This window comes from Shinella sp. 1A1 (assembly GCF_055379515.1).
The window spans coordinates 1,686,740-1,742,200 of record NZ_AP039672.1 but is presented as its reverse complement, the minus strand read 5'-3'; the positions used below and the strand labels follow the sequence as shown (position 1 = coordinate 1,742,200).

Annotated in this window: 54 protein-coding genes and 1 tRNA gene (2 of these 55 only partly in view); 22 read left to right on the top strand and 33 right to left on the bottom strand. The window is 64.7% G+C overall.

All coding sequences use genetic code 11. The features are described from left to right. The 4 genes from ACZ48C_RS24885 to ACZ48C_RS24870 form a co-directional block, all read right to left on the bottom strand. Positions 1-686: the 5' portion of an ATP-dependent metallopeptidase FtsH/Yme1/Tma family protein gene (locus ACZ48C_RS24885; RefSeq protein ID WP_464783322.1), read on the bottom strand. 58 nt of this gene lie to the left of the window's left edge; the window shows 686 of its 744 coding nt (coding positions 1-686); it begins with the start codon at positions 684-686; the stop codon falls past the left edge of the window. Continuing rightward, a complete protein-coding gene (locus ACZ48C_RS24880) occupies positions 679-2,709 on the bottom strand; it encodes an ATP-binding protein (protein WP_464783321.1) in 2,031 nt (676 codons plus the stop codon). The genes ACZ48C_RS24885 and ACZ48C_RS24880 overlap by 8 nt, the downstream gene beginning before the upstream one ends. Further along, positions 2,706-3,053, bottom strand: coding sequence for a hypothetical protein (locus ACZ48C_RS24875; protein ID WP_119254555.1), 348 nt, complete (start codon positions 3,051-3,053; stop codon positions 2,706-2,708). Before ACZ48C_RS24875 ends, ACZ48C_RS24880 begins: the two co-directional genes overlap by 4 nt. A gap of 81 nt (positions 3,054-3,134) precedes the next feature. Further along, a complete protein-coding gene (locus ACZ48C_RS24870; RefSeq protein ID WP_464783320.1) occupies positions 3,135-4,022 on the bottom strand; it encodes a hypothetical protein in 888 nt (295 codons plus the stop codon). A 965-nt stretch (positions 4,023-4,987) separates the two neighbouring features. On the opposite strand from ACZ48C_RS24870, the gene ACZ48C_RS24865 reads away from it, so the two are divergent. The 3 genes from ACZ48C_RS24865 to ACZ48C_RS24855 are packed head-to-tail and all read left to right on the top strand — an operon-like array spanning position 4,988 to position 7,281. Further along, on the top strand, positions 4,988-5,638 hold the full coding sequence (locus ACZ48C_RS24865) for a hypothetical protein (RefSeq protein WP_464783319.1): 651 nt from the start codon (positions 4,988-4,990) through the stop codon (positions 5,636-5,638). Beyond that, entirely contained in the window at positions 5,635-6,621 is a 987-nt protein-coding gene (locus tag ACZ48C_RS24860) for a DNA cytosine methyltransferase (RefSeq protein WP_464783318.1), read from the top strand. The genes ACZ48C_RS24865 and ACZ48C_RS24860 overlap by 4 nt, the downstream gene beginning before the upstream one ends. Next, on the top strand, positions 6,622-7,281 hold the full coding sequence (locus tag ACZ48C_RS24855) for a hypothetical protein (RefSeq protein WP_464783317.1): 660 nt from the start codon (positions 6,622-6,624) through the stop codon (positions 7,279-7,281). A 69-nt stretch (positions 7,282-7,350) separates the two neighbouring features. Here the strand turns inward: ACZ48C_RS24855 and ACZ48C_RS24850 are convergent, their stop codons facing one another. From ACZ48C_RS24850 to ACZ48C_RS24840, 3 genes are all read right to left on the bottom strand, one after another. Next, the gene (locus tag ACZ48C_RS24850) at positions 7,351-8,307 is read right to left on the bottom strand and encodes a hypothetical protein (protein WP_464783316.1); all 957 of its coding nucleotides are present in this window, start codon (positions 8,305-8,307) and stop codon (positions 7,351-7,353) included. A gap of 346 nt (positions 8,308-8,653) precedes the next feature. Continuing rightward, complete coding sequence (locus tag ACZ48C_RS24845) at positions 8,654-10,675, bottom strand: hypothetical protein (protein WP_464783315.1); 2,022 nt, start codon at positions 10,673-10,675, stop codon at positions 8,654-8,656. Positions 10,676-10,841: 166 nt separating this feature from the next. Then, positions 10,842-10,916, bottom strand: a tRNA-Gln gene (locus tag ACZ48C_RS24840). Between the two features lie 204 nt (positions 10,917-11,120). Here ACZ48C_RS24840 and ACZ48C_RS24835 point away from each other — a divergent pair. Both ACZ48C_RS24835 and ACZ48C_RS24830 read left to right on the top strand, forming a co-directional pair. Continuing rightward, a complete protein-coding gene (locus tag ACZ48C_RS24835; protein WP_318913663.1) occupies positions 11,121-11,417 on the top strand; it encodes a cupin domain-containing protein in 297 nt (98 codons plus the stop codon). Beyond that, the gene (locus tag ACZ48C_RS24830) at positions 11,414-12,361 is read left to right on the top strand and encodes an MBL fold metallo-hydrolase (protein WP_464783314.1); all 948 of its coding nucleotides are present in this window, start codon (positions 11,414-11,416) and stop codon (positions 12,359-12,361) included. Before ACZ48C_RS24835 ends, ACZ48C_RS24830 begins: the two co-directional genes overlap by 4 nt. A gap of 21 nt (positions 12,362-12,382) precedes the next feature. Here the strand turns inward: ACZ48C_RS24830 and ACZ48C_RS24825 are convergent, their stop codons facing one another. After that, on the bottom strand, positions 12,383-13,288 hold the full coding sequence (locus ACZ48C_RS24825; protein WP_464783945.1) for a DUF1499 domain-containing protein: 906 nt from the start codon (positions 13,286-13,288) through the stop codon (positions 12,383-12,385). A gap of 244 nt (positions 13,289-13,532) precedes the next feature. On the opposite strand from ACZ48C_RS24825, the gene ACZ48C_RS24820 reads away from it, so the two are divergent. Together ACZ48C_RS24820 and ACZ48C_RS24815 are read left to right on the top strand one after the other, a co-directional pair. Beyond that, positions 13,533-13,913: a hypothetical protein gene (locus tag ACZ48C_RS24820; RefSeq protein WP_313192290.1), complete on the top strand. Its 381-nt coding sequence runs from the start codon at positions 13,533-13,535 to the stop codon at positions 13,911-13,913. 62 nt (positions 13,914-13,975) lie between these two features. Beyond that, positions 13,976-14,233 (top strand): hypothetical protein, encoded by a 258-nt coding sequence (locus tag ACZ48C_RS24815; RefSeq protein ID WP_245424701.1) that lies wholly within the window; start codon positions 13,976-13,978, stop codon positions 14,231-14,233. A gap of 24 nt (positions 14,234-14,257) precedes the next feature. On the opposite strand, the gene ppdK is transcribed toward ACZ48C_RS24815, so the two are convergent. From ppdK to ACZ48C_RS24790, 5 genes are all read right to left on the bottom strand, one after another. Continuing rightward, positions 14,258-16,927: a pyruvate, phosphate dikinase gene (gene ppdK, locus ACZ48C_RS24810; protein ID WP_464783313.1), complete on the bottom strand. Its 2,670-nt coding sequence runs from the start codon at positions 16,925-16,927 to the stop codon at positions 14,258-14,260. Positions 16,928-17,089: 162 nt separating this feature from the next. After that, positions 17,090-17,236 (bottom strand): hypothetical protein, encoded by a 147-nt coding sequence (locus ACZ48C_RS24805; RefSeq protein WP_318913655.1) that lies wholly within the window; start codon positions 17,234-17,236, stop codon positions 17,090-17,092. Positions 17,237-17,315: 79 nt separating this feature from the next. Then, positions 17,316-20,780: an AAA family ATPase gene (locus tag ACZ48C_RS24800; RefSeq protein ID WP_464783312.1), complete on the bottom strand. Its 3,465-nt coding sequence runs from the start codon at positions 20,778-20,780 to the stop codon at positions 17,316-17,318. A 234-nt stretch (positions 20,781-21,014) separates the two neighbouring features. Next, positions 21,015-21,839, bottom strand: a complete 825-nt coding sequence (locus tag ACZ48C_RS24795) for a DsbA family protein (RefSeq protein WP_119254543.1) — start codon at positions 21,837-21,839, stop codon at positions 21,015-21,017. A gap of 116 nt (positions 21,840-21,955) precedes the next feature. Beyond that, positions 21,956-22,462: a DUF721 domain-containing protein gene (locus ACZ48C_RS24790; protein WP_464783944.1), complete on the bottom strand. Its 507-nt coding sequence runs from the start codon at positions 22,460-22,462 to the stop codon at positions 21,956-21,958. A 178-nt stretch (positions 22,463-22,640) separates the two neighbouring features. Between ACZ48C_RS24790 and mutY the strand changes: the two genes are divergently transcribed. Together mutY and ACZ48C_RS24780 are read left to right on the top strand one after the other, a co-directional pair. Next, positions 22,641-23,735 carry an A/G-specific adenine glycosylase gene (mutY, locus tag ACZ48C_RS24785; RefSeq protein WP_464783311.1) on the top strand — a complete coding sequence of 365 codons (1,095 nt, stop codon included), beginning with the start codon at positions 22,641-22,643 and terminating at the stop codon, positions 23,733-23,735. Then, positions 23,732-24,349 (top strand): HAD family hydrolase, encoded by a 618-nt coding sequence (locus ACZ48C_RS24780; protein WP_464783310.1) that lies wholly within the window; start codon positions 23,732-23,734, stop codon positions 24,347-24,349. Before mutY ends, ACZ48C_RS24780 begins: the two co-directional genes overlap by 4 nt. Positions 24,350-24,705: 356 nt before the next feature. Here ACZ48C_RS24780 and ACZ48C_RS24775 read toward each other — a convergent pair whose 3' ends face one another. Then, positions 24,706-25,836, bottom strand: a complete 1,131-nt coding sequence (locus ACZ48C_RS24775; protein WP_464783309.1) for a DNA methyltransferase — start codon at positions 25,834-25,836, stop codon at positions 24,706-24,708. Positions 25,837-26,070: 234 nt separating this feature from the next. On the opposite strand from ACZ48C_RS24775, the gene ACZ48C_RS24770 reads away from it, so the two are divergent. Further along, entirely contained in the window at positions 26,071-27,735 is a 1,665-nt protein-coding gene (locus tag ACZ48C_RS24770; RefSeq protein ID WP_464783308.1) for a vWA domain-containing protein, read from the top strand. Between the two features lie 43 nt (positions 27,736-27,778). Here the strand turns inward: ACZ48C_RS24770 and ACZ48C_RS24765 are convergent, their stop codons facing one another. Together ACZ48C_RS24765 and ACZ48C_RS24760 are read right to left on the bottom strand one after the other, a co-directional pair. After that, entirely contained in the window at positions 27,779-28,126 is a 348-nt protein-coding gene (locus ACZ48C_RS24765) for an antibiotic biosynthesis monooxygenase family protein (protein ID WP_464783307.1), read from the bottom strand. Continuing rightward, the gene (locus ACZ48C_RS24760) at positions 28,123-28,452 is read right to left on the bottom strand and encodes an NIPSNAP family protein (protein ID WP_464783306.1); all 330 of its coding nucleotides are present in this window, start codon (positions 28,450-28,452) and stop codon (positions 28,123-28,125) included. Before ACZ48C_RS24760 ends, ACZ48C_RS24765 begins: the two co-directional genes overlap by 4 nt. Before the next feature lie 72 nt (positions 28,453-28,524). Between ACZ48C_RS24760 and ACZ48C_RS24755 the strand changes: the two genes are divergently transcribed. Together ACZ48C_RS24755 and ACZ48C_RS24750 are read left to right on the top strand one after the other, a co-directional pair. Then, positions 28,525-29,202 (top strand): ArsR/SmtB family transcription factor, encoded by a 678-nt coding sequence (locus ACZ48C_RS24755; protein WP_464783305.1) that lies wholly within the window; start codon positions 28,525-28,527, stop codon positions 29,200-29,202. Positions 29,203-29,526: 324 nt separating this feature from the next. Further along, entirely contained in the window at positions 29,527-30,216 is a 690-nt protein-coding gene (locus ACZ48C_RS24750) for an HAD family hydrolase (protein WP_318913638.1), read from the top strand. A 75-nt stretch (positions 30,217-30,291) separates the two neighbouring features. On the opposite strand, the gene ACZ48C_RS24745 is transcribed toward ACZ48C_RS24750, so the two are convergent. Further along, a complete protein-coding gene (locus ACZ48C_RS24745) occupies positions 30,292-30,858 on the bottom strand; it encodes a hypothetical protein (RefSeq protein ID WP_318913636.1) in 567 nt (188 codons plus the stop codon). Positions 30,859-31,087: 229 nt separating this feature from the next. Here ACZ48C_RS24745 and thrC point away from each other — a divergent pair, with 229 nt between their 5' ends. Together thrC and ACZ48C_RS24735 are read left to right on the top strand one after the other, a co-directional pair. Further along, complete coding sequence (gene thrC, locus ACZ48C_RS24740) at positions 31,088-32,485, top strand: threonine synthase (RefSeq protein ID WP_464783304.1); 1,398 nt, start codon at positions 31,088-31,090, stop codon at positions 32,483-32,485. 17 nt (positions 32,486-32,502) lie between these two features. After that, on the top strand, positions 32,503-33,798 hold the full coding sequence (locus tag ACZ48C_RS24735; RefSeq protein WP_119254532.1) for a M16 family metallopeptidase: 1,296 nt from the start codon (positions 32,503-32,505) through the stop codon (positions 33,796-33,798). Between the two features lie 192 nt (positions 33,799-33,990). On the opposite strand, the gene ACZ48C_RS24730 is transcribed toward ACZ48C_RS24735, so the two are convergent. Then, on the bottom strand, positions 33,991-34,140 hold the full coding sequence (locus tag ACZ48C_RS24730; RefSeq protein ID WP_119254531.1) for a DUF1127 domain-containing protein: 150 nt from the start codon (positions 34,138-34,140) through the stop codon (positions 33,991-33,993). 258 nt (positions 34,141-34,398) lie between these two features. Between ACZ48C_RS24730 and ACZ48C_RS24725 the strand changes: the two genes are divergently transcribed. Together ACZ48C_RS24725 and ACZ48C_RS24720 are read left to right on the top strand one after the other, a co-directional pair. Next, positions 34,399-35,028: a GNAT family N-acetyltransferase gene (locus ACZ48C_RS24725; RefSeq protein WP_119254530.1), complete on the top strand. Its 630-nt coding sequence runs from the start codon at positions 34,399-34,401 to the stop codon at positions 35,026-35,028. A 16-nt stretch (positions 35,029-35,044) separates the two neighbouring features. Further along, a complete protein-coding gene (locus tag ACZ48C_RS24720) occupies positions 35,045-37,957 on the top strand; it encodes an EAL domain-containing protein (RefSeq protein WP_119254529.1) in 2,913 nt (970 codons plus the stop codon). A 59-nt stretch (positions 37,958-38,016) separates the two neighbouring features. Here ACZ48C_RS24720 and ACZ48C_RS24715 read toward each other — a convergent pair whose 3' ends face one another. The 3 genes from ACZ48C_RS24715 to ACZ48C_RS24705 all read right to left on the bottom strand — a co-directional run bounded on the left by ACZ48C_RS24715 (position 38,017) and on the right by ACZ48C_RS24705 (position 40,096). Next, the gene (locus ACZ48C_RS24715; protein WP_464783303.1) at positions 38,017-39,084 is read right to left on the bottom strand and encodes a zinc-binding metallopeptidase family protein; all 1,068 of its coding nucleotides are present in this window, start codon (positions 39,082-39,084) and stop codon (positions 38,017-38,019) included. A 108-nt stretch (positions 39,085-39,192) separates the two neighbouring features. Then, positions 39,193-39,384, bottom strand: a complete 192-nt coding sequence (locus tag ACZ48C_RS24710; protein ID WP_306035209.1) for a CsbD family protein — start codon at positions 39,382-39,384, stop codon at positions 39,193-39,195. Positions 39,385-39,490: 106 nt separating this feature from the next. Continuing rightward, a complete protein-coding gene (locus ACZ48C_RS24705; RefSeq protein ID WP_119254527.1) occupies positions 39,491-40,096 on the bottom strand; it encodes a YqgE/AlgH family protein in 606 nt (201 codons plus the stop codon). A 172-nt stretch (positions 40,097-40,268) separates the two neighbouring features. Here ACZ48C_RS24705 and ACZ48C_RS24700 point away from each other — a divergent pair, with 172 nt between their 5' ends. Then, positions 40,269-41,057, top strand: coding sequence for a protein-disulfide reductase DsbD domain-containing protein (locus ACZ48C_RS24700; RefSeq protein WP_464783302.1), 789 nt, complete (start codon positions 40,269-40,271; stop codon positions 41,055-41,057). Positions 41,058-41,111: 54 nt separating this feature from the next. Further along, positions 41,112-41,597 (top strand): peroxiredoxin, encoded by a 486-nt coding sequence (locus ACZ48C_RS24695; RefSeq protein WP_454634287.1) that lies wholly within the window; start codon positions 41,112-41,114, stop codon positions 41,595-41,597. Positions 41,598-41,661: 64 nt separating this feature from the next. Here the strand turns inward: ACZ48C_RS24695 and rnhA are convergent, their stop codons facing one another. From rnhA to coxB, 11 genes are all read right to left on the bottom strand, one after another. Then, the gene (gene rnhA, locus ACZ48C_RS24690; RefSeq protein ID WP_464783301.1) at positions 41,662-42,108 is read right to left on the bottom strand and encodes a ribonuclease HI; all 447 of its coding nucleotides are present in this window, start codon (positions 42,106-42,108) and stop codon (positions 41,662-41,664) included. Continuing rightward, positions 42,105-43,070: a homoserine kinase gene (locus ACZ48C_RS24685; protein WP_119254523.1), complete on the bottom strand. Its 966-nt coding sequence runs from the start codon at positions 43,068-43,070 to the stop codon at positions 42,105-42,107. Before ACZ48C_RS24685 ends, rnhA begins: the two co-directional genes overlap by 4 nt. Positions 43,071-43,313: 243 nt before the next feature. Further along, positions 43,314-44,321: a 4-hydroxy-3-methylbut-2-enyl diphosphate reductase gene (gene ispH, locus ACZ48C_RS24680; protein ID WP_313192268.1), complete on the bottom strand. Its 1,008-nt coding sequence runs from the start codon at positions 44,319-44,321 to the stop codon at positions 43,314-43,316. A gap of 88 nt (positions 44,322-44,409) precedes the next feature. Beyond that, entirely contained in the window at positions 44,410-45,138 is a 729-nt protein-coding gene (locus ACZ48C_RS24675) for an SURF1 family protein (RefSeq protein WP_464783943.1), read from the bottom strand. A gap of 25 nt (positions 45,139-45,163) precedes the next feature. Continuing rightward, positions 45,164-45,547: a DUF983 domain-containing protein gene (locus ACZ48C_RS24670; protein ID WP_119254520.1), complete on the bottom strand. Its 384-nt coding sequence runs from the start codon at positions 45,545-45,547 to the stop codon at positions 45,164-45,166. 155 nt (positions 45,548-45,702) lie between these two features. After that, positions 45,703-46,581: a cytochrome c oxidase subunit 3 gene (locus tag ACZ48C_RS24665; protein ID WP_119254519.1), complete on the bottom strand. Its 879-nt coding sequence runs from the start codon at positions 46,579-46,581 to the stop codon at positions 45,703-45,705. Between the two features lie 59 nt (positions 46,582-46,640). Beyond that, on the bottom strand, positions 46,641-47,246 hold the full coding sequence (locus ACZ48C_RS24660) for a cytochrome c oxidase assembly protein (protein WP_119254518.1): 606 nt from the start codon (positions 47,244-47,246) through the stop codon (positions 46,641-46,643). Positions 47,247-47,248: 2 nt separating this feature from the next. Further along, positions 47,249-47,389: a hypothetical protein gene (locus ACZ48C_RS24655; protein ID WP_424546560.1), complete on the bottom strand. Its 141-nt coding sequence runs from the start codon at positions 47,387-47,389 to the stop codon at positions 47,249-47,251. Next, entirely contained in the window at positions 47,389-48,333 is a 945-nt protein-coding gene (locus ACZ48C_RS24650) for a heme o synthase (RefSeq protein ID WP_119254516.1), read from the bottom strand. The genes ACZ48C_RS24655 and ACZ48C_RS24650 overlap by 1 nt, the downstream gene beginning before the upstream one ends. A gap of 256 nt (positions 48,334-48,589) precedes the next feature. Continuing rightward, positions 48,590-50,257, bottom strand: coding sequence for a cytochrome c oxidase subunit I (gene ctaD, locus ACZ48C_RS24645; RefSeq protein WP_119254515.1), 1,668 nt, complete (start codon positions 50,255-50,257; stop codon positions 48,590-48,592). A gap of 18 nt (positions 50,258-50,275) precedes the next feature. After that, the gene (coxB, locus tag ACZ48C_RS24640) at positions 50,276-51,160 is read right to left on the bottom strand and encodes a cytochrome c oxidase subunit II (protein ID WP_464783300.1); all 885 of its coding nucleotides are present in this window, start codon (positions 51,158-51,160) and stop codon (positions 50,276-50,278) included. 392 nt (positions 51,161-51,552) lie between these two features. On the opposite strand from coxB, the gene ACZ48C_RS24635 reads away from it, so the two are divergent. Continuing rightward, on the top strand, positions 51,553-52,083 hold the full coding sequence (locus tag ACZ48C_RS24635) for an invasion associated locus B family protein (RefSeq protein WP_119254513.1): 531 nt from the start codon (positions 51,553-51,555) through the stop codon (positions 52,081-52,083). Positions 52,084-52,161: 78 nt separating this feature from the next. Then, entirely contained in the window at positions 52,162-53,577 is a 1,416-nt protein-coding gene (gene tldD, locus ACZ48C_RS24630) for a metalloprotease TldD (RefSeq protein WP_464783299.1), read from the top strand. 3 nt (positions 53,578-53,580) lie between these two features. On the opposite strand, the gene ACZ48C_RS24625 is transcribed toward tldD, so the two are convergent. After that, positions 53,581-54,468: a LysR substrate-binding domain-containing protein gene (locus ACZ48C_RS24625; RefSeq protein WP_464783298.1), complete on the bottom strand. Its 888-nt coding sequence runs from the start codon at positions 54,466-54,468 to the stop codon at positions 53,581-53,583. Positions 54,469-54,570: 102 nt separating this feature from the next. Here ACZ48C_RS24625 and ACZ48C_RS24620 point away from each other — a divergent pair, with 102 nt between their 5' ends. Continuing rightward, positions 54,571-54,699 carry a hypothetical protein gene (locus ACZ48C_RS24620; protein ID WP_464783297.1) on the top strand — a complete coding sequence of 43 codons (129 nt, stop codon included), beginning with the start codon at positions 54,571-54,573 and terminating at the stop codon, positions 54,697-54,699. A 36-nt stretch (positions 54,700-54,735) separates the two neighbouring features. Further along, positions 54,736-55,461 carry the 5' portion of a polysaccharide deacetylase family protein gene (locus tag ACZ48C_RS24615; protein ID WP_464783296.1) on the top strand. The gene runs 330 nt beyond the window's last position, so only the first 726 of its 1,056 coding nucleotides appear in the window; its start codon is at positions 54,736-54,738; its stop codon lies beyond the right edge, outside the window.

Below are 55,461 nucleotides of genomic sequence, written 5' to 3'. Positions count from 1 at the left end.
ATCCCGACTGCACTCAGACGTGTGGCGATCTCGCGGTGCAGGTTCCGATGCTCCTCCAGCAGTTGCCTTGCAATGGCCTCGGCAGCAAGGAGCCGTGCATGAACCCGCTCGGCTAGGTCGCGATCAAGGGCGAGCTCGTTCATCGCCGCGTTGGGCGGGCGGTAGAGCAGCGGTTGATGGCGGGAGAAGCCGAGCCGCGTCTCCGCGGCCAGCGCCATGTCCGTCGCCCGCGCCAGATCGCTCTCATCTGCACCGCCAGCCCCTGCAAGCGTTTCGCCGAACAGCAACAGCTCCGCCGCCCGCCCCGCCAGGATCGCGGCCATCGCGTTCATCAGCCAGGTCTCGTTCTGCGGCAAACGATCGTTCGCGACGGTTGCGACCATACCGAGGCCGTGGAGACCGATGCTCGCGGCCTGCACCTCGGCAATGCCGGTCAACGTGTAGACCAATGCATGTCCCGCCTCATGCACGCTTGCCCGCCGGCGCAGATCGTCGGACATCGCCGCCTGTCCATCGCGCAGGGCCGTTTCGAGATCGTCCCAGACCATCGCTCGTCCTTCACGCCGCAGCTTGCTCCTGACTTCGCGAACGAGACGCTCGATATCGGCGCCCGTCCGGCCAAGCGCCAGCAGTGCGAGCGGACGCAAGCTACCCGGAGACCGGGAATGATCGGCAGCTTCAGTCATGACGGCGTCCTTTCTCTGCTTGCGGCTTGTAATCCGGCTCATGCCGGACTGGCGGCTTACCATTTATGGGCGGCGGCGGGCGCAGACGTCGCGGTGCGTACGCCACAGGCGCGGAAGCGAGCACCGCATGGAGATCGGAGCCGAGGTGATGACCGAGGATGCCCACCAATGCCTCCAGGTTGGGCATTGGAATCTGGACGTGGGTTTCCAGCCGGCCGGAGCGCAACAGCGCCGGATCGATCCTCTCCGGAAGGTTGGTGGCCCCGACGACGATGATGCCTTCCGTCTTCGAAGCCCCGTCCAGCAGTTCGAGCATGCGGTTGATCAGCGACGCCCAGTAGTCGTCGTAGTTTCTGCTGCCCGCGCCCTGCCGCCTGCCAATATTGTCCAACTCGTCGATGAACAGGATTGACGGCGCGCGCTCCGTGGCGACGATGAAGGATGCCGACATGCGTGTCAGCACATCGCCGAGATAGCCGGGCTCGAGCCAGCGGGCGACCGATGTCGCCAGCAAGGGAACCTCGAGCGTGTTGCAGAGCGCCCGGGCAAAGATCGTCTTGCCGGTTCCGGGCGGCCCCGACAACAGAAGCTTCGTCGTCATCTCGTCCCAGCGCAGTTTCCCCTGCTTCCAGAGCAGCAAATCAGCCTTGAGGTTGAGCGCCCAGTCACGCGCCGGGCCGTAACCGGCAAGCGTCTCGACGGACAGCAGACGATCCTGCTGTGACGGTGTTCCCGCCGCATCAGCCGCGGCCGCGTCGCTATCCGGCGGGGTGACCGGCTCGATCACTTCGATACCGACATCCTGCGGCTTCTTCTTTCCGGCATTCCTTTGCGACGTCGTCTCGCTGGCCCGCCCCTTTCCCGACCGCTGTTTCCGGCCTCGCTCATCCTTGCCCTCCCGCTCTTCCTCTTCCTCGGCCGCCGAGCGCTCGGCGAGCATGGCCAGCACCGACAGCGTCTGCTCGACCGCCCTCCCCGGACGAACTGCAAGCGCGACGTCGTCGAGGGTCAGGCTTTCCGGATCGAACGCCATGTCATCCATGGCGATCAGGCTTTGCTTCGGGGGAGTGCCACAGCAGACATGCAGCAGCTCCGCGAGCATCTCATAATCGATCCCACCACATTCGAGGACGAGATCGGCGGTCTCGGTGACGACCGGCGTCAGGGCGGAACGGGTCTCGTCGGCAAGGAGGATCGGCGCAGGCTCATCGAGGAGCGCCTGACGAAACTGCTTCCGGATGTCCTGATCGTCCGTATTCTCGACTGCGATACCCGAAAGCGTCTTCAGCTTGCGCCGATTCACCGCGGACTGCTGCTGCCTGTACCGGCCGGACAGAGGATTATCACGAAGCACGTCTTCGAGCGCCGCCCGGAACGGCAGGAGCAAGCCATCCTCAAGCATCATGCCGAGGCACAGCTCGAAGCGCGGCACGGGCGCCTTCAACAGGACAAACGGCGCTGCGGGACGCAGCGCCTCGATCAGCGTCTGTATATCAGGCAGACTGGCGCCGACGGCGCGGGCAACGAGCAGCGCAACGGCCGCACGGACGGGATTTGGCGGCGGCAGATGCTCGCGAAGAAGCGCAGTGACATAGGGAAAGTCGATATCCAGCGTGCCAGCGCTTCGGCTACCCGCTGTGCTGACCCTTTGGACTTTCCTTCGCCTGCCCTTCGGCTGATCCTCCGATGCGCCCACGGTTCGGCATTCGAACGTCACAACTCCGTCGACCGCATCCTCATCCGGCACGATAAAGGTGATGGGTTCGTCGGCGCGTTGACGAGGAGCGCGGCCCACGCCCATCATCCGCGCGACGGTCGCGCGATCCCGATCGGGATTGCCGGTCAGCAAATGCCAGGCCTGATCGGTCACCTTCCAGATCGTCCCTTTCCGTTCCTCCCCCTCGATGAAGGCGGACGTCAGCAATCCCGCATCGCCCGCCCGCTCATAGAGCGTCAGCACGGCGCGGCGGCGAAGGCGCTTCAGGAGATAGCGCGTCATCCGATCCGTCAGCATGTCCATCATACAGTCTCCTTCACGAGGGACGCACAGAACAGGCGGTTTCCGGAAAGCCAGTCGCGGATCATGCGGCAGGTCGGGTCACCCTGATTGCAGAGATCGATCAGCCAGACGCGCAACTGCGGCGGCAGGCTATCGAGACGAACGCCCTTGCGGCGGGCAAACCGGATCGAGGCGCGCACGACCGCGGCGACATGCGCAGCGCAGTCCTCAGACAGGGCGCTGTGCTCACCAGCAGATTCGACCGCAGCGGTGAACGCGGCCGCCCGCTCCTGCAAAGACGGCGCCGTCATCACCGGCAGGGTTCGCGTGATCGGGAAGGGAATGACATTGGAAGCGGGTTGCGTCATGGCAGACGTCTCCTCATCGCCTGTCCGAAGGACCAGGCGTCAAAACAGTTTCAGCAAGGGAAGAAGGTGTGGTCCGGGCAGCTACGGGCTGGCGGCCCGCGGCGCGCGCGCAAAGCCTATCGCGACGGGAAGCCGCGGCCGGCCCCGAGTCTCTGTTCCGCAGACGTCGTCGCCATCGCAATGAAGCGTCGACGCTTTCCGGGCATTGCCGGCAGAAGTAACCTGCCGACAGCTGGCCAGCGCCGCCGACCAGTTCTCCTCGACCCGGCGCTGGAAAAGCTCGCGCAGATGCGCCATGGCCTCGCCGGCTCCGGTAACCTCAAGAAGATGATCGAGATGCGAGAGCGGCCAGACACCGCCGTCGATATCGGCGCGCTGGTTTTCCGCATTGAGGACGACCACCCGGACCTCTTTCGCCCGCAGCCTGCGATGCTCTTTATAGAGCAAGTCGGGAACGACCAGTGCCGCCGCCAGCATCCTGCTTTTCAGTTCGGCGATGCGAGACAACTCGTACGAGCCGAGGCTTCTCTTTACGTCGACTAGATGCGCGACCTCGGTCCTGCGGTTCAGGATCAGCAGATCAGGCGTGTAAGTCTTGCGCCCGCCGCTATCGGCATCGAGACTGAGCGAGCGGTACAATGCCGGATCGTTCATCTCGACGAGTTCGCTGGCGGCCTTCGTGACCGGCAGGCGCAGGTTCTGCGTCAGCACGACGAGATCGGGATTGCGGCCGGCAACCAAGGCGATGCCGCGCTCCAGCAGCTTGCCCTCGGCGGCCGGCACGGCGCGTAGCACGGCGGTCACCTCGATCATGCCCGCATCGAGCGCCCGACTAAGGGCATTGCGCGACAGACCCGTCGCGACGATCTCGTCGACGAGAGCCTCAAGGGACGGCAGCAGGACCGCGAGATCGGCCGTGTGGGGATAGATTGGCGTCGGCATGCCATTATCTGTGTTCAGGTCCATCATATCTCTCCTGTCGAAGGATCGGGATCACCAGCCCTGCGAACGGCGGACACAGGTCCACGGATGCGGAAACGATTTCCGCATCGGACTTCGCAGAACGGACGATCGGTTGCGATCAGCCGCGGCCGCGCGACATCGACACGGAGCGGCGGTTCTCGACAGGAGAACGGGGAGAAGAAGCTTCCACCCGGGAAGCGAAGCATTTAAGGGTCGACATAGCCGGTAGCCTTTCAACAGAAGGTTTCTGGTCAGGCCCTCGGCGGATGCGCCAACATCCTCGGGGGCCGCTAAGTGTCTGCAGAGGTTTCAGTTTCCACAGACCAGACTGGCATAGCCCGGAGATTCCCTTCCGGCAAGCCGGCGGAACACATCCGGAACAGATAGAGCTCCGGTATGGTTAATGCCGAACGCGGGTCGCCTTCGGAACGCTAGAGCATGCCCCTAGCGCATCCTTCTCGCACCCTCGTGAGAGAAGACCGGCCAGGCGGCGCGACCACACCTCGTCTGCCGACATTCGATCAGACCAGACCAAGAGCCCGATTGAAATAATCACCGATCGCCTGCAAATCCTTCGCCCGCTGAGCCTCCACCTTGCTCGCCGGCCGTTTCTTCGCTTTCGCTGGAGACTTACTGCGAGGTTCTCCATCTTATTCCAATTTTTCTCTGTTTACGCGATACTGCACTCGGAAACTTCAATCCTTTTGGTTCGGAAACCACACGCTGCAACACCAATGGTTCGGCAGGAATTCGAGCCTGTCAATAGCAAAACAATTGTCAACATTGATTTTTTTCGCCTCCCCTTCCAAACGGCCGGCAGTCCAGAAATTAGCGGCACTCTCATACCCTGAAAATAAAGGATTCGGCCTCGCTCCTTCGATATAATATAAAAATAGTCATAATAGGGGTTGTGCTTGGTGATTTTTGCAGTTCTCATTTTCTTATAGCAACAAGTACGGAGTAGCTACGAGATGATACTAAAGACACCAGACTTCCCGGCGCAATTCGAGAAGGCATGCGAGAGCAGCAAGAAGCGGAAGATCGAATATCAGGGCAAGCTCCTCGCTCCGGGCGAGGATGCGGCGATCATTGTCACGCCGGACGCTCTCAGTATCCTTCTCGATGGAAAGCCCGCGCCGGCCGGTCATCCGCTGATGGCGTTGGCGACCAGGCACGAGGAGAAAATCCGAAGCGAAATGGCTGGCGACCTCAGCCTCTTCTGCCGCAAGATCGCCATTGTCGGCCGGTGGAGCGGCGACGGCCAGGACAAGAGTGTGTTCGAGCCCTATCTCCTTAACAGGACCGAGCATGACGGCTCCACGCAAAGCCGTCAGTATGACTATCAGATTTTTCCGCGCGACGACGCTTGGCCGAAGGTCCATTGCGTCGTGAACCTCAACCGGACGATGAGCGGGACGCTCGCACGCCGAACGCTTGTCTCTTTCAGCGAGGCGACCACGACATATCCCCATCTGCACGAGATGCTGATCGGGCTGTTCAACCTGCCGCTCGGTGTCGTGTGGTGTCCGCCGCAAGTTCCCGAGTTTCCGATCCTTGTCGCGGAGTGGAACCGCTTTACGGGCTGGAAGGACAGGAAGGCGCGCAAGCGGGAGCCCGCATGACCAGTCTGCGTGTTCTCGACCTGTTCAGTGGAATTGGCGGTTTCAGTCTCGGGCTGGAGCGCACGGGCGGGTTCAGGACCGTCGCCTTCTGCGGGATCGCAGAATTCCAACGCCGCATTCTATCAAAGCATTGGCCGGAAGCGCCCATCTATCATGACGTTCGAACGCTCAACGCCGACATTCTCAAACACGACGGCATCGCGGTCGACGTCATCTGCGCCGGCTTTCCCCGCCAGGACGTCAGCATCGCCGGTCGCGGCGAAGGCATTGACGGATCAAGGACGGGGCTCTGGCGGGAGGTCATCCGCCTTGCGGAAGAACTCGCTCCACGACTCGTCATTCTGGAAAACATCTCCCAAATTCGCTCTCGCGGACTGGAACGCCTGCTCTCTGCACTCGATGCGATCGGGTATGATGGCCAGAATACGCGCCATCGGCAACGCCGTCGCGCCGTTCATCCCTCAGATGATCGGCAATGCAATCCTTCTCGCGACCGGCTATCCGGCAACAACGAACCCGGACAACCATGGAAGACATGGAATATGATCATCGAGCATCATCATAACGAATATTGCGACGAGGATGTCGTCTACATCTGGATTGACGAGGCCCAGCCGCCCGGTTTCGAGCTTCGTCTTCTCATGGAACTTCTTGCCTTGGCGGGCCCGCGCCGGTTCGGTTCGAGAGATGCTTCAGGGCGAAGGGACGAAAGCGCTTACGCCCTCATAGAGGAGGAGCTGCAAAGGGCGGCATACAAACATGGAGGAGAAATAAGTTCCGATAAGGGCTACAGGTTCGACTATGTGGACGGCTACCGCATCAAAGTGGAATATCTGCCGTTCGGGCGGACCATTCTTGAAGACAGCTGCCACATTCGTCGACGCAATCCCGGAATGCCGCGGGTCTCCTCAGCAGACTTAGAAGGCATGTACGGCGATGGCGCGCTTGCTGGGGTGATAGAGCGGGCGCTTGCGGTTCAATAGATGCTGACACTGGATACACCCGACTTCCCGAACGTATTCGATGACGCGCTGAAGGCCAGGGCGAAAAGCAAGCTTTCCTATCGAGGCAAACTGCTGCTGCCGGGCGAGGATGCCGCAATCGTCGTAACGCCTGATACCCTGCATACCTTCCTGAACGGAGAACCTGTATCGGCGGAACACCCGCTGGCTATGAAGGCGGCGGCTTTCGAGGCGGAGATTCGGCGGGCGGCCGAACGCGATCTCATCCGCCATCGGCAGATCGTCGTCATCGGCCGGTGGCATGCCGGCGACCGCGACCCGAAGGATTTCGAGCCCTATGTCACCCACAAAATCGGCCGCAACGGCACTATGCGAAGCTATCGATACCGCTACAGGATTTTCCCCTGCGACGGCCTGGGCTCGGGTGAGGGATACACCATGAGCTTCGACAACGGCGCGGATGGCGCATCGGCACACAAGACCCTCGCCGCGTTCACCAGAAGGATCACCGCTCCTGAGGGCCTCAGCGAACGCGCCATTATCGCACTCGACCTGCCGAGGGGGGTTGTCTGGTGTCCGGCGACCGGCGCGAGTTTCCCGATCCTCGTCAGCGAGTGGACCGCGTCGGCCGCGGCGACGCAAGACGACACATCCGGGAAGCATACTGCTCCCACCGCATAAACCTGCCCCCAAACGCAAAAAGGCCCCGCACGATCGCGGGGGCCTTTGGATTTGCAGGCGAGCACGGTATCAGGCTGCCCGACGCTCAACCTGTTCAACGGTGGCTTCTTCATCGACGTCTTCGACCTCGCCAGGCAACGGCTCGCCGTGGACGACGAAGCGCAGCAGCGGCACGACTTCATTCTGAAGCCAGGGAACGAAGTCGTCGCGGGCCGGCCAGGACTCGACCCCGCCCATACGGTGAAGCAGCATCTGGACCTCGCGCCAGACGGTCCCTTCCGGAAGCCTGGCCGGCCGCCAGTTGTCGCTTTTGATCATTTGAGGCTGGAGCGGCGCGGCGATGCTGTTGACGAGATCGTGCGCGTGCCGGCAGTCATGAACGATCTTGTCCTGAAGCGCGCCCTTCCGGACGGCGCGCCCGCGAGCAAGCGGCTCCAGCGCCTTCTCAACCTGATCGAGCACCGCCGACATCAGTTGGCCGAACTGAACGGCATCCCGATCGATCTTCCACTCCGCGACCTTGCGAAGACCGGCCGGACCTCCTGCATTGAGGATGGCAGCATCGCTCTTGCGCTTCGGCTTCGTGCCGAGCATCTCCCTGACGTCCTTGACCTTGATGCGCTCGCCGCTCTCCATCTGCGCGATGACCGCCTCGATCTGCGCGGGCTCGCCCTTGGCCAGCTCGAACATCACCGTCGGCAGAATCGCATGCTTCAGCAGAGCGTCCCGATAGTCCCCGAGCCGCTCATGGACCGAGATGTAGTTCCAGGCGGAACGGACGGTATAGTCCGTGAAGACCTTGAGGCACCTGCCGAAGCCCCGTTCCGGGACGAGCGCCTTGATTTCGGCAAAGCAGGCGCCGAGCTCGAAGGCGTGATGGGTAGAATCCCGGTTCAGCGCAACGATCTTCTCCAACGCGCGCCGGAGCGCGTTGTCTTGTTCGCCGACGGTCGCCGAAGCCGCGGCAACTGGCTTTCCCTTCCCCTTCTTCTGGTTGTGACCCTTCAACTTGATGATTGTACTCATATGTGATCCTTTCGGTTATCCAGCACGTTTGCTGTACCTCCATGATCGTTCCATGAGGTCCACCTGTCAAATCGACGACACACATAAGCTATTGATTACAAATATCTTTTATTGATTTTATTGAGTTTTCCGAAGTGCGGATTCGCTTCAAAATGCCAAAACTGCGACAAGTTGACGCACCATAAATGCATCCCCGTCGCACCCCTCAAAATGCAATCATTGATTGATTTTTCAATCGCCAGCAGTCACGATCCGGCAATTATTTCCGCGTCGGACGTCTTTCATCTCAACTGGCGCATCGAGACCCAAATTCGCCCGCAGAGCATCCGCTCCTGCCGCAAGACGATCACGAGTCCGACTTCTTCGACCGCCCGAGGCGTTTCTCGTGATTGACGACCTGCTTGATCAACCTGATTGGATGAGGCAACAGCTTGGCGCTCGGTACGGGAACTACGGACAGTGCCTGCGCCATAACCCTCAATCGTGCAGGATCTGTGTAGCGACCTTCGTTCACGTCATCGTTCGAATGACCGAGGATGTCTTTCCTTATTTCAGGCCGAATACCCCCCTGCTTCATTTCGTTGTTGCACCAATGTCGCAGGGAATGAAACACCTTCCCCTCCTCCTTGGCGTTTGACAGCGCAGCGGCACGCATTTTCTGCCAGTTGTCGTCGAAGACGTCTCCCATCGGCGTTGCACTATTCGCCGCTCGCAATTCCGGAAACAGCAGTTTGTGGCCAGAGCTACGCAGCGCGGCCACATATTCGAGAAAGCCCAATCGAACAAGTTCCGCGTGAATCGGGGTACGGCGCTTTGATTGGGGATTCTTCAACTTGCGAATCCAGTTGTTTTCGATGCGAAAACACGGCAATTCACCATCGTCGTCAATTTCACTAAGCAAAAGCCCGCAATTCTCCTCACGCCGCGCGCCGTTATAAACCGCCATAAGCGGCAACCAATAGGCCGCATCATGGAAAACAGTCTCACCGTTATCCAGTCGTTCGCTCTCGCTTGCCGAGCCGTTCCAGATAGGAAGACTAAATAAAGCCGAGAGTTCATCAGTGCTGAACCGGCCTCGCTCGTCGCGAACGTCTCCCTTCCTCTTCGATCGCAGTCCTGCAACACCTTCATAGTGACCGAAGGGGTAACCTGCATGCTTGCAGACGTCGACAATATTTCCCATCTGCGTCATGTGTCTGTTGATTGTGCTGGTGGAAAATCCTCTTTCATCGGCGGACAAATTCTCCGCGCGCTTCAGGATTTCAGCGACGCTACAATCGAAATCCTTCGGAGATTTCCCGTAGTGCTTCGGCATTTTGTAGAAAATACTCTTGAAATCGGCGATGTGCGACTGCCGCATTCTTCGAGGATCATCATGTCCCATGAATCGGACGAAAAGATTTGCAAGGGCGATATGCTGCTTGCAGGTCTTGTCGTTCCAGTCGCCCGATGCCAGCCGCTCACCCGCTGCCCTTGTCACAAGTTCGACAAGGCCACGGCCTTCCGTATCGAACATCTCCTCTTCGAGGTCGGCACCGTCGGTATCATCTCCCTCAACTTCTTGTGTCGCGGCAGGCTGGGCGGCTGTAGTCCCGCCGGGTTGCCAGGCCATCGGACAGGCTATGGCCGGAGTCTGCGCAGCCAGCGGAAATTCCTCTGGGACCGGCCGTGCATAGGGCGCCGTCGCGGCTATCGCGGTCGGTAGCACGACCTGAGCGGACAGCGCGGCCTGCACAAGTGCAAGATCGTCTTCCCGCACCCCAGACCAACGCCGCTCCGTGTTAAGGAGCGCTGCCGCCATACCGCGCATGTAGATTGATTCTGCCTCCCGGAAATGACCGTCGACAAGTGGGATGTTGTACTGCTTCAAGATACCTTCGAGTTTCTGTCTGCCGGGGCGGGCGAAGCCGGATGTCCTGTGGAATTCAAGGCAATTCCTGACCTCGTCGATCATGCTGTTGTCCAGACCGGCCGCGTACAACGCGCGCTCCTCGATCGGACCGATGGCAGCATTCTCCCCTTGGGCCGCATAGAGCCGAATGGCCCATGCCGACACGGTCTCGCTTCTGCGGGATTTCTGGGCGTCACGGCCGGACGTTATGGCGTCGAGATAATGGCTGTGCTTCGTCGCAACCTGAATCAGTATCCTCTTGGCGTCTTCGGGGGAAATCATCTTGCTCTTCAAGGCTGGCAAAAGACAATCACTGGCGAGCGCAACCTCGGGCGCGATTCTCCTTGCCAGCTCCATCTCCTTGGTGTGCAGGCTCAATTCGAGCCGCATCCAAGCACGAGCACCGGTTCTATTCGGTAAACGCCGCCGCCACCAGTAGACCGAACCGCGTTTGAAGACGTGCTGAATTGCCGTCATGCTGAACCCTTTCTGAAAGGGTGAGCAGGATCTTGTTCGCCTTCCCGTAAGACAGCTGTGTACGGCAGTCGTGTAAGACAAGCCTGTACGACAGTGCCCCGAATTCGATTCCCAGCTAACTCGGAAGTGCTGGAGAACCGGGATTTGACTTGAAATAAGGAAGGACTGGCTGGGGCGCCAGGATTCGAACCTGGGAATGCCGGTACCAAAAACCGGTGCCTTACCGCTTGGCGACGCCCCAACACGGCGGGAGCCTGATAGCAAAGCGGGAGGGCGCGGACAATGCTTAAGTTCCGATTTTGCGCGATTATTCTGAAGCGGTGGACGCCGATTTCGGCGGGCTTGCCGCTTGGCAGGCCGGTGCTGCGGCGATAGGCTCCGGCGGAAAGATCGTCCGCCCGGCTGCAAGCCAAAGCCTCTGCCGCCGTCTTCCCGAGGAGCCGCCATGTCCCAGTTCCGCGCCCGCCCGCCGGCCGTGCCCACCGTTCTTCTCGACGACGCGGTGGTGCGCGTCACGCGCTGGGATTTCGAGCCGGGCGCCGATACCGGCCATCATGTGCACGGGCTCGGCTATGTCGTGGTGCCGATGACGGATTGCGATTTCCTCATCGAGGAGGAGACCGGCGAGCGGCGCGTCCACACCAGGACCGGTGCCGTCTATCGCCGCGAGGCGGGCGTGGCGCACAATGTCGTCAATGGCGGCGACAAGCCGATGAGCTTCATCGAGATCGAATACAAGTGACGGGTAAAGCGAGCGACGGGAAGGACGAAGCGCCGCATTTCGATCTAGCCTTCAGGCCGGCCTATGGCGAGGCGGTGCCGGTCGCGCCGCGTGTGCAGCGCCTCACCGTCAACAATCCCAGCCCTTTCACCTTCCATGGTACCAACAGCTATATCGTCGGCGACCGTTCCGTGGCGGTGATCGATCCCGGCCCGGAGGACGAGGCGCATTTCCGTGCGCTGATGCAGGCGCTTGCCGGCCGCGAGGTGACGCATATCGCCGTCAGCCACACGCACCGCGACCACTCTCCCCTCGCCCGGCGGCTGAAGGCGGAGACAGGCGCGCTCATCGTCGCCGAAGGGCCGCACCGCGCCGCCCGGCCGCTCCATGCCGGCGAACGCAATCCCTTCGCCGAAAGCGCGGACACGGATTTTTCGCCGGACATCGCGCTCGGCCACGGCGAGACCGTCGAGGGCGACGGCTGGGCGCTGACGGCGCTGCTGACCCCCGGCCACACGGCCAACCATGCCGCCTTCGCGCTCGACGGGCCGGACGGCATCGTCTTTTCCGCCGATCATGTCATGGCCTGGGCGACGACCATCGTCGCCCCGCCCGACGGCGCGATGGTGGACTACATGGTCTCCCTGGAGCGGCTGCTGGAGCGGGACGACCGCATCTATTTTCCCGGCCATGGCGGGCCGGTGACGGAGCCGGCCTCCTTCCTTCGCGGGCTGCGCACCCACCGGCGTATGCGCGAGCGGGCGGTGCGCGAGCGCATCCGCGCGGGCGACCGGCTGATCGCCGACATGGTGAAGGTCATCTACCGCGAGACCGATCCGCGGCTGCACGGGGCGGCGGCGCTTTCGGTGCTGGCGCATCTGGAGGATCTCGTCGCGCGCGGCGAGGTGGTGACGGAGGGGCCGCCTTCGCTGAAGGGGCTCTATTTCCCCGCTCCCGGCCTTTGAACATGCGTCACACGGCAGGCGCTAGTCGCCGGCGATGCCCAGCAATTCGGCATCTAGCGCCTTGAGGTAGCCTTCCACCAGATCCGCCCCGATGCCGAGGTCGTGCGGGCCGTAGCGGGAGGCAGCGCGCATGTCGACCAGCGTCGTCTCCGCTTCCTCGCGCAGGCGGATCACCACATCGAAGCGGAAGCCGAAGACGGGCGAGCGCCACTCCCCCTGCAGGAGCACGTCGCCAGCGCCGCCGATATGCGGCTTGATGGGCGTTTCCAGCGGGCGGGCTTCGGGAATGGGCACTTCGCCAAGGGCGTCGGAGTTTTGCGCCGCCTTGCTCGGATCGACCACCAGGTCCTCGAGATCGGCGAGAATATTGTCGAGCCCGTCTTCCGCGGTGATGGTGATGCCATAGGCGGCTGCGACCTTGCGCACGCCCTGATAGACGCGGTCGAGCGCGCCTTCGTAGCGCCGGCCGGAAAGAGCGGGATAGGCTTCGAGCTGGATCTCGCGGTCGCGCGGCGTCACGGCGCCGGCGCGCGGCAGCCAGTCCTGTTCGGCGGACGGCACGGCGAGCCATGGCGGAGGCGCGGCGGTATCGGTCGTCACGTCGAAGAGCGCCGGTTTGTAGAAATAGGAATAGCCGGCCGCGCCCGCGACGCCGAGCGGCAGCAGCGAAAAAAGCAGCGCGACGAGCGATGCCTTGCCGCCCCGCGCGCCGACCTGCCAGAGGCGCGCAAGGCCGAAGGCGGCCAGCAGAACGGCGACCGCCGCCATGGCGCAGGCAAAGCCGGCGAGCGCCAGGAAATGCGGCGTGGTGAGCGGGCCGAAGCGATGCGACAGTACGACGGCGACGAAGAGCATGCAGGAAAACAGCGCCAGACGCCGGGCCCAGTGCGCCGCGTGGGAAACGGGCCGTTCATACTGGATCGTGATCGCCATGGCCTCACCGGATGCTCGCGGCGCCGCTGCCGCGCTCTTTTCCTAGCGCAACAGGGCGGGATTTTCCACCGCTCCGCTGCGGCATCGTGGCTGTGACTTTCCGGCCTCGCGCGGCAAATATCCTTGCGTGCCGCAAATTTGCCACGCTCGTTAACGAGTTTTCACGAACGGGGGAATTTCATTCGATGCAGTTCCGGCGGCAGGGCCGCTTCGCTGGAATTGCGCTAGGAGCCTGACGATGTTGCCGACGCAGACAGCCGCCGACACACCTGTCGCCACCAATGCTGGCGAGCCCGCCCTCCCCCTGGAGCTTCTGGAACTGGAACTTTCGCTCGACGGCTTCACCGGCGATGCGGAAACCTTCACCGAGGCCGTGCGCAGCGCCGCCGGCCAGGTGGGCGGGGATTTCCTCTTCGAGCTGCCCGCCTCCGGCCTTGCGGAGGATTGCCTGCGGATCGCGGCGCTACGCGTGCCGAAGGGAGACGCGGGATCGCTCGAAGTGGTGTTCGCCCTGCTCGATGCGGAAGGCGCCGCGATCCGGGTCGAGAGTCCCGACGATTCGACGAAGGACCTCAAGCGCTTCGCCGACGCCTTCATCGACGTGCTCGAACGCATCTGAGGGCTTGCCGCAGCGCCCGGGCAAGCCTATCTCCATGGGGTCAACAGACCGCCGGAGGCCGCATGTCCACGATGTTTCCAAAGCTCGCCGCCCTTGCGGCCATCGCCGTCGTCATCGCCGGCTGCCAGACGGCAGAGGAAATGCGCGCGGCCGATGAGGACCGCTGCGTCTCCTACGGCTTCCGCCCCCGCACGGATGCCTTTGCGGAATGCCTGCAGCGCATCGACCTCGACCGGCGTTATGCGCTGCGGCAGGCGAGCCGCGACGCGCTCTACATGCCGCCGCCCGTCATCATCGTGCGCGACCACCGGCACCGCTGAGGCAAGCGCCGCGCTTCCCGCCGGTCAGGCCTTGCTGCCCTTGAACGCTGCCTGCGCCGCCGCCAGCCGCGCGATCGGCACGCGGAAGGGCGAGCAGGAGACGTAATCCAGCCCCGCATCCTCGCAGAAATGGATCGAGGCCGGGTCGCCGCCATGCTCGCCGCAGATGCCGAGCTTGAGGTCGTTGCGCGTGCGCCGGCCGCGCTCGGCGGCGATGCGGATAAGCTCCCCCACGCCGTCGAAATCGAGCTGGACGAACGGGTCCTGCTCGACGATGCCCTTCTGGATATAGGTCGACAGGAACGCCGAGGCGTCGTCGCGCGAGATGCCGAAGGTCGTCTGCGTCAGGTCGTTGGTGCCGAAGGAGAAGAACTCGGCCGATTCGGCGATGACATGAGCGCGAAGGGCGGCGCGCGGCAGCTCGATCATCGTGCCGGTGAGATAGGTGATCGGCACGCCGCTCTCAGTGATCACCGCCTTCGCCACCGCCTCGATGCGGGCCTTCACATAGTCCAGTTCCGCCTTGAGGCCGACGAGCGGCACCATGATCTCCGGCTCGACCGCGGCACCCGTCTTCTTCGCCGCTTCCGCCGCGGCCTCGAAGATGGCGCGGGCCTGCATCTCGGCGATCTCGGGATAGGAGATGGCGAGACGGCAGCCACGATGGCCGAGCATGGGGTTGAACTCGTGCAGCGTATCGACGCGGCGGCGCAGCACGGCCTCATCGATGGCGAGGGCGGCGGCGACCTCGGCGATCTCCTCGTCGCTCTTCGGCAGGAATTCGTGCAGCGGCGGATCGAGCAGGCGGATCGTCACCGGCAGGCCGTGCATGATCTCGAAGAGCTCGGCGAAGTCCGAGCGCTGCATGGGCAGCAGCTTGGCGAGCGCGGCCCTGCGGCCGGCCTCGTCCTCGGCAAGGATCATCTCGCGCATCACATTGATGCGACTTCCCTCGAAGAACATGTGCTCGGTGCGGCAAAGGCCGATGCCTTCCGCGCCGAAGGAGCGGGCCGCGCGGGCATCCGCCGGCGTCTCGGCATTGGTGCGCACCTTCATGCGGCGCGTGCGGTCCGCCCATTCCATGATGCGGCCGAAATCGCCGGAAAGCTCCGGCTGCAGCATCGGGATCTCGCCCTTCAGGATCTGGCCGGAGGAGCCGTCGATGGTGATGATGTCGCCCTTCCGAAGCGTCACACCCTGGGCAACCAGCATTTCGTTGCGCAGGTCGACGCGCAGCGTGCCGGCGCCGGAAACGCAGGGCGTGCCCATGCCGCGGGCCACCACCGCCGCGTGGCTGGTCATGCCGCCGCGCGTGGTGAGAATGCCTTCGGCGGCGTGCATGCCGTGAATGTCTTCCGGGCTGGTCTCGATGCGCACGAGAATGACCTTGCGGCCCTCGTCATCCGCCTTCACGGCCTCTTCCGAGGTGAAGACGATCTCGCCCGTCGCCGCGCCGGGCGAGGCCGGCAGGCCGGAGCCGATGACGTCGCGCCGCGCGCGCGGATCGATGGTCGGATGCAGGAGCTGGTCGAGCGAGGCGGGGTCGATGCGCGAGACGGCCTCGCCCTCGCTGATCAGCCCTTCCGTCGCCATGTCGACGGCGATCTTCAGCGCGGCCTTGGCCGTGCGCTTGCCCGAACGGGTCTGGAGCATCCAGAGTTTTCCCCGCTCGATGGTGAATTCGAGATCCTGCATGTCGCGGTAATGCCGCTCCAGCCGCTCGCAGATGCCGCGGAATTCGGCGAAGGCCTCCGGCATCAGCTTTTCCAGCGACGGCCGGTCGGAGCCGGAGGCAAGGCGCGCCTCTTCCGTGATGTTCTGCGGCGTGCGGATGCCGGCGACGACATCCTCGCCCTGCGCATTGACGAGGAATTCGCCGTAGAGCTTGTTCTCGCCCGTCGAGGGATTGCGCGTGAAGGCGACGCCGGTGGCCGAGGAATTGCCAAGATTGCCGAAGACCATGGCCTGGACGTTGACGGCGGTGCCCCAGACGGCGGGGATGTTGTGCAGCGTGCGGTAGGTGACGGCGCGGGCGTTCATCCAGCTTGCGAAGACGGCGCCGATGGCGCCCCAGAGCTGGACTTCCGGGTCCTGTGGGAATTCCTCGCCGAGTTCCTCCGCGATGATCTCCTTGTAGCGGGCGATGACATGCTGCCACTCGACGGCGGAGAGCTCCGTATCCTGCTCATGACCGAGCCGGCCCTTCTCGTCTTCGAGGATTTCTTCGAAGACCTCGTGGTCGAGGCCCATGACGACATCGCCATACATCTGGATGAAGCGGCGGTAGCTGTCCCAGGCAAAGCGCGCGTCGCCCGCATCGTGGCCGAGCGCCTCGACCGTATGGTCGTTGAGGCCGAGGTTCAGCACCGTGTCCATCATGCCGGGCATGGAGGCGCGGGCGCCGGAGCGCACGGAAAGCAGCAGCGGCTTCGCCGTGTCGCCGAAGGCGCGGCCGGTGATCGCCTCCATATGGCGAAGCCCCTCGCGGACCTGATCCTTCAGGCTGGCGGGCAGCGAGCGGCCGTTCTCGTAATAATGATTGCAGGCGGCGGTGACGATGGTGAGCCCCGGCGGCACCGGCAGGCCGAGATTGCACATTTCAGCAAGGTTCGCGCCCTTGCCGCCCAGCAGATTGCGGTCGCCCGCGCTGCCTTCGGCACGGCCTCCCCCGAAGGTATAGACCCACTTCTCCATCGACGCCTCCCAAATGCGTTCCCGTAATCTACAGGAACTGCATCCCTTTGAAAACGCGGTAGGATGGGAAATTTGCTGCATTGCATCAATTTTGCAACGGCAATGCAACATCACGAGAGGAGGCTATGGCCGTGCCCGTCGGGCACGGCGGCAATCGGCGGCTCAGTTCCCCTCGATGGAAAGCCCCTTGTCGTCCAGCCGGATCTCCACGCCGTCCGGCTTCTTTTCCTGCTGCCAGGCATAATAGGAAAACCCGGCCACCACGACGACGAGGGCGCCGATGATCATGTAAAGTGCGTTTCTGCTCACGTGTGATCCCCAATTGCATAGTCCCGCCGCAACGTGCGGGCGGCGGTCAACGCATTGGAAAGGCTTTTGTTCCCGGCGATCAGGAGGCTTCGCGAAGCTGCTCGGCCGTCTGCAGGTCCACCGAGACCAGCTGCGACACGCCCTGCTCGGCCATGGTGACGCCGAAGAGGCGGTTCATGCGGGCCATGGTGATGGGGTTGTGGGTGATGATGACGAAGCGGGTCTCGGTGGAGGCCGCCATCTCGTCCATCAGGTTGCAGTAGCGCTCGACATTGTGGTCGTCGAGCGGGGCGTCCACCTCGTCCAGCACGCAGATCGGCGCGGGATTGGTGAGGAAGACGGCGAAGATCAGGGCCATGGCCGTCAGCGCCTGCTCGCCGCCGGAAAGCAGCGTCATGGTCTGTGGCTTCTTGCCCGGCGGGCGGGCGAGGATTTCGAGGCCGGCGTCGAGAGGGTCGTCGCTCTCGATCAGTTGCAGCTCCGCCGTGCCGCCGCCGAAGAGGTGGGTGAAGAGGCGCTGGAACTGGACGTTGACGACATCGAAGGCGGCGAGCAGGCGCTCGCGGCCCTCGCGGTTGAGGCTCTGGATCGCCGAGCGCAGCTTGCGCACCGCCTCGATGATATCCTCGCGCTCGGCAACGAGCGCGTCGAGCTTTTCGGTGAGATCCTTCTGCTCTTCCTCGGCGCGCAGGTTCACCGCGCCAAGACGCTCGCGCTCCATCTTCAGCCGGTCCAGCTCCCGCTCGCGCTCGCGCGGATCGGGCAGCGGGGCATCGGCGGGATGGCCGGTGAGGCGCAGCGCCTCGTGCGGCGCGCAGGACAGCGCCTCGCGGATACGCGCCTCGCCCTCGACGCGGCGCTCGCGGGCGGAGACGAGACGTTCTTCCGAGCGGCCGCGCGCCTCGCGGGCTTCTGCAAGCTGCGAAAGGGCCGTCGCGGCCATGCGGTCGGCCTCGCGCTGGTGGTTCTCGGCCTCCTGGAGGGCGTCGGCGGCTTCACGGCGGGCGGCCTCGGCATTGGTGAGGCCGGTCAGGAGCTCGCGGCGCTTCTCCTCGATCTCGTCGGGGGCCTCGATGAGCTCTTCCATCTCCTCGCGCGCCTCGCCTTCGCGCTCGCGCAGGGTTGCGATATGGCTTTGCGCATTGGCGGCGCGGCTCCGCCACGTCTCGCGCTCGGCCGAGATGGACATGAGGCGGCGGCGGCGGTCGGCCATCTCGCGGGCAAGGCCGTCATGGGCGGCCCGGGCTTCGGCCAGCGTCGCCCGATCGGTCGCGACATCCATCGTATGGGTGCGCAGGCGCAGGTCGAGATCGGCGAGGTCCGGTGCGTCTTCCAGCGCGGCGCGGGCATCCTCCAGGCTTTCGGCGGCCTCCTCCACCTGCGCCTCGATCTGGGCGCGCGTTTCCGAAAGCACGGCGCGGCGGCGGATGAGGTCGCCGGAGGCGCGCTCGGCCGCTTCCAGCGCCTCGCGGGCCTCGGCCAGCGTGCGGGCGGCACCCCGCTGCGCCTCGCGCGCCGCCTGCTGGCGCTGCGTCTCGGCGCGGATCGTCTCGGTGGCACGGGCAAGGTCGGCTTCCGCCTCAGTGAGCGCGGCGCGGGCGTCTTCCAGTTCGGCTTCGAGTTCGGCGAGGCGGTTCTTCTGTTCGAGGCGAAGGGCCGCGGCGCTCGGCGCATCGGCACCGGTGACATGGCCATCCCAGCGGAAGACCGCGCCGTCGCGCGTAACGAGCCGCTGGCCCGGCTTCAGCTTCGGCAGCAGGGACAGCGCGAGCTCCACACTGGCGGCAAGGCCGATCTGGGTAAGCCGGCGGTGCAGGACTTTTGGCGCACGGACATGGGCGATCAGCGCCGGGACGCCATCTGGCAGGGCCGGATCGCCGACGGGGTCTCCCGACAGCCGCCAGTGAACGGGCGCATCCACATCCGCGGGCGAATCGAGATCGTCGCCGAGGGCGGCACCGAGCGCGGTCTCATAACCGCGGTCGACATCGACCTCCTCCACGACCGGCGCGAAGGAGCCACCGGCGGCACCGGCCTCCAGCATGCGGCGGATGGTGCGGGCTTCCGTCTCGATGCCGGCAAGCCGGGCGCGGGCGGTATCGACCGGACCGCGCAGGGCGGATTCGTTGAAGCGGGCTTCTTCCAGGGCCTCTTCGACGGCGACGAGCATGTCGCCGGCTGCCTCCAGCGCCTCTTCGGCGGACTGCACGGCGACGCGGCGCTCTTCCGGATCGGGAAGGCCCGCGATGCGGGCGTCCATCTCTTCCAGTTCGCGCGCCTGCGCGTCGAGCTGCTGGCCGAGCCGGAGATGGCGTTCGGAAAGGTCGCGGATCGCCTTTTCGAGCTGGTTGCGCACGGCCTGAGCCTCCGCCCGCTCGGCGGTGACGGCGGCAAGGGCAGCTTCGCTTTCGGCGAGTTTCGCGGCGGCCTCGCCCATCGTCTCGCGGGCCGCTTCGGCGCGTTCGTCGGCCTCGGCGAGGATTTCGCCGATCTCCTCCTCCTCCGCCGTCAGCCGTTCCAGCACGGCGGCATTATCGGCCACCATGCGCTCTTCGCGGGAAATATCCTCGGCGAGCTGGGCGAGGCGGCGGGTGAGTTCGTCGCGGCGGCGGAGCAGCCGGGCGGAATCCTCTTCGAGCTGCGCGCGGGCGATCTGCAGGCGCTGGAGAACGGCGGCGAGCTTGGCCTCGTTCTCGCGCAGTTCCGGCAGCTTCAGGCTGGCGACGGCCTGGTCCTTGGCCGCCTGCATCTGCGCATTGGCGCGCTCGGCGACGAGCGAGGTCGCCTGGTTGAGCTGGCTTTCCGCCTCGCCCTCGGCCTCCTTGGCCTGCGCCCAGCGGATATGCAGCAGCATCGCCTCGTGGCGGCGGATATCGGCCGAAAGCGCCTTGAAGCGGCTCGCCTGCCGCGACTGGCGCTTCAGGCTCTCGATCTGGCTTTCGAGCTGCGAGGTGACGTCATCGAGCCGTTCCAGATTGGTCTCGGCGGCGCGCAGGCGCAGCTCCGCCTCGTGCCGGCGGGAATGGAGGCCCGAAATGCCGGCCGCCTCTTCGAGAAGCTGGCGGCGGGCCTGGGGCTTGGCCTGGATAAGCTCGCCGATACGGCCCTGCCCCACCATGGAGGGCGAGCGGGCGCCGGTGGAGGCGTCGGCGAAGAGGAGCTGCACATCCTTGGCGCGCGCCTCCTTGCCGTTGATGCGGTAGACCGAGCCGTTCTCGCGCTCGATGCGGCGCGTGACCTGGATCTCGTCCTCGTTGTTGAAGGCGGCGGGCGCGGTGCGGTCGGAATTGTCGAGATAGAGGCCGACTTCGGCGGTGTTCCTCGCCGGGCGGTTGCCGGAGCCGGAGAAGATGACGTCGTCCATGCCGGACGCGCGCATGTTCTTGTAGGAGTTTTCCCCCATCACCCAGCGCAGCGCCTCGACGAGGTTCGACTTGCCGCAGCCGTTCGGCCCGACGACGCCGGTCAGGCCCCGCTCGATGACGAATTCGGTGGGCTCGACGAAGGACTTGAAGCCGAGGAGGCGGAGCTTGGTGAATTTCATGCGGCACCGGCAAGGGCGGGAAACCCTTCCTTCGCACGGCGAAGGATGCCCCTCACCTGCCTGCCGGCATCCTCTCCCCGTAAACGGGGCGAGGAACGATGGGCGCGCCGTTCTGCCCCTTCTCCCCGCCTGCGGGGAGAAGGTCCCGGCAGGAGGATGAGGGGTAGCACCGCCGCAAAATAAAAAGCGGGCGCACGGCTTCCGCCGTCGCCCGCCGAAAATCCGGTCGAAGGATCAGAGCATGCTGTCGATGAGGGCCGACATGGTGTCAACCGACATGTCCCCCGCGTAGCGCTTGCCGTTGATCAGGAACGTCGGCGTCGCGGCGACCCCGAATTCCTTGGCGGCACGTTCCCGTACCGCGTTCACATCATCCAGAAGTTTCTGGTTCGTCAAGCAGGCCTGGAAGCTCTCCTGTGTAAAACCGGCGAGCTTGGACATCTGCAGCAGCGCTTCGCGGCCATCCTGCGCGGCGGCCCAGGTTTCCTGCTGCTTCATCAGCATGGAAAGCATCGGGAAATACTGCGCAGCCTCGGTGAGCTTCGTCGTGTCCTGCGGGTTGCAGCGCGCCAGCATGAAGGCGGCCGCGGCACGCGGGTCGAACGGGAATTCGCGCACGATGAAACGGACCTTGCCGCTGTCGACATATTTCGTCTTGATCGCGTCGAAGGTCTTGTTGTGGAAGTCCGCGCAATGCGGGCAGGTCGTCGACATGTATTCGACGATGGTGACGGGCGCATTCGCCTCGCCAAGCGCCATGTCCGGCAGGGCGCCGGGCTTCAGCACCTCGGCCATGTCCACGCTGCCCTCGGAAGACGGGACGTCCACAGCCGCGGCGGGCGCTGCCGCCGTTTCGGTCGTTGCCGCCGTGGTCTCGTTCGACGTGCCCGAGGCGGTCGCCGGCGTCGAGCTTGCGGTCTCGCCCGTCGTCTGGCTGGTCTCGGGAGCCTTGGCGGTCTCCTTCTTCTCGTCGGAGCAGGCGGCCAGCGTCACGGCAAGCGCCGCAACGGCGGCGCCGGTCAGAAGACGCTTCATCAGGCTCATTTCGGAAAGGGACATGGTCTCTCCTGTCGGAAGGGATGTAAAATTCTTTCGCTCTCCCGTTATACCTGCTTTCGGGCGCGAACAAGCGGCGTGAAGGCCAGTAACTTCAAAGAATTGTGACCGTTCGATGATCAGCGGCGCCGGCCGAGCACGGCGGTGCCGAGGCGCTTCAGCGCCGCCTTCAGCGCCTCGCCCTCGATGCCCTCGACGAGTTCGTCGAGATGGCGGGCCGCAGCGCCGGTCAGTGGACGCGGCCGGGGCCGATGGCGCGGATGCAGTGCCACCGGCTTCTGCACGATCCTCACCTGGCTGACGGCGGGAAAGCCGAAGAAGCCGTTGATGCGCTGGATGATCTCGCCCTGCTGGTGGCTGAGGAAGAGCGCGCGCGCGCCCTCGCAGGCGATGGTCAGCACGCCCGGCTGGTGGCCGCCGCCCTCGCCCGTCATTTCCGAGGCGCGGCGCGGCCAGGCGATACGCTCCGGCCGCGTGCATTCGGCGAACTCGGCGCCGGCGATCTCTTCCCACGAGCCGAGCAGCATCGTGTTGATGCCGGCGCGCTTGGCCAGCACGGGATCGATGAGGTCGTTGGCGACCTCGCTGATCTGGACGACACCGCGTCTCGACTGGCGTGCGGGCATTTTCGCGTTCACGGCCTACCCCTTACGGGAAAATATTCCTGTTCTCGCCCGCAGGATGCCTTGAACATCGCGGACCACTCGGCCAGTTATAGAGCAATTCCAGCAGAAATGTGCAGCGGTTTTGCGCGCGCCGCCCTGTCAGGCTATAGAAGCGCCCCGATCCCGTTTCAGGCAGACCATGACCCAATCCCACCGGACCGCGGCGCCCGCCGACCTGCTTCTCGCCTGGTACGACCGGCACCACCGCGATCTGCCGTGGCGCGTCAGCCCGCCGATGGCGGCGCGGGGGATTGCGCCCGATCCCTACCGCATCTGGCTTTCCGAGGTCATGCTGCAGCAGACCACGGTGCAGGCGGTCAAATCCTATTTCGCGCTCTTCACCACGCGCTGGCCGACGGTGACGGACCTCGCGAAGGCCGACAACGAGGACGTGATGAAGTCCTGGGCCGGCCTCGGCTATTACGCCCGCGCCCGCAACCTCAAGAAATGCGCCGAAGCCGTCGCCTTCGAGCATGGCGGGGTCTTTCCCGACACGGAAGAGGGATTGAAGGCCCTGCCCGGCATCGGCGACTATACGGCGGCGGCCATCGCCGCCATCGCCTTCAACCGGAGGAGCGCGGTGCTCGACGGCAATGTCGAGCGCGTCGTCTCGCGCCTTCACGCCATCGAGACGCCGCTTCCGGCGGCAAAGCCGGAAATGCGCGCGCTGGTGGCCGAAATGACGCCGGAGGACCGGCCGGGCGACTTCGCCCAGGCGATGATGGACCTCGGCGCGACGATCTGCACGCCGCGCCGCCCGGCCTGCGCGCTCTGTCCGTTCAACGCGGACTGCCGGGTGCTGGGGCGCGATGACCCCGAGCTCTATCCGCGCAAGGCGGCGAAGAAGGAAAAGCCCGTCCGGCTCGGCGCGGCCTTCGTCGCCGAGGACGAGACCGGCGCCGTCTTCCTGCGCAAGCGGGCGGAAAGCGGCCTCCTCGGCGGGATGACGGAAGTGCCGGGCAGCGCCTGGACGGCGCGGATCGACGGAAAGACCGATATCTCCGCCGCGCCCTTTTCGGCGGACTGGCAGGCCTGCGGCGCCGTCGCCCATGTCTTCACGCATTTCGAGTTGCGCCTCAGCGTCTACCGCTGCGTGGTTCTGCGGGATGCGCAGGCGGGCGCGGGATGGTGGCAGCCGAAGGAAACGCTCGACGGCGAGGCACTGCCGACCGTCATGAAGAAGGCCATCACGCAAGCCATACCGGACGCATTTCAAAAAAAGAGGAAAGCATGAGCAGCATCGAAATTCGCCACATCGTCTTCGACATCGGCCGGGTGCTGATCCACTACGATCCGCATATCCCCTTCGCGCGGCTGATCCCCGACGAAGCGGAGCGTAACTGGTTCTTCGCCAATGTCTGCACGCACGACTGGAACCTGGAGCAGGACCGCGGGCGCCGGTGGGAGGATGCCGAGGCGCTGCTGATCGAGGAGCATCCCGAGCGCGTCGAGCATATCCGCGCCTTCCGCAAGCACTGGCACGAGATGGTCTCGCCCGCCTATGTGGAGAGCGTTGCGATCCTGGAGACGCTGATCTCACAGGGACGCGACGTCACCATGCTGACCAATTTCGCCGCCGACACCTTCAAGGAGGCGCGAAAGATGTATCCCTTCCTCGACAAGCCGCGCGGCGTCACCGTCTCGGGCGAGATCGGGCTCATCAAGCCGGATCTTGCGATCTACGAGAAGCACAGCCGCGACTTCGGCCTTTCGCCCGCCCATACGCTCTTCATCGACGATGTGCCGGCCAATGCCGAGGGCGCGCGCATGGCGGGCTGGAACGCCGTGCTGTTCACCGGTGCTGAAAAGCTGAAGAGCGACCTTGCCGCGCACGGCATCGCGCTCTGATCCGGCCACATGCGGCCCGAAACCGAAACGCCCGGAGCCGCAAGGCTCCGGGCGTTTTCGCATTTCCGGGACTGAAGGTACAAAAACCGGAAAAGCGATATCCGGCCGGTTGATCGGCCTCGGCTTTCGCAACGATTTCCGTTGCTTGGCCTGATGTGTTTGCCGGATCACAGTAAGCGGGCGATGGTTAACATCGTTTGAACGCGGCACCGTAAATGTGCGCGCAGGAGGAAAGTACAACGCTTTTGTCGGCAGCCCGGATGAGGGCTGCAGCGCCGATCACAAAAGCCACAGCCCCCGGTGCAGGGAACACCGGAGGCCGCAGCTGGAGAAAGGGTCGTAGAACGTCAGCTGGTCTATTCGAGGCCGGCCATGCCGGAGCGCACGACGGCGCGTAGCGCGTCGATCGGCTTCAGCTCCGCACCATCGGCATAGTGCCAGAAGGTCCAGCCGTTGCAGGCGTCGAGCCCCTGCACCTTGGCGCCGACGCGGTGGATGGAGCCGGCGTCGCTGCCCGAGGCGAGCGTGCCGTCGGCGCGCACGATGGCGCTGTGGCGGCGGCGGGCATCCGTAAGCACCGTGCCGGGCTGGAGAAGGCCGCTTTCGAGGAGCGTGTTGAAGGCGACGCGCGGTTCGGCCTTCTTGCCGCTCATCACGGAAAGGGTGCCGGAGCCGAGCGGCTCGACCGCGTCAATGCGCGCGCGGGCCGCATCGATATAGCTCTGCTCGCGCTCGATGCCGACGAAATGACGGCCGAGGCGCTTGGCGACGGCACCGGTCGTGCCGGAGCCGAAGAAGGGATCGAGCACCACGTCGCCGGGCTTGGAGGAGGCCATGAGGATGCGGGCGAGCAGCGCTTCCGGCTTCTGCGTCGGATGCACCTTCTTGCCGTCCGCGTCCTTCAGGCGTTCGCCGCCGTTGCAGATCGGGAACAGCCAGTCGGAGCGCATCTGCACGTCGTCGTTGGCGGCCTTCATGGCGTCGTAGTTGAAGGTGTAGCCCTTGGCCTTCGGGTCGCGGGTCGCCCAGATCATCGTCTCATGCGCGTTCTGGAACCGGCGGCCCTTGAAGTTGGGCATCGGGTTGGTCTTGCGCCAGACGATGTCGTTGAGGATCCAGAAATTGAGATCCTGCAGCGTCGCGCCGACGCGGAAGATGTTGTGGTAGGAGCCGATGACCCAGATCGTGCCCGAGGGCTTCAGCACGCGGCGGCAGGCGAGCAGCCAGGCGCGGGTGAAGGCGTCGTAGGCCTCGAAGGACGCGAACTGGTCCCACTCGTCGTCGCAGGCGTCGACCAGCGACTGGTCGGGACGGTGCAGCGCGCCGCCGAGCTGGAGGTTGTACGGCGGATCGGCGAAGATGACGTCGACGGACTGGTCCGGCAGCGCTTCGAGCGCGGCAACGCAGTCGCCCTTGATGATCGTGTCGAGCCAGCCGCTCTTGCGGGGCGAACGGGAGACGTCTGCAAGCGAAAGAACAGATGGCATTTTTTACTCGCTGATACGCTAACTCGGAACGGAACTTGATGGTGCTTATGGTTACCGAAGATGGTTACCAAAGACTGAAGGGTTTGGAGAAAAAGCGAAAACCGTTTCGCAAGGGATCGCGGCGCCGAATTCAAGAGACCGCGAATAGACGCCCCTTCCCGCACGTTTCCCTGACAATGCCGCCGCCTGGCCGAGGGGACCGGCCGGTTTTTCCGGCAAACGAGGAGGACGACCGTGCGATTGAGAGCCGTTTTCATGCTTCTGGCGGGGCTGTTTGCCGCCAGCGGGGCGCTCGCCGCCGACAAGACGATGATCGTGCTCGATGCCTCTGGCTCCATGTGGGGCCAGATCGGCGGGCGCAGCAAGATCGAGATCGCCCGCGAGACGCTCAGCTCGGTGCTGAAGTCCGTGCCGACAGGCACAGAGCTCGGGCTGATGGTCTACGGTCATCGTGAAAAAGGCTCTTGCAGCGATATCGAGCTGGCCGTGCCGCCGGCCGCAGGCACCGAAAACGCCATCACCGCCTTCGTCAACGGCCTCAACCCGAAGGGCAAGACGCCGCTCACGCAGTCCGTCGAACAGGCCGCCGACATCCTCAAATATACCGAGGAGAAGGCGACGGTGGTTCTCGTGACGGACGGGCTGGAGACCTGCGAGGCCGATCCCTGCGCCCTCGCCTCGGCGCTCGAAAGCAAGGGCGTCGACTTCACCACCCACGTCGTGGGCTTCGGCCTGACGGAGGAGGAAGGCAAGCAGGTCGCCTGCCTTGCGGAAAATACCGGCGGCAAATATTTCCAGGCATCGGATGCCGGCCAGCTTGTCGCCGCGCTGACGGAAACGGTAGCGGAAGCGCCGATGTCGAAGCCGGAGCCGGAAGTGGTCGAGACCACGCCGGAGCCGGCCGTGGAATTCAACACCGCGGCCGACAGCGTGCTTTCGGAAGGTGGGCCGTCGCTCGGCGACAATGATGACGTCCACTGGCTGATCTACAATGCCGGTGCCGACGGCAAGCCGGCCGGCGACTATATCGACAGCCAGTACAAGGGCGCCTATTCCGGCAGCTACCCGCCCGGAAAATACATCGCCGTCGTGACGCTGCAGAGCGCGATCGAACGGCAGGTTCCCTTCGAGGTGAAGGCCGGCGAAGTGGCAAAGCCCTTCGTGAACTTCGATTCCGGGCATGTGACCGTCACCGCCCGGCGCACGCCGACCGACGCCGAGCCCGATTCGAACGGCGCGATCCAGGTCTCCTTCGGCAGCTATTCCAGCACCTATTACGGCACGGCGAAATTCTACGCTCCCGCCGGCGAGGTGAAGCTGCAAGGCACCATCGGCCCCTCCAAGGTGGAGGAAACCGTCGCGGTGAAGGCCGGCGAGGAGATCGCGCGCGACCTCGTCATCGGCGCGGGCATCGTCCTCAACAAGGCGGTCTATGCGGAAGGCGGGCCGGAGGTCGATTCCGGCAATGTCTTCTTCGAGATCGTGGCGCCGGAAAAGGCGATCGACGGCAGCCGCAAGAGCGTCGCCTACGGCTACGGCACCGGCACGAAGCTCGACATTCCGGCTGGCGACCATGTGCTGACGGCCAAGCTCGGCTCGGCGACGGGGGAAATCCCCTTCACCGTCAAGGCCGGCGAGATGAAGGAAGTCGTCGTCAACATCAATGCCGGGGTTCTGGCGATCACCGCGCCGGGGGCCAGTTCCATCGAGATTCTCAGCGCCGCGAAGGACATCCAGGGCAACCGCAAGTCCGTGTCGATCAATTACGGCACGGAATGGCAGGACACGGTGCCGCCCGGGGACTACATCGTCGCGGTGAAATACGAGGGCGACGTCGCGCCCAAGGAAGCGAAGGCGACCGTCAAGGCCGGCGAGCGGGCCGAGGTGACGGTGCAGTGATCCGAAAGACGATGCGGCCCGCCATATGCGGACCGTGTCGTCCTCATGCCGCGTGGAAGGCGCGGCTGTCCTCCGGCGCCTCGTTCCGGTCGTTGAGGCCGTAGTCGCGCACGACACTGGCAATGCGCAGCCGATAGGCGTCGAAGACACCGCCCCGGCCGAGCGACTGGGCAGTGCGATGCTCCTCGGTGGTGCGCCACGCCTTCACCGCCGCCTCATCGCGCCAGAAGGAGAGCGAAAGCAGCCGTGTCGGATCGGTGAGGCTGCGGAAGCGCTCGATGGAAATGAAGCCCTCGATGCCGTCGAGCAGCGGGCGGAGGTCGCGCGCGGTGTCGAGATAGAGCTCCATGCGGCCGGGCGCGGGCACGACCTCGAAGATGACCGCGATCATGGCGTCACCCTCGGCGCATGGGGCAGCGAGGCGTTCCTGAGAAAGATGCGGTCCTCCTTCAGGATGAAGCGCTCCCTGCGGGAGAATTCATAGTTCTCCCGGCCGAGCGGATCGGCGGCAAGCCGGGCGCGATAGGCCTCGTAGGCCGCAAGGCTCTCGATATTGTAGACGCCGTAGGCCGTGGTCGCCGAGCCCTCGTGCGGGGCGAAGTAGCCGATGAGGTCGGCCCCGCAGCGCGGGATCACCTGGCCCCAGTTGCGGGAGTATTCGGCGAAGGTATCCTTCTTGAAGGGGTCGATCTCGTAGCGAATGAAGCAGGTAATCATCGTCGTCTCCTTGATTGCGATGATCCCTTTTCCCACATTGCCCGACGCCAATGCTTCGGCTATCATCGAAGTATGAAAGAAGGACCGGACATTTCCCAGATCGGCGCACTCATCGGCGATCCCGCGCGCGCCAACATGCTGACCGCGCTGATGGGCGGGCAGGCACTGACGGCGACCGAGCTTGCCGGAGCGGCCGGCATCACCTTGCAGACGGCCAGTTCGCATCTTTCCAAACTGGAGGGCGGCGGGCTCGTCGTGCAGCGCAAGCAGGGGCGGCACCGCTATTTCGCGCTTGCTGACGACGAGGTGGGGCTGCTGCTCGAAAGCATCATGGGTTTTGCGGCCAATCGTGGCCTGCTGCGCACCCGCCCCGGCCCGAAGGATCCGGCACTGCGCCGGGCACGGGTCTGCTACAACCACCTTGCCGGCGATTTCGGCGTGCGCATGCTGGACCGGATGGTGGCCGACGGCGACGTCACGCTCGACGGCGACGATGCCGAGTTGACGGCTTCCGGCGAAGCGCGCGTGGCGGCGCTCGGCATCGACGTCCCCACCCTCAGGGCGCAACGCCGCCCGGTCTGCCGCACCTGCCTCGACTGGAGCGAACGCCGCTCGCATCTCGCCGGCTCGCTCGGCGAGGCGCTGCTCGCCCGCTTCATCGCGGATGGCTGGGCGAAGCGCGAAAAGGACAGCCGCGCCATCCGCTTCACGGCAGAAGGCGAGCGGAAGTTCACGGCATTGTTTCCGTGAGGGCTGGCGAATGCCCCTCATCCGCCTGCCGGCACCTTCTCCCCGCAAGCGGGGAGAAGGAAGTCATGGCAACGTTCTGCCCAAAGAGGGAAAACGGTGCGGCAATGCCCTTCTCCCCGCTTGCGGGGAGAAGGTCGCGGCAGCGGGATGAGGGGCAGCCGCTCCCGGCCGCCACGCATGGCTCCCTCCCCGAATCGGCAATTGTCCCACGCCCCCCTTTCGTGTAGGGAAACCGCGGCCTCACGGGCGCCCCGCGCCCCTTCGTTCTTCCGCAATCCCGGATGCAGCCCTCCCGGGCTTGCCCCCTATGAAAGACAGCAGCTCATGAACGGTTTCGATCTCATCATCTTCGATTGCGACGGGGTTCTCGTCGATTCGGAAATCATCGCGGCGGAAGTGGAATCGGCGCTGCTGACGGATGCGGGCTACCCGATCAGCGTCGAGGAAATGGGCGAGCGCTTTGCCGGCATGACCTGGCACAACATCCTGCTCACCGTCGAGCGCGAAGCCTCCATCCCGCTCTCGGCCACCCTGCTCGACAAGTCGGAAAAGCTGCTCGACCTGCGCCTCGCGCAGGAGGTGAAGGCCATCGACGGCGTCAAGTCGATGCTCTCGCGCATCCCCAGGCCCTATTGCATCTGTTCGAATTCGGCCTCGCACCGCCTCGACATGATGCTCTCGAAGGTCGGGCTTCGGGAGGTCTTCGGCCCCTATGTCTATTCGGCCAAGGATCTCGGCGCCGACCGTGTGAAGCCGAAGCCGGATATCTTCCTGCACGGCGCAAAGCAGTTCGGCGCCAATCCGGCGCGCACGCTGGTCATCGAGGATTCGGTTCACGGCATTGCAGGCGCCCGCGCCGCCGGCATGCGCGTCGTCGGCTTCACCGGCGCCTCGCACACCTACCCTTCCCACGCCGACCGCCTGACGGAAGCCGGCGCGGAAACCGTCATCTCGCGCATGAGCGAACTGCCGGACGTCGTCGCCGCGCTCGCCGAATGGCAGGAAGCGATCTGAGCCTTCCAATCATCCCAACGAAAAGGCCGTGGAACGATGTTCCGCGGCCTTTTCTTTTGAGATGTGCAGAAGCGGTTACTTCTTCCGCTTCTTCGCCGACCCCTCTTCAAAGCCGACATAGGCCTTGGTGAAGCTGCCGGAGCCGCCGGGGATCGCGACATTGCTCTGGGTGAAGATGAACTGGGCCGCGCTGCCATCGGCCGGAATCGTGACCGGGAACTGCACGAGCTGGGAATAATGCGAGGTCTCGCCGTCCATGACCGCGACGCGGATCGGCAGCGTTACCGTACCGCCGGCACCGGCCGGGCCGACGACGATGCGGCCTTGCACCATGATCGTCATGACGAGCTGGTTCTCGTTCAGCACGCACTGGCGCGTCGTGTCGCCGAGCGTCACCTGATAGGCAAGGTTCTGCGGATCGTCCTTGGCGCCCTTGCCGTAGCGCTGCAGGACGGCGGTGCCGTCGCGCAGGAAGACTTGCGGGCACGAGCCCTGGATCACCGCGACCTGCGTCTGCTGCTGCGCGGCGGCCTGGACGCCCGACGGATCGCTCGTCACGCCGAGATCTGCTGGCTTGTCGGTCTGGTTGCAGCCGGCGACGACGGCGAGAAGGGAGATGCCGAGAAAACGGCGGATGGTCATTCCAAACACGATACGTTCTACCCCTGCGATCAGGCCCCGCCCCCGGCGTCCAAGCCTTTCGGAACTCGTTTTACGGGCCTTTTCACGACCCTAGGCGATGGTCTATAGCAGCGACGCGGCGAAAAATCGATTGTCGAATGAAACCGCCCTCAGAAATTCGGAGAGGCCCGCCTCGCTTCGTCGGGACGGGCCGGACGCAACGGCATTTGCAAATCCAAGGACGTGCGACGTGGATTATGTTTCGACCCGGGGCGAGGCCCCTTCCCTCGGTTTCTCCGATGCGCTTCTGGCGGGCCTTGCCCGTGACGGCGGCCTCTACGTGCCCCGCGAATGGCCGTCCTTCTCGAAGAAGGACATCCGGGCGCTGCGCGGCAAGTCCTATCAGGAAATCGCCTTCACGGTGCTTCTTCCCTTCGTCGAGGGCGACATTCCGGCCGACAAGTTCCGGGCGATGATCGACGAGGCCTATGCCACGTTCCGCCATCCGGCGGTCGCCCCGCTCGTCCAGACCGGCTCGAATTCCTTCGTCATGGAACTCTTCCACGGCACGACGCTCGCCTTCAAGGACGTGGCTATGCAGCTTCTCGCCCGCCTGATGGACCATGCGCTGGCCGTGCGCGGCGAGCGCGCCACCATCGTCGGCGCCACCTCGGGCGATACCGGCGGCGCCGCCATCGACGCCTTTGCCGGCCGCGAGCGCACCGATATCTTCATCCTCTTCCCCGAAGGCAAGGTCTCGCCGGTGCAGCAGCGCCAGATGACCACCTCGAAGGACAAGAACGTCCACGCGCTCGCCATCAAGGGCAATTTCGACGACTGCCAGAACCTCGTCAAAGCGATGTTCAACGATACGAAGTTCCGCGACGGCGTGAAGCTCTCGGGCGTCAACTCGATCAACTGGGCGCGCATCATGGCCCAGATCGTCTATTACTTCACGACGGCCGTCGCGCTCGGCGGGCCGGACCGGAAGATCTCCTTCACCGTGCCGACCGGCAATTTCGGCGACATCTTCGCCGGCTACGCCGCCAAGCGCATGGGCCTTCCCATCGACAAGCTGGTGATCGCGACGAACGAGAACGACATTCTCGCCCGTACGCTGAAGACCGGCCGCTACGAGATGAAGGACGTCAAGGCGACCACCTCGCCCTCCATGGACATCCAGATCTCGTCGAATTTCGAGCGGCTGCTGTTCGAGGCCCACGACCGTGACGCCGGCGCCGTGCGCCGCGCCATGGCGAGCCTCAAGCAGTCCGGCGCCTTCGAGATCGGCGATCACGCGCTGAAGACGATCCGCAAGAAGTTCCGCGCCGGCCGCGCCTCGGAAAAGCAGGTAGCGCAGACGATCAAGGACACGCTGGCTGCGACCGGATACCTGCTCGACCCGCATTCGGCCATTGGCGTCTTCGTCGCCGCCAAGCACGAGAAGCCGAACGCGCCGATGGTGACGCTCGCCACCGCCCACCCGGCGAAATTCCCCGCCGCAGTAAAATCGGCATGCGGTATTGACCCGGCGCTTCCGACGTGGCTTGCTGACCTCATGCAAAGGGAGGAGCGGTTCGACGTCCTCGAAGCGGAACTCGATGCGGTGGAAGCCTTCATCGGGAAGCATACGCGGGTTCGGGGATAGAATCGCAGAAAGTGCGTATGATGAAAGTTGAGTGCACCCGGCTTGCGTCCGGGTTGACCGTGGTGACCGAGAACATGCCGCATCTGGAGAGCGTCGCTCTCGGCGTGTGGATCAAGTCGGGGTCACGCAACGAAACCACGGACGAGCACGGCATCGCCCACCTTCTGGAACACATGGCCTTCAAGGGCACGGAGCGCCGCTCCGCCCGCCAGATCGCCGAGGAAATCGAGAATGTCGGCGGCGAGGTCAACGCCGCCACCTCGACGGAAACCACCTCCTACTATGCCCGCGTGCTCAAGGACCATGTCCCGCTCGCGGTTGATATCCTTGCCGACATCCTGACGGAATCCGTCTTCGACGAGGAAGAGCTGCGCCGCGAGAAGCATGTCATCCTGCAGGAGATCGGCGCGGCGAACGACACGCCCGACGACGTGGTCTTCGACAAGTTCTCCGAGGTCGCCTATCGCGACCAGATCATCGGCCGCGCCATCCTCGGCACGCCGGACACCGTACTGTCCTTCTCGCCCGGCGAGATCCGCAGCTATCTCGACCGCAACTACACGACGGACCGCATGTTCGTCGTCGCGGCCGGCGCGGTGAACCATGACGAATTCGTGCGCCAGGTCGAGGACCGCTTCTCCTCGCTGCCGACCGCGCCGAAAATCTCCCCGGTCTTCGAGCCGGCACGCTATACGGGCGGCGATATCCGCGAGACGCGCGACCTGATGGACGCGCAGGTGTTGCTCGGCTTCGAGGGCAAGGCCTACCACGCCCGCGACTTCTACTGTTCGCAGATCCTCGCCAACATCCTCGGCGGCGGCATGTCCTCCCGCCTCTTCCAGGAGGTGCGCGAGCACCGGGGCCTGTGCTACTCGATCTACGCCTTCCACTGGGGCTTTTCCGATACCGGCATCTTTGGCATCCATGCCGCGACAGGCGGTGAGAACCTGCCCGAGCTGATGCCCGTCATCTTCGACGAATTGAAGAAGTCGTCCGAGACGATCGACCAGCAGGAAATCGAGCGCGCCCGCGCGCAGATCCGCGCCCAGCTCCTGATGGGTCAGGAAAGCCCGGCCGCCCGCGCCGGCCAGATCGCCCGCCAGATGATGCTCTACGGTCGCCCGATCCCGAACGAGGAGCTGATGGAGCGCCTCGCCGGCATCACCATCGAGCGCCTGACGGACCTTGCCGGACGCCTGTTCTTCGACACGGTGCCGACCATCTCGGCCATCGGCCCACTGGAACACCTCGTCCCGGCCGGCGACATCACGCGCTCGCTCTCGCGCGGGACCATCGACCGCGCGGCGAGCTGAAGCCGCGCCTTTTCCGATATCCTGGGGACCCGCAAGCGGGCAAAATAAAACCCGCCTTGCGGCGGGTTGCCTGATCGGGCCCCTGGGAGGAGAGAGGTCCCGATGAATGGGGCGGGATGACCGGACTGGCGCTGCCGGATATGGCGCGCCGATGTCGTCCCTCATGGCGCGGGGCGTTGGCCCCAGGCCGTATCAGCCGAAAACGACCATGCCCTTGACGGCAGCCTGGATGTTCGAGCGGGAGATGCCGAGGTCCTGCAGGGCGCGGTCATCGAGAGCGCCGAGTTCACGGACGGCGCGGCGGTCAGCGGCATTCTTCTTGAGCTTTGCGAAGATGTTCATGGTTCAATTCCTTTGTGTTTCCCTTGCGTTGATCAATAGATAAGCGACCTCCTGCCTAAAGAAAATGCATATGCTCACACCGCTGACATGCGGCTTTTGCATAGCACCGAGACAGGCCCTAATCGGCCCGGCGACGCGAACGAAAAAGGGGTGTCGCCGGCTCCATAGGACTGCCCCGTTTCATTTGACGCCGGCGAGCCTCTCGGCATAGTCTTTGTAAGAAAGGGGCCGCCACGAGGACGGCGCGCGGAGGACTGAATGGCACGGTCGGTTTTTCGGTTTCTGTCGCGCCAGCCCGACACCGTGGAACTTGCCGGCGAACGGCACCTGCTGCGCCTCCCCCGTTTCCAGGACTACAGGCAATGGTATGCGTTGCGCTCCCAGAGTCGGCGCTTCCTCGAACCCTGGGAGCCGACATGGCGAAGCGACGACCTGACGGAAGGCGCCTTCCGCGCCCGCGTCCTTCGTAATGAACAGGAATTTTCGTCGGGGCAGGCCGTCCCCCTCTTCGTCTTCACGCGCGAGGAGAAGACGCTGCTCGGCGGCCTCACCGTCGGCTATATCCGGCGCGGAGCGGCGCAATGCTGCATGATCGGCTACTGGATGGGCGAGCGCCATGCCGGCCAGGGCCACATGTTCGGTGCACTCAACCTCGCCATACCCTATATCTTTTCGAGCCTTCAGTTGCACCGTATCGAGGCAGCCTGTATTCCAGACAATACAAGAAGCATACGTCTCCTTGAAAAGGCCGGCTTTCAGCGGGAAGGCTACCTTCGGGAGTATCTGAAGATAAACGGGGAGTGGCGCGACCACGTGATGTTCTCGCTTCTGGCCGCCGACAGGCGGCCCCAGGCGGCACCGGGCGCGGCAGGACTGGGCAGTACCTAAGGACAATGCACTTTCAATGACGTCTTCCTTCGTGCCGCAAGCGCTGCGTGCCAGCCGGTTGCTCGCTTTCATCCTTCTGGTGCCGATCCTCCTTGCGGGGATGCTGCCGGGACGCGCCTATGCCGTCGAGCCGGTAAAAATCTCCCGTGACGACACCGCGCTCGACCTCACCGCCACCACCGAGATCTATACCGGCCGGGGCGAGGCCTTCCAGGTTTCCACAGCGCCCGGCACCGACGGCATCGTGCGGCGCATCGAGGTGCGGGCCACCTCCGACGAGCACCAGGGCGACTGGGCCGTCTTCGCGCTCGCCAACGTTTCCGACGAGCAGATCGACCGCGTGATCGTCGCCCCGCATTTCCGCCTCGTGCAGTCAAAACTGTTCTGGCCGGACCTCGGCTCCAAGCGCATCATCTCGATCACTCCGAGCGAGGGCTTCGCGCTCGACCGCGAGCCGAGCGAGGAGGCGGACGTCTTCTCCATCACGCTCAACCCCGGCACGGTCGTCACCTTCGTCGCGGAACTCGCGACACCCGACCTGCCGCAGATCTATCTCTGGGAGCCGGACGCCTACAAGGACACGGTCAACGCCTTCACGCTCTATCGCGGCATCGTGCTCGGCATCGCGGGCCTGCTCGCCGTGTTCCTCACCATCCTCTTCGTGGTGAAGGGCACCTCCATGCTGCCGGCGACGGCGGCGCTCGCCTGGGCGGTGCTCGGCTATATCTGCGTGGACTTCGGCTTCCTCTCCAAGCTCATCTCGATCACGGCGGGCGACGAGCGGATATGGCGCGCGGGAACGGAGGTGTTCCTCGCGGCGGGCCTTGTCGTCTTCCTCTTCACCTATCTCAACCTCAACCGATGGCACGCGCATCTCGCCTATGCGACGCTCGCCTGGATTCTCGGCCTCGGCCTGCTCTTCGGCGTCGCGATCTACGATCCGCCGATCGCCTCGGGCATCGCCCGCCTCTCCTTCGCGCTGACAGCGACGGTCGGCATCGTGCTCATCGCCTATCTCGGCTTCAACCGCTATGACCGGGCGATCCTGCTCGTGCCGGCCTGGGCGCTGATCCTCGTCTGGCTGTTCGGCGCCTGGCTGACGGTAACGGGCCAGCTCAACAACGACATCATCCAGCCGGCGCTCGGCGGCGGCCTCGTCCTCATCGTATTGCTCATCGGCTTCACGGTGATGCAGCACGCCTTTGCCGGCGGCGCCTACAGCCAGGGCCTGTTCTCCGATCTCGAGCGCCAGTCGCTGGCGCTGACGGGCTCGGGCGACACGGTCTGGGACTGGGACGTGGCGCGCGACCGCGTCGTCACCATTCCCGACATCTCCATCCAGCTCGGCCTTGCGCCGGGCGTCATGCACGGCCCGGCGCGCAACTGGCTGCCGCGCCTCCATCCCGACGACCGCGACCGCTTCCGCGCCACGCTCGACGTGCTGCTGGAGCACCGCAAGGGCCGGCTCAACCATCAGTTCCGCGTGCGCGCCGAGGATGGCCACTACCACTGGCTCTCGATCCGAGCCCGCCCCGTGCTCGGCGCCAATGGCGAGATCATCCGCTGCGTCGGCACGATCATCGACATCACCGAGCAGCGCAACTCGATCGACCGGCTCTTGCAGGACGCCCTGCACGACAACCTGACGGGCCTGCCGAACCGCCAGGTCTTCCTCGACCGGCTGCAATCGATCCTGTCGCTGACCGCCAGTTCCGAGACCGTGCGCCCGACGGTGCTGACCATCGACATCGACCGCTACAAGCAGGTCAACGACGCGCTCGGCATCGCCGCCGGCGACAATATCCTCATCGCGCTGACCCGGCGCCTGCGCCGGCTCCTCAAGCCGCAGGATACGCTGGCCCGGCTTGCCGGCGACCAGTTCGGCCTGATCCTCATGTCGGAGCGGGATCCCGCCAAGGTGGCGGATTTCGCCGATGCGGTCAGCAAGGCGATCATGGTGCCGATCAATTTCGGCGGCCGCGAGATCATCCTGACGGCCTCCATCGGCCTCGTCTCCTGGGTCGACCAGCAGGAGGATGCGGCCGGCCTGCTCAACGATGCCGAGCTTGCCATGTACCGGGCCAAGAAGGCCGGCGGCAACCGCGTCGAGCCCTTCCGCCCCGCCTTCCGCACCTTCGGCGCCGACCGCCTTCAGATCGAGACGGACCTGCGCCGCGCCATCGAGCGCAAGGAGCTTTCCCTCGTCTACCAGCCGATCGTCCGGCTCAAGGATGCGGAAATCGCCGGCTTCGAGGCGCTGATGCGCTGGGACCATCCCAAGCGCGGCAATATCTCGCCGGCCGAGTTCATCCCCATCGCGGAGGCGTCCGACCTCATCAACCAGCTCGGCCTCTTCGCCTTCGACAAGGCCGCGAGCGACCTGATGGACTGGCAGCTCCAGACCGGCGAGCTTCCGGTCTTCGTCTCGGTCAACCTGTCGAGCGCGCAGCTTCTCAACAACGAACTTTACAACGACGTGCGCGCGGCGCTCGCCCGCACCCGCTGCGAGCCGCAGAAGATCAAGCTGGAGCTCACCGAATCCGTCGTGATGGAAAATCCGGAACAGGCCCGCCTGATCCTCAACAAGCTGCGCGATGTCGGCCTCGGCCTTGCGCTCGACGATTTCGGCACGGGCCATTCCTCGCTCTCCTATCTCACCCGCTTCCCCTTCGACACGATCAAGATCGACAAGGCGCTGGTGCGCGACGGTTCCGACAAGCGCACCGTGCTGCTGCGCTCCGTCATCTCGATGGCGCGGGAACTGGAAATGCAGGTTGTCGCGGAAGGCATCGAGTCGGAAGAGGACGCCATCGAGCTCGGCAACATGGGCTGCGAGTTCGGCCAGAGCTACATCTTCGGCCCGCCGATCGGCTACGACTCGGTGCTGCGTCTCCTGAAGGAACGCTTTCCGCTGATGAAGCGGGCGTAAGAGGCAGTAGGCAATAGCCAATAGGCAGTAGGCAGTAGGTAGTTTCTACTGCCTACTGCCTATTGGCTATTGCCTACTGCCCTGACCAGCCGATTGATGAAATCCAGCTTCTCCACCACCGGCGGGGAGAGCACGAAGGGGTAGCTGTCGGGCTGGCCCATGGAGCGCTGGATGGCGTTCATCGCGACGCTGAGCGGAACCCAGGATTCGACGAGCCGGCCGGCATTCGGCGCCCGGTAGGGATCGAAGGTGACTTCCGCTTCCAGCTCCTCATGCCCTTTCGGATCGGTGTTGAGGCCGAAGGCGCGGGCGGTTTCCAGCGTATCAACGATATGGAAGAAATGCGCCCAGCATTCGGCGAAATCCTCGGCCGGGTGGCAGCTTGCATAGGTGCTGATGAACCGCTCCTGCCAGTCCGCCGGCGGCCCCTCGTCGTAGTTGCGCTGGAGGGCAGCGGCGTAATCTTCGCGCTCGTCGCCGAAGAGATTGCGCGCCTCTTCCAGCGTCGCCTCGTCGCGGACGAGCTGCGTCCAGTAGAAATGCCCCACCTCATGGCGGAAATGGCCGAGCAGCGAGCGATAGGGCTCGCCCATGGCAACGCGCACGCTCTCGCGCACCACATCGTCCGCCTCGGCGGCGCGCAGGCTGATCAAACCATCCTCGTGGCCGGTCATGGCGGCCGCGACGACATTGCCGTTCGCATCCAGCTCGTCGGCGAGGAAATCGAAGACGAGGCCGCCGGCGGGGTCCTCCTCGCGGGTCGGATGCGGCAGCTTCCAGCGCAGGATCGAATAGAACAGATGCCGCTGCGCCGCGCCGATGCGCCGCCAGCGCTCCAGCCCGACGGGATCGGTGGTGGGCACGATGCGATTGTGCCGGCAGGCCTCGCAGAAGGCATGCGGACTGTCGGCGGGAACGATCCAGTTGCAGACATCATGGACGGCATTCGCGCAGTAGCGATAGAGCCCATCGCCCGACGCGGTCCTCCAGACGCCCTCGCCTTCCGGCAGCAGGGCATGCAGCGTCACGTCCGCGGCAAGGAAGCCGAGGGGCGCGCCGCAACGCATGCAGAGGCGGTTGTCGAAATGGATCGTCTGGCCGCAGGTCCCGCAGGTGAAGAGTTTCATGGCGTCCCGGATCGTTCGGTGCATTCGGCAGGATACCCGCGCCGGCTCTTGCCGGCGCGGGTATCCCTGTTCGAAAAGGACTGGACGGCCTTGGCCACCCAGACAGAATCAGAGCCGGTCGACGGCGCCCTTGACCGCGTCCTTGGCCTTGCCGACGGCCTTCTGGGTCTTGCCCTTGGCTTCCTGTGCGGCGCCTTCGGCGCGCATCTTCGGGCTATCGGTCGCCTTGCCCGCGGCCTGCTTGGCCTTGCCGGCCAGTTCGTTGGCGGTGCCCTTGATCTTGTCGCTCGTGCTGCCCATCGTCATGCTCCCTGTGTCCGGTTGCAAGCGCCATCATCGGCGCGCCGGGAGAACGGTGTGCAGCGCAACAGGTTCCATGAGGGTGAAAAAATCGGAAGGGTGCGGCTCAGGCGTGGCCCGCTTCCGTGGAGAGCATGGCGGGCGTGATACCCATCAGACCGAGCGCGCGCTCGTACTTGCTGTCGAGATTGGTGTCGAAGATCAGCTCTTCCTGCGCAGGGCAGCTCAGCCAGCCATTGGCGCCGATCTCGTTCTCGATCTGCCCCGCGCCCCAGCCGGCATAGCCGAGCATCATCATGCCGCGCTGCGGGCCACGGCCGCGGGAAATGGCGCGCACGATGTCGAGCGTCGCGGTCAGGCAGATCTCGTCGCTGACCGGAATGCTGGATTCGGACATGTAGTCGTCCGAATGCAGCACGAAGCCGCGCCCGCTTTCCACCGGTCCGCCGCAGCGAATGGGAAAATCGAGCGTCGCGCCCGGCAGGCGGATCACTTCCTCCTCGCCGAGGAGGTCGAGATGCAGGAGCACGTCGGAGAAGCTGAGCGGTTGCGGCCGGTTGATGACGAAGCCCATGGCGCCGTCTTCCGAATGGGCGCAGATATAGACCACGGTGCGGGCGAAATTGTCGTCGGCCATCCCCGGCATGGCGATCAGGAACTGACCGTCAAGGAAGCCGCGTTCTCGTGTCTTTTTCAGAACCGACATAGCCATAGTGCAGACAGCCTATCAATTCGCGGCCAAATGAAAAGCGTTCTTTTCGCCGGCCCGCCCGTCCGGCCTTACGTGAAATGCATGCCGGGCCGGCGCGCGATCAAGCTTTTATGATGACCGCGCGAGGTTTTGTTGCTGGCAAGCGGCAAAAGCCGGCGCTAGATATGAGGCCATGAAACGCCTGCTGATCGCCGCCATCCCGCTGCTTTTCGCCGCCTCTTCCGCCGCCGCCGCGTCCTCTTCATGGGTCGAGACGCCGGGCGGGGACGTGCGCCTCGTCGCCCTTCCCGCTTCCGCCGACGGCACGATGCGCGCCGTGCTCGACATACGCCTGCATGACGGCTGGAAGACCTATTGGCGCGATCCCGGCGGCAGCGGCATTCCCCCCTCGGTGGCAATCACCGGGGCGACGCTGACATCGGTCGGCTTTCCCGCGCCGAAGCGGCTCGGCGACGCCGAGACCCATTACATCGGCTATGACAGGCCGGTGCGCCTGCCCCTGACGCTCGACAAGGCGGGAGGGCCGATCACCGCCACCGTCTTCATCGGCGTTTGCAAGGAGATCTGCATTCCCGTGCAGGCGGAACTGACGGTGGATACGAGCGACGAGAGCTTCGCCAACCCGCTCGAGGAAGCCGCCGTCACTGATGCCGAGGCGACGCTCCCGCGTGGCGCGGGCAACGGCTTCAAGCCGCTCTCCGGCGCGTGGGCGGCGGACGGCAAGAGCGTGACGGTGCGCTTCGAGGCACCGGCGGACGGCCCCCTTCCCGAGGTCTTCCTTTCAGGCTCGTCGAACTTCGAATTCGGTGCGGCGAGCCCCGCGCGGCTTGAGGGCGATGCCTATGTCGCCGAGGTGCCGGTGCTGCACAAGCCCAAGGTCTTCGATCTTGCGAAGGACCCGATCCGCCTGACGGTGCGCGCCGGCGAGAAGACGATGGAAAGCCCGCTTGCCATCGACTAGCGCTCCCCTATAGTTCCGCCGCAAGCCATTTTGCCACCAGACAGGAGAGACGCCGTGACCATTGCCGTTGGAGACAAGCTGCCCGACCTCAAGCTGAAGGAACGCACGCCGGACGGCCCCGCCGACATCTCGACGGACGAGCTGTTCAAGGGCAGGCGCGTCGTGCTCTTCGCCGTACCCGGCGCCTTCACGCCCACCTGCTCGCTGAACCACCTGCCGGGCTACCTGGAAAACCGCGACGCGATCCTTTCAAAGGGCGTGGACGACATCGCCGTCGTCGCCGTCAACGACCACCACGTCATGGGCGCCTGGGCGACCTCGACGGGCGGCGCGGGCAAGCTGCGCTTCCTCGCCGACTGGGATGCCGCCTTCACCAGGGCGCTCGGAATGGACATCGACCTTTCCGCCGGCACGCTGGGCGTGCGCTCCAAGCGCTATTCCATGCTCGTCGAGGACGGCGTGGTGAAGGCGCTCAATGTCGAGGAAAGCCCCGGCCAGGCGACGGTTTCCGGCGCGGCAGCGATGATCGAGCAGCTTTGATGAGGCAGTAGGCAGTAGGCAGTAGAGGGAACATTCCTTCTTTCTGTTTCCTACTGCCTATTTCCTAACTCCTACTGCCTTTGAACGGCGCCATGCCCTTGCGCGCCAGCTCATCGGCGCGTTCGTTCTCCGGGTGGCCGGCATGGCCCTTGACCCAGTGCCATTCGACCTTGTGGCGCTGCCGCGCCTCGTCGAGCGCCTGCCAGAGGTCGCCGTTCTTCACGGGCTTCTTGTCGGCGGTCTTCCAGCCGTTCTTCTTCCAGCCGAAGATCCACTTCGAAATGCCGTCCATGACGTATTTCGAGTCCGTGTAGAGATCGACCTCGCACGGGCTCTTCAGCGCGGAAAGCGCGCTCATCGCCGCCATCAGCTCCATGCGGTTGTTGGTCGTCGCAGCCTCGCCGCCGGACATTTCCTTCTCCACCTCGCCATAGCGCAGCACCGCGCCCCAGCCGCCGGGGCCGGGATTGCCCGAGCAGGCGCCGTCCGTGAAGATATCGACATGCTTCATCGGGAAAGCCCGTATTCGCGGGCGTCAAGCACCTGGCGGTGGAAGCGCAGCCGGCGCAGGTATTCGAGCGGGTCCTTCTTGACGACCAGCGCGCCGGGCGGCGTCATCAGCCAGTCGTAGAGCCGCGTCAGGAAGAAGCGGATCGCGGAGCCCCGGGCCAGCAGCGGCAGGGCGGCCACCTCAGCGTCGGACAGCGGGCGCACGCTCTCGTAGCCCTCCAGCAGCGCCATGCCCTTGGTGAGGTTGAACGAACCATCCTTCTCGAAGCACCAGGCATTGAGGCAGGTGGCGACGTCATAGGCGAGGATGTCGTTGCAGGCGAAGTAGAAGTCGATCAGGCCCGACAGTTCGTCGCCGATGAAGAAGACGTTGTCCTGGAAGAGGTCGGCATGGATGACGCCCGTCGGCAGGTCCTTCGGCCAGCGTGCTTCCAGGAGATCGAGTTCGCCAGGAATCTCGTCCCGCAGCCCCGTTTCCACCTCGTCCGCGCGGTCGGCGGACTTGTCCCAGAGCGGCCGCCAGCCATCGACGGAAAGCGCATTCCGGCGGGTGAGCTCGAAGCCCTCACCGGCAAGATGCATCTGCGCCAGCGCGCGGCCGACCTCCCGGCAATGCTTGGCCGCCGGCTTGCGCAGCCACATGCCTTCGAGGAAGGAGATGACGGCGGCGGGGCGGCCTGAAAGCTCGCCGAGCAGCGCGCCGTCGCTACGCGGCAGGGGTAGCGGACAGGACAGGCCCCTTTCCGCCAGATGGTGCATCAGGCCGAGGAAGAACGGCAGGTCGCCCGGATCGACGCGCTTCTCGTAGAGCGTCAGGATGAGGGCGCCCTTCGTGGTGTGCAGCAGAAAGTTGGAATTCTCCACGCCCTCGGCGATGCCCTTGTAGGAGAGCAGCGTGCCTGCGTCATAGGCGGCGAGGAAACGGGAGAGATCGTCTTCGGTGATATCGGTATAGACGGCCACGGCGAGTCTCAGGCTTGATAGGTGGGGTCAATCGGATAGGTGGTCGGTGCGGCGCGCTGCCCCTCACCTGCCTGCCGGCATCCTCTCCCCGCAAGCGGGGCGAGGAGCGATGGGCTCACAGGTTCCCCTCCAACCGCAAAGTGGGAAGAAGGGAACGGAAGACGGCCCGGATTTCCCCTTCTCCCCGCTTGCGGGGAGAAGGGCCCGGCAGGGGGATGAGGGGCGCAAGAGTGGTTCACAGTCTCACTCGCCATTGACGAAAGCCATGTCGGCCGAGGTCAGCTCGATGCTGCGCAGTTCACGGTTGACGAGGAAGTGCTCGTTCTCCTCGACCGTATCGGCAAGCTCCACGACCGCGTTGTAACGCGCGCGGAAAGCCTCGATGATCTCGTTGACGATGACCTCCGGGGCGGAAGCGCCGGCCGAGAGGCCGACGGTGCGAATGTCGCCGATGGTCTCCCAATCGATCTCGGAGGCGCGCTGCACCAGCACGGATTTCGTCGCCCCGGCCCGCAGCGCCACTTCGACGAGGCGCTTGGAGTTGGAGGAGTTCGGCGCGCCGACGATGAGGAAGAGGTCGCAGCCGGGCGCCGCCTGCTTGACGGCCTCCTGCCGGTTGGTGGTGGCATAGCAGATGGAATCGGCGGCGGGGGCCGTGAGGTTCGGGAAGCGCTCATGCAGGCGCTTGATGACGCCGGCCGTGTCATCCACCGAGAGCGTCGTCTGGGTGACGAAACCGAGATTGTCGGGGTCCGGCGGCACGTATCTGTCGGCGTCCTCGACCGTCTCGACCAGCGAGACGGAGCCTTCCGGCAATTGCCCCATCGTACCGATGACCTCCGGGTGGCCGGCATGGCCGATCAGCACGACATGGCGGCCGAGGCGCTGGTGGCGCATCGCCTGCTTGTGGACCTTGGAGACGAGCGGGCAGGTCGCGTCGAGATAGAAGAGGTTGCGCGCCTCGGCATCGGCCGGGACCGATTTCGGCACGCCATGGGCGGAAAAGACGACGGGCTGCTGGCGGTGCTCTTCCGGAATTTCGTCGAGTTCCTCGACGAAGATCGCGCCCTTGGCTTCCAGCCCTTCCACGACATAGCGGTTGTGCACGATCTCGTGGCGGACATAGACCGGCGCGCCATAGGCCTTCAGCGCCAGCACGACGATCTGGATGGCGCGGTCGACGCCCGCGCAGAAGCCGCGCGGGCCGCACAGCCTGATGGTCAAGTCCGGTCGGTTTTCAATCATGCTCATCGGTTATCCGGAAATGGGACGGGGCCTTGCGCCCATATAGGCCGTCCCAGGCCACCGCGCCAAGGGAAAACAGCTTCAGGCGGCACTTTCAGGGCGCCGGATCGCCCTTCCGGCGGAACAGGGCATAGAGCGCCACGCCCACCAGCGCCGCGGCCAGACCGTACCAGGTGACGGCATATTGCAGGTGGTTGTTCGGCAGGTCGAACTGGGTGACGCCGCCGATCGGCAGGCCCTTCGGGTTCGGCGCATCGCCCGCATCGACGAAGAAGGGCACCAGCCTGTCCGCGGCAATGCCGGTGCTCGATGCCATGGCATCGAGGTCCTTCCAGTAGAAGATGTTCTTGGGAAGATCGTTGTCCGGCACGATGGAGGACGGCTTGTCGGCAAGGCGGGCACGGGCAAGGCCGGTGACGGTCTGCTCGCCGGTGAGCTGGCCCTGCTTGCGCATTTCCGGCTCCTTCGCCTCGTAGGGCACGAAGCCGCGGTTGACGAAGAGGAAGCGGCCATCGGCAAGCTGCAGCGGCGTATAGATGTAATAGCCCGTCTGGCCATGCCAGGTGGCGAAGAAATGGCGCTCCCGGTTGTTGGCGAAGACGCCGGAGACGGTGACCGGGCGGTATTCGATATCCTCGCCCCTTGCCGCCATCGCCTCGATATCGGCAAGCGGCACGGGGACGGCAACGCGGCGCTCGGCGATATCGGCGAGCAGCGCTTCCTTCCAGTAGAGCCGCTGGACCTGCCAGGTGCCGAGCGAGAGCAGGATGGCGAGCGCGACGAAGAAGGCGATCCACGTCACGACCGTCTTGGCCCTGCCCATGCGCGGCGCGCGGCCTGCCGGCACCTCAGCCACGGTCGATCTCGCCCGGCCGCGCATTGTTGCGGTATTGCAGGGTGATCAGCAGGCCCTTGAGGATGCGTGTCAGCCAGAGGCCGAGGCCGATGACGAGCGGGATCCAGAGCAGGAAATGCACCCAGAGCGGCGGGTTGTAGTTGACCTCCATCCAGAGCGCCGCGCCCACCACGACGAAGCCGACGATGAGCAGCACGAAGACGACCGGCCCGTCGCCCGAATCGGCGAAGGAATAGTCGAGCCCGCAATTGGTGCAGGCCGGCCGGACCTTCAGCAGCCCGTCGAAGAGCTTGCCCTCGCCGCAGCGCGGGCAGCGGCCACGCGCCCCGGCGCTGAAGGGATCGATGGGCGGATAGAGTGCCTTATCTTCGTCCATGATGAAATTCCGTTTCGTAGACCGATCGCGTGAAGGCCGGGCACCACCTATAATCGCCACCACCCGCCCCGTCCAATCGAAAGCCCGCGACAAAGGCGCCTGAAAGAGAAACGGCCGCATCGCTGCGGCCGTTCGTGTCGTTGCGTTTCGTCCGCTCAGCCGTGGGCGAGCGGGGCGCCCCAGCCACCCCAGATGTAGATGGAGAAGAACAGGAAGAGCCAGACGACGTCGACGAAGTGCCAGTACCAGGCGGCCGCCTCGAAGCCGAAGTGCTGCTTCGGCGTGAAGTCGCCGCGCATGGCGCGGATGAGGCAGACGATCAGGAAGATCGTGCCGACCAGGACGTGGAAGCCGTGGAAGCCGGTCGCCATGAAGAAGGTCGCGCCGTAGATCGAGTCCTTGAAGGCGAAGGGCGCGTGGGCATATTCGTAGGCCTGCACGGCCGAGAACAGCACGCCGAGGGCGACCGTCAGCGCAAGGCCGTTGACGAGGCCCTTGCGGTCGTTGTGCAGCAGCGCATGGTGCGCCCAGGTCACGCAGGTACCCGACAGCAGCAGGATGATGGTGTTGTAGAGCGGCAGGTGCCAGGGATCGAGGACCTCGATGCCCTTCGGCGGCCAGACGCCGCCGGTATAGGCGGTGCGGGCGGCCTGGATCGGCTCGCCGGGGAAGAGGCTGGCGTCGAAGAAGACCCAGAACCAGGCGACGAAGAACATCACTTCCGAAGCGATGAACATGATCATGCCGTAGCGCAGGTGCAGCGAGACGACGCGGGTATGGTGGCCCTCATGCGCTTCCTTCACCGTGTCCGCCCACCAGCCGTACATGGTGTAGAGCGTGATCAGCAAGCCGATGAAGAAGACCCACGGCGTGGCGAGGTCCATGCCGAACATGTGGAAGGCGCCGCCCGACAGGTAACGCATGTAGGCGATGCCGCCGAAAGCCATGACGAAGGCGCCGATGGAGGCGAGCAGCGGCCACGGGCTCGGGTCGATGATGTGGTAGTCGTGTTTCTTCTGATGCGCATCGGCCATGTGACTTATCCCCGAATGTATCGCGTTCCGTTCCCGGCATAGCCGGAAACGCATATATTTCAAAGCTTGTTCGCGTTGTCCGCCTTCACGTCCACAGCCGAAACCACCGGTTTCGACGCCTCTCGCGGATAGAAGGTATAGGACAGCGTGATCGTGTGGACGCCCTTCGTTTCGACCGGACCGACGATCTCGGGATCGACGAAGAAGACGACGGGCATTTCCATTTCCTCTCCCGGCTTCAGCGTCGTCTCGGTGAAGCAGAAGCACTGGACCTTGTTGAAGTAGGCACCGGTCGCCTCTGGCGTGACGTTGAACGTCGCCTGGCCGGTCGTCGCCTTGGAGCTGTTGTTGCGGGCCTTGTAGAGGATCTGCACGGTCTCGCCGATCCTGATCTCGACCTCGCGCTGCACCGGCTCGAAGGTCCAGGGCAGGCCCGGGCCGACATTGGCGTCGAAGCGCACCTTGATCTTCTTGTCGAGGATGACGTCGGACGCCTGCTCGACGCGCTGCGTCGTGCCGCCGTAGCCCGTCACCTTGCAGAACATCTCGTAGAGCGGCACGGCGGCATAGGCCGCACCGACCATGCCGATGACGAAGGAACAGCAGATGGCGACAATGGCGCCATTGCCGAGCCTGCTCTTTTCGGTCTTCTTCATCTCGCTCATGCTCAGCCCACCATTCCGCCGCCGAATTTCACCAGCGTGACGATGTAGAAAAGCACGACGAGGCCCAGGAGCACCGCGCCGAGCGCGATGTTGCGGCCGCGACGGGCCTTCTTCTGGCTTTCCGTGAGACTTACCGTTTCCATTACAATACCCATCCGAACGAGGCGATCAGGTGGTCGAGCATCAGCCCGGAGAAGACCGCGAACAGGTAGACGATGGAGAAGGCGAAGAGCTTCTTGGCCGGAACCATCGCGCGGTCGCCCTCCGGCATGCGCAACACGCCGACAGAATACCATACAAAGCCGAGGCCGAGGGCTGCGGCAAAGAGACCATAGCCGAGGCTCGCGAAACCGAGGACGCTCGGCACGACCGCGATGGCGGCGGTCAGCACCGCATAGACGAGAATCTGGACCTTCGTGGTGGCCTCGCCGGCAACATTCGGCAGCATCGGCACGCCGACGGCGTCGTAGTCGCGCATCTTGAACAGTGCAAGCGCCCAGAAATGCGCCGGAGTCCACAGGAAGGTGATGAGGAAGAGGACGACGCTCTCGATGGAGACGCCGCCGGTGACACAGGCCCAGCCGATCATCGGCGGAAAGGCGCCGGCCGCGCCGCCGATGACGATGTTCTGCGGCGTCGAGCGCTTCAGCCACATCGTGTAGATGACAGCGTAGAAGAAGATGGTGAAGGCGAGCAGGCCCGCCGAAAGCCAGTTGACCACGAGGCCGAGAATGGCGACCGAGAAGGCCGAGAGCGTCAGGCCGAAGGCGAGCGCCTCTTCCGGGCGGATACGGCCCGAGGGAATGGGACGCTTGGCGGTGCGGGTCATGACCGCATCGATATCCGCGTCGTACCACATGTTGAGGGCACCGGAAGCACCGGCGCCCACGGCAATACAGAGGATCGCTATCGCGCCGATGAACGGATTGATCGTGCCGGGCGCAACGACGAGGCCGGCAAGGGCGGTGAAGACGACCAGCGACATGACGCGCGGCTTCAGCAGTTCGAAGAAATCGCGCGGGGACGCTTCGGAGAGGTAGACCTCGCCGCCGCCCGGGATCGTTTCGTGATGCTCGATGACCGCCATGTTCTTTCCGTCTCGTTCCGTTGTCCGCAAGAGCGCTGGCCTGCCGGCCCTCCCTCTCTGTCGTCATCCTCGGGCTCGACCTGAGGATCCACCCCCACGGCACGCCGGAGAGGTGGCATGGATCCTTGGGCAAGCCCGAGGATGACGGAGTGTGGGGTGTCGGTTGCTGCCAACCGACCCGCCGACCTCCGTCGGCATTCGCATGTTCTGCCAGTCTTGAGGCCGCCGTCGCCGGCGGCCTCGATCTTGCAAGACCTTACTTGATCTTCGGGAGCTGTTCCCACTGGTGGAAGGGCGGCGGCGAAGAGAGCTGCCATTCCAGCGTGTTGGCACCCTCGCCCCACGGATTGTCGCCGGCGACGCGCTTCTTGGCGAAGGCTTCGAAGACACCGAAGAGGAAGATCAGGACGCCGACGCCTGCGATATACGAGCCGTAGGACGACACCGCGTTCCAGCCGGCGAAGGCATCCGGGTAGTCGATATAGCGGCGCGGCATGCCGGCAAGGCCCAGGAAGTGCTGCGGGAAGAAGATCAGGTTCACGCCGATGAACATGACCCAGAAGTGCAGCTTGCCGATGAATTCGGAATACATGTAGCCGGTCATCTTCGGGAACCAGTAGTACCAGGCCGCGAAGATGGCGAAGACGGCGCCGAGCGACAGGACGTAGTGGAAGTGGGCAACCACGTAGTAGGTGTCGTGCAGGGCGCGGTCGAGGCCGGCGTTTGCGAGCTGGACGCCCGTGACGCCGCCGACGGTGAACAGGAAGATGAAGCCAATCGCCCAGACCATCGGGGTCGTGAAGCGGATCGAACCGCCCCACATCGTCGCGATCCAAGAGAAGATCTTCACGCCCGTCGGAACCGCGATGACCATCGTGGCGAAGACGAAGTAACGCTGCGTGTCGAGCGACATGCCGACCGTGTACATGTGGTGCGCCCACACGATGAAGCCGACGGCGCCGATGGCGACCATGGCATAGGCCATGCCGAGGTAACCGAAGATCGGCTTGCGCGAGAAGGTGGACACGATGTGGCTGACAATGCCAAAGCCGGGCAGGATCAGGATGTACACTTCCGGGTGACCGAAGAACCAGAACAGGTGCTGGAAGAGGATCGGGTCACCGCCGTTTTCCGGCGCGAAGAAGGCCGTGCCGAAGTTGCGGTCCGTCAGCAGCATGGTGATGCCGCCTGCCAAAACCGGCAGCGAGAGCAGAAGCAGGAAGGCGGTGATCAGAACCGACCAGGCGAAGAGCGGCATCTTGTGCAGCGTCATGCCCGGAGCGCGCATGTTGAGGATCGTCGTGATGAAGTTGATCGCGCCGAGGATCGAGGACGCGCCGGCGATGTGCAGGCCGAGGATCACGAAGTCCATGGCCGGCCCGGGCTGGCCCGTTGTCGAGAATGGCGGATAGACCGTCCAGCCGCCGCCAGAACCGTAGGCGCCTGCCGGGCCTTCGACGAACATCGAGAGCAGCACCAGCAGGAAGGCCGGGACGATCAGCCAGAACGAGATGTTGTTCATGCGCGGGAACGCCATGTCCGGCGCGCCGATCATGATCGGAACCATCCAGTTGGCGAAGCCGCCGATCAGCGCCGGCATGACCATGAAGAAGATCATGATGAGCGCGTGAGCGGTCGTGAAGACGTTGAACATGTGCTTGCCGCCGTCGATGGCAGCATCGCCCTCGAAGCCGTAGACCATCTGCGCCAGACCGTGGAAGATCTGGATGCCCGGCTCCTGCAGCTCCATGCGCATGAAGATCGACAGCGTGCCGCCGATGAGGCCGGCGATGATCGCGAAGATCAGGTAGAGGGTGCCGATGTCCTTGTGGTTGGTCGACAGGAACCAACGCTGGAAGAAGCTAAGCGGCTTGTGTTCGTGGTGATCGTGGTGATCGCCGTGGGCAGCGGATGTTCCGGCCATGGTCTCAACTCCCTAGTATTACTGCGCGGCGTTTTCGGCGACGGTGACGGACTTGGCCGCACCATCGACAGACGCCATCAGGGCCTTGTTTGCATCGCCGACATTCGTCGCGGCGGCGGCAAGCCAGGTATCGAACTTTTCCTGCGAGACGACGCGGATGGCGATCGGCATGAACGCGTGGTCCTTGCCGCAGAGCTCGGAACACTGGCCGTAGAACAGGCCTTCACGATCGGCCTTGAACCAGGTCTCGTTGAGACGGCCCGGAACGGCGTCGATCTTGATGCCGAAGGACGGCATGGCGAAGGCATGGATCACGTCGGCGGCGGTGACGAGAAGACGGACATGCCTGCCGACCGGGACGACGAGCTCGTTGTCGACGGTCAGGAGGCGCGGATAGACCGCCTTGTCTTCCTTGCCGGCGGCGGCGCGGTCGGCGTCGGCCATCAGCAGGCTGTCGAAGGAAAGCGGATTGTCGCCCGTCTGGTACTCGTAACCCCAGTACCACTGATAGCCGGTGGCCTTGATGGTCATTTCCGGCTCTTCCGTCGGAGCGAGCTGCTTGGTCAGAAGCTGGAAGGAAGGAACGGCGAGGAACAGGAGAACGATGACCGGACCGAGGGTCCAGACAACTTCGATCGCCGTGTTGTGGCTGGTCTTGGACGGGACGGGATTCGCGCTTTCGCGGAATTTCACGACGATGAGGACGAGGAGAAACAGAACGAACAGGGTGATCGGGACGATGAACCAGAGTGTGTACTGCTCGAACCAGCGAACCTCTTCCATGATCGAGGTCGCGGCGGGCTGAAGACCCTTCTGCCACGGCATCGGCTGGTCAGCGAAGGCGGTCGAAGCAAAGAGCAGACAGCCGATGGCGGCCAGAACTGCAAAAGCTTTGTTTTTCACAACGTATCTCCCCAAGGCGTTTGATTGGGATCAAACAGACGCGCAGAATCCCTGCTATACTGAGTGCTTAAAATCATAGTTTCATGCTCGCCGCAACAGCCATGGGGGACACCCCGTGCGGCATTTTTGCGCAAAAGCAAAAGCCCGGGGCGACTCCCCACAGTTTCTTCATAATTCCCTATAGCATGAAAGGTTTGGCCGCGGCGAGCCGAAGCGCCCTGCCCGCCTGCCGCGCAACGCAGTGCACGCGGGTTATATATAAAGTATCGTCGTCCCGCCTGTTCGCCGTCCAATTTCCGCCTTCAATCAATCGGAAATGAGCGGCCGGGGCTTTTCATTTCCCCGCCGCCTATTCAAAGATACCGCGATTGATTCGAGATTCCGAGGTTTTCATGGGTTTTGCTTCCCTTTCCCGGCTGTCCCGGGCGGCACTTGGAGCTGCCGTTCTGGGGCTCGGCGCCGCAGCGCTCCCGTCCCTTGCGGCGGCCCAGCAGCCCGGCACGGTGAAATCGAACCATGGCGCCTGGTCGATCGTCTGCGATCAGCCGGCCGGCGCCTCCGGTGAACAATGCGCCCTGATGCAGAACGTGCTTGCCGAGGACCGGCCCGAGCTCGGCCTGTCGGTCGTCGTGCTCAAGACCGCTGACCGCAAGGCGAAGATCCTGCGCGTGCTCGCCCCGCTCGGCGTCCTGCTGCCGAATGGCCTCGGCCTCAATGTCGACGGCAAGGATATCGGCCGCGCCTATTTCGTGCGCTGCTTCTCCGACGGCTGCTATGCCGAAGTCGTGCTGGAGGACGAGCTCCTGAAGACCTTCCGCTCCGGCGCGACGGCCACCTTCATCGTCTTCCAGTCGCCGGAAGAAGGCATCGGCATCCCCGTCGACCTCAAGGGTTTCGGCGAAGGCTACGACGCGCTGCCGTAAGAGGCACACCGGCGGGCTTGCCGCCCGCCGCCGGGGAACTTACATGAACCCCGTATTCAAGAGCCTGCGGAGCCGCCCATGAACACCGACCTTCTTTCCCTCTTCGATGCCGACGAGGCGTCCGTTCAGGCGGTGCTGCGGGAGACGCTGAAAGGGGCTGACGACGGCGAACTGTTCCTCGAACATGCGCAGGCCGAATCGCTCTCCTTCGATAATGGCCGCCTGAAGGGCGGCAGCTTCAACACGGACCAGGGTTTCGGCCTGCGCGCCGTCGCGGGCGAGGCGGTCGGCTATGCCCATTCGGGCGAGATGACGCTTTCGGCGCTGAAGCGCGCGGCGGATGCGGCCGGCGCAGTGACGCGCGGCTATTCCGGCGACTATGCCGACGCGCCCGTCGGCACCAATCGCCGGCTTTATACGGAAGACAACCCGATCGGTTCGCCGACCTTCGAGCAGAAGGTAGCGCTTCTGACCGAGATCGACGCCTATCTGCGCGGCAAGGACCCGAAGGTGCGGCAGGTGACGGCCTCCATCGCCGCAAGCTGGCAGGTCGTCAATATCCTGCGCGCCGACGGCCACCGCGTCACGGACGTCCGCCCGATGACCCGCGTCAACATTTCCGTCGTCGTCGGCGAAGGTGACCGGCAGGAGACAGGCGGCTACGGCATCGGCGGGCGCACGACCTTCGACGCCTTCCTCACCGGCGAAAGCTGGCGCGCGGGCGCCGACGAGGCGCTGCGCCAGGCGCTCGTCAATCTCGAGGCTGTCGAGGCTCCGGCGGGCACGATGGACGTGGTTCTTTCCAACGGCTGGCCGGGCGTCATGCTGCACGAGGCCGTCGGCCACGGGCTGGAGGGGGATTTCAACCGCAAGAAGACCTCGGCCTTTGCCGGGCTGATGGGCGAGCAGGTCGCCGCAAAGGGCGTCACCGTCGTCGACGACGGCACCATCGACAACCGCCGCGGCTCGATCACCGTCGACGACGAGGGCACGCCGTCGGCCTATAACGTGCTGATCGAGGACGGCAGGCTGGTCGGCTACATGCAGGACCGGCAGAACGCCCGCCTGATGGGCATGAAGGCGACCGGCAACGGCCGCCGCCAGGGTTATGCCTACCGCCCGATGCCGCGCATGACGAACACCTACATGCTCTCCGGCGACAGGACGCCGGAGGAGATCATCGCTTCGGTGAAGAACGGCCTCTATGCCGTCTCCTTCGGCGGCGGGCAGGTGGACATCACTTCGGGCAAGTTCGTCTTCGGCTGCACCGAGGCCTATCTCATCGAGAACGGCAAGGTGACGACGCCGGTCAAGGGCGCCATGCTGATCGGCAACGGACCGGACGCCATGCGCCGCGTCTCGATGATCGGCAACGACACCAAGCTCGACACCGGCATCGGCAATTGCGGCAAGGCCGGTCAGTGGGTGCCGGTCGGCGTCGGCCAGCCGCATCTGCGGATGGACCAGATCACCGTCGGCGGCACGAAGGCCTGATTTTCAGGCTTCGATGCGCCGCAGCAGCCAGTCGCGAAAGGCGCGGGCCTCCGGCGAGAGGCGCTTGAAGCTGCGCGCCACCAGCCAGTAGGCGCCGTGGCGGATCGACAGATCGAAGGGCTGGACGAGGCGGCCGGCGGCGATATCCTCGGCGGCCAGGAAACTGTCGACCAGCGCGACACCGTGGCCGCGCAGCACCGCCTGCAGCACCAGATTGCCTTCCGCGAAGATCTGCGCGCGGCCGAGCGCCACATCCGGCAGGCCGGCGGCGGCAAACCAGCGCGCCCAGACGCTGCGGTTCTCCTCGTGCAGCAGGGTATGGGCGAGCAGGTCGGCCGGTGTCCTTATCGCGGGCCCCCCGGCAAGAAGGCCCGGCGCGATCACCGGCACGAGTTCCACGTCGACCAGGTGGTCGACCTCGGTGCGCGGCCAGGCCTTCGCATCCAGTCCGTGCCGCACGGCGATCTCCGCCTCGTGGGTGCGGAAGTCGATGAGCCGCATGTCGGAATCGACCGCCACGTCGATCTCCGGATGGCCCATGCGGAAATCGTCGAGATGCGGCACCAGCCAGCAGGCGGCGAAGGACGGCTCGGCGCTGATTTCCACCAGCCCGCCGCCGCGCCGGCCGCGGACCTCCGACAGGCTGGCGTCGATGGCGTCGAAGGAGCGCGACAGGACGGCAAGCAGCGCCTGCCCCGCCGGCGTCAGGCGCACGGCGCGGTGGCGGCGCTCGAAGAGCGGCCTGCCGAGATCGGCCTCCAGCTCCTTGACCTGCCGGCTGACCGCGGCCTGCGAGACTGCGAGCTCGTCGGCGGCAAGCGTGAAGCTGCCGAGCCGGCCCGCCGCCTCGAAGCTCCTCAGCGCCGTCAGCGGCAGCCGTCCACGTTTCATCGCATAACCTCAAGTCATCTGAATTCGACGATAAACTCGTTTGAGGACAGGTGGCAAGCGGGCGGACAATCCATGCGGAAAACAGGCATGGAGGAATAAAACATGCTCGCCGATCTCACGACCGTCTTCCTGGAGGTGATCCGCATCCTCACCTTCCAGTCCGGCCCGTCCGCGCCGCCCCGTCACAGGAAAGCCGTTGTTAACCACTCGGATACCGACCGGATGCGATAACCGCGGCGGAAAACAGCAAGGAAAGACGAAGACGACATGCCGATCCGCAGCGTCATGCGACAGGGACTGAAGCGCGCCGTGATCACCGGCGGGCTGGAGTTCGCGCATCTGGCGGAGCGCGTCGGGCTGATGGCCTCCGCGCGCGGCATGGGCGCGATCTTCACCCTGCACCATGTGCGGCCGAAAGCGCCGCAGACCTTCGATCCCAATGCGCATCTGGAGATCACACCGGAATTCCTGGAGGCCGCCATCGAGCATCTTCGGGACGAAGGCTACCAGTTCGTCGCGCTTGCCGACATGGCCGCGCGCCTTGCCATCGCGCGCGCCGGCGAGCGCTTCGCCGCCTTCACGCTCGATGACGGCTACCGCAACAATGCGGTCCATGCCCAGCCGGTGTTCACGCGGCACAAGGTGCCCTTCACCGTCTTCGTCGCGCCCGGCCTTTCCTGCAAGACGCACGGCATCTGGTGGGAGACGGTGACGGAGCTGCTGCGCGCCGTGCCGCATCTGGAATTCGACTTCGGCTCCGGCCCCGTCACCATGCCACTCGCCACGCCCTTCCAGAAGCAGGCGGCCTATGCCCGCTTCGCGCGGTTCGTCCATGGCGGAGCCGACGAGGCTGCGGCCATCGAGCGGCTCGACACGGTGGCGAAGGCCCATGGCATCGATCCGCTGATGATCACGGAACGGCTCGTCATGCGCGAGCCGGAACTGAAGAGCCTCGTCCTCAACCCCCTCGCCTCGATCGGCGCGCACACCGTC

Excerpts from the sequence above, each read along its gene's own strand:
- ACZ48C_RS24880 (WP_464783321.1), bottom strand. The coding sequence starts at position 2,709 with ATGATGGACATGCTGACGGATCGGATGACGCGCTATCTCCTGAAGCGC.
- ACZ48C_RS24875 (WP_119254555.1), bottom strand. The coding sequence starts at position 3,053 with ATGACGCAACCCGCTTCCAATGTCATTCCCTTCCCGATCACGCGAACC.
- ACZ48C_RS24870 (WP_464783320.1), bottom strand. The coding sequence starts at position 4,022 with ATGATGGACCTGAACACAGATAATGGCATGCCGACGCCAATCTATCCC.
- ACZ48C_RS24865 (WP_464783319.1), top strand. The coding sequence starts at position 4,988 with ATGATACTAAAGACACCAGACTTCCCGGCGCAATTCGAGAAGGCATGC.
- ACZ48C_RS24860 (WP_464783318.1), top strand. The coding sequence starts at position 5,635 with ATGACCAGTCTGCGTGTTCTCGACCTGTTCAGTGGAATTGGCGGTTTC.
- ACZ48C_RS24855 (WP_464783317.1), top strand. The coding sequence starts at position 6,622 with ATGCTGACACTGGATACACCCGACTTCCCGAACGTATTCGATGACGCG.
- ACZ48C_RS24850 (WP_464783316.1), bottom strand. The coding sequence starts at position 8,307 with ATGAGTACAATCATCAAGTTGAAGGGTCACAACCAGAAGAAGGGGAAG.
- ACZ48C_RS24845 (WP_464783315.1), bottom strand. The coding sequence starts at position 10,675 with ATGACGGCAATTCAGCACGTCTTCAAACGCGGTTCGGTCTACTGGTGG.
- ACZ48C_RS24835 (WP_318913663.1), top strand. The coding sequence starts at position 11,121 with ATGTCCCAGTTCCGCGCCCGCCCGCCGGCCGTGCCCACCGTTCTTCTC.
- ACZ48C_RS24820 (WP_313192290.1), top strand. The coding sequence starts at position 13,533 with ATGTTGCCGACGCAGACAGCCGCCGACACACCTGTCGCCACCAATGCT.
- ACZ48C_RS24815 (WP_245424701.1), top strand. The coding sequence starts at position 13,976 with ATGTCCACGATGTTTCCAAAGCTCGCCGCCCTTGCGGCCATCGCCGTC.
- ppdK (WP_464783313.1), bottom strand. The coding sequence starts at position 16,927 with ATGGAGAAGTGGGTCTATACCTTCGGGGGAGGCCGTGCCGAAGGCAGC.
- ACZ48C_RS24800 (WP_464783312.1), bottom strand. The coding sequence starts at position 20,780 with ATGAAATTCACCAAGCTCCGCCTCCTCGGCTTCAAGTCCTTCGTCGAG.
- ACZ48C_RS24795 (WP_119254543.1), bottom strand. The coding sequence starts at position 21,839 with ATGTCCCTTTCCGAAATGAGCCTGATGAAGCGTCTTCTGACCGGCGCC.
- ACZ48C_RS24790 (WP_464783944.1), bottom strand. The coding sequence starts at position 22,462 with ATGCCCGCACGCCAGTCGAGACGCGGTGTCGTCCAGATCAGCGAGGTC.
- mutY (WP_464783311.1), top strand. The coding sequence starts at position 22,641 with ATGACCCAATCCCACCGGACCGCGGCGCCCGCCGACCTGCTTCTCGCC.
- ACZ48C_RS24780 (WP_464783310.1), top strand. The coding sequence starts at position 23,732 with ATGAGCAGCATCGAAATTCGCCACATCGTCTTCGACATCGGCCGGGTG.
- ACZ48C_RS24775 (WP_464783309.1), bottom strand. The coding sequence starts at position 25,836 with ATGCCATCTGTTCTTTCGCTTGCAGACGTCTCCCGTTCGCCCCGCAAG.
- ACZ48C_RS24765 (WP_464783307.1), bottom strand. The coding sequence starts at position 28,126 with ATGATCGCGGTCATCTTCGAGGTCGTGCCCGCGCCCGGCCGCATGGAG.
- ACZ48C_RS24760 (WP_464783306.1), bottom strand. The coding sequence starts at position 28,452 with ATGATTACCTGCTTCATTCGCTACGAGATCGACCCCTTCAAGAAGGAT.
- ACZ48C_RS24755 (WP_464783305.1), top strand. The coding sequence starts at position 28,525 with ATGAAAGAAGGACCGGACATTTCCCAGATCGGCGCACTCATCGGCGAT.
- ACZ48C_RS24750 (WP_318913638.1), top strand. The coding sequence starts at position 29,527 with ATGAACGGTTTCGATCTCATCATCTTCGATTGCGACGGGGTTCTCGTC.
- ACZ48C_RS24745 (WP_318913636.1), bottom strand. The coding sequence starts at position 30,858 with ATGACCATCCGCCGTTTTCTCGGCATCTCCCTTCTCGCCGTCGTCGCC.
- ACZ48C_RS24735 (WP_119254532.1), top strand. The coding sequence starts at position 32,503 with ATGATGAAAGTTGAGTGCACCCGGCTTGCGTCCGGGTTGACCGTGGTG.
- ACZ48C_RS24730 (WP_119254531.1), bottom strand. The coding sequence starts at position 34,140 with ATGAACATCTTCGCAAAGCTCAAGAAGAATGCCGCTGACCGCCGCGCC.
- ACZ48C_RS24725 (WP_119254530.1), top strand. The coding sequence starts at position 34,399 with ATGGCACGGTCGGTTTTTCGGTTTCTGTCGCGCCAGCCCGACACCGTG.
- ACZ48C_RS24720 (WP_119254529.1), top strand. The coding sequence starts at position 35,045 with ATGACGTCTTCCTTCGTGCCGCAAGCGCTGCGTGCCAGCCGGTTGCTC.
- ACZ48C_RS24715 (WP_464783303.1), bottom strand. The coding sequence starts at position 39,084 with ATGAAACTCTTCACCTGCGGGACCTGCGGCCAGACGATCCATTTCGAC.
- ACZ48C_RS24710 (WP_306035209.1), bottom strand. The coding sequence starts at position 39,384 with ATGGGCAGCACGAGCGACAAGATCAAGGGCACCGCCAACGAACTGGCC.
- ACZ48C_RS24705 (WP_119254527.1), bottom strand. The coding sequence starts at position 40,096 with ATGGCTATGTCGGTTCTGAAAAAGACACGAGAACGCGGCTTCCTTGAC.
- ACZ48C_RS24700 (WP_464783302.1), top strand. The coding sequence starts at position 40,269 with ATGAAACGCCTGCTGATCGCCGCCATCCCGCTGCTTTTCGCCGCCTCT.
- rnhA (WP_464783301.1), bottom strand. The coding sequence starts at position 42,108 with ATGAAGCATGTCGATATCTTCACGGACGGCGCCTGCTCGGGCAATCCC.
- ispH (WP_313192268.1), bottom strand. The coding sequence starts at position 44,321 with ATGAGCATGATTGAAAACCGACCGGACTTGACCATCAGGCTGTGCGGC.
- ACZ48C_RS24675 (WP_464783943.1), bottom strand. The coding sequence starts at position 45,138 with ATGGGCAGGGCCAAGACGGTCGTGACGTGGATCGCCTTCTTCGTCGCG.
- ACZ48C_RS24670 (WP_119254520.1), bottom strand. The coding sequence starts at position 45,547 with ATGGACGAAGATAAGGCACTCTATCCGCCCATCGATCCCTTCAGCGCC.
- ACZ48C_RS24665 (WP_119254519.1), bottom strand. The coding sequence starts at position 46,581 with ATGGCCGATGCGCATCAGAAGAAACACGACTACCACATCATCGACCCG.
- ACZ48C_RS24660 (WP_119254518.1), bottom strand. The coding sequence starts at position 47,246 with ATGAGCGAGATGAAGAAGACCGAAAAGAGCAGGCTCGGCAATGGCGCC.
- ACZ48C_RS24655 (WP_424546560.1), bottom strand. The coding sequence starts at position 47,389 with ATGGAAACGGTAAGTCTCACGGAAAGCCAGAAGAAGGCCCGTCGCGGC.
- ACZ48C_RS24650 (WP_119254516.1), bottom strand. The coding sequence starts at position 48,333 with ATGGCGGTCATCGAGCATCACGAAACGATCCCGGGCGGCGGCGAGGTC.
- ctaD (WP_119254515.1), bottom strand. The coding sequence starts at position 50,257 with ATGGCCGGAACATCCGCTGCCCACGGCGATCACCACGATCACCACGAA.
- ACZ48C_RS24635 (WP_119254513.1), top strand. The coding sequence starts at position 51,553 with ATGGGTTTTGCTTCCCTTTCCCGGCTGTCCCGGGCGGCACTTGGAGCT.
- tldD (WP_464783299.1), top strand. The coding sequence starts at position 52,162 with ATGAACACCGACCTTCTTTCCCTCTTCGATGCCGACGAGGCGTCCGTT.
- ACZ48C_RS24625 (WP_464783298.1), bottom strand. The coding sequence starts at position 54,468 with ATGAAACGTGGACGGCTGCCGCTGACGGCGCTGAGGAGCTTCGAGGCG.
- ACZ48C_RS24620 (WP_464783297.1), top strand. The coding sequence starts at position 54,571 with ATGCTCGCCGATCTCACGACCGTCTTCCTGGAGGTGATCCGCATCCTC.